52 protein-coding genes and 1 pseudogene (2 of these 53 cut by a window edge) are annotated in these 57,671 nt (G+C 56.9%); 17 read left to right on the top strand and 36 right to left on the bottom strand.

The genetic code is table 11. From position 1 onward, the window contains the following. Together SB13_RS13585 and tpiA are read left to right on the top strand one after the other, a co-directional pair. A protein-coding gene (locus SB13_RS13585) for a DUF1454 family protein (RefSeq protein WP_026740880.1) crosses the window boundary here: on the top strand, positions 1–402 show its 3' portion. 189 nt of this gene lie to the left of the window's left edge; the window shows 402 of its 591 coding nt (coding positions 190–591); the start codon falls outside the window, past its left edge; it ends in the stop codon at positions 400–402. A gap of 126 nt (positions 403–528) precedes the next feature. Continuing rightward, complete coding sequence (gene tpiA, locus SB13_RS13580) at positions 529–1,296, top strand: triose-phosphate isomerase (RefSeq protein ID WP_026740879.1); 768 nt, start codon at positions 529–531, stop codon at positions 1,294–1,296. A 68-nt stretch (positions 1,297–1,364) separates the two neighbouring features. Here the strand turns inward: tpiA and aguA are convergent, their stop codons facing one another. From aguA to SB13_RS13555, 5 genes and pseudogenes are all read right to left on the bottom strand, one after another. Beyond that, entirely contained in the window at positions 1,365–2,468 is a 1,104-nt protein-coding gene (aguA, locus tag SB13_RS13575; RefSeq protein ID WP_026740878.1) for an agmatine deiminase, read from the bottom strand. Positions 2,469–2,471: 3 nt separating this feature from the next. After that, positions 2,472–3,356, bottom strand: coding sequence for an N-carbamoylputrescine amidase (gene aguB / locus SB13_RS13570; RefSeq protein ID WP_026740877.1), 885 nt, complete (start codon positions 3,354–3,356; stop codon positions 2,472–2,474). Positions 3,357–3,540: 184 nt separating this feature from the next. Then, complete coding sequence (gene pfkA / locus SB13_RS13565; protein ID WP_026740876.1) at positions 3,541–4,503, bottom strand: 6-phosphofructokinase; 963 nt, start codon at positions 4,501–4,503, stop codon at positions 3,541–3,543. A 225-nt stretch (positions 4,504–4,728) separates the two neighbouring features. Next, on the bottom strand, positions 4,729–5,631 hold the full coding sequence (gene fieF, locus SB13_RS13560; RefSeq protein WP_026740875.1) for a CDF family cation-efflux transporter FieF: 903 nt from the start codon (positions 5,629–5,631) through the stop codon (positions 4,729–4,731). Positions 5,632–6,006: 375 nt separating this feature from the next. Continuing rightward, positions 6,007–6,295 (bottom strand): annotated as a pseudogene (locus tag SB13_RS13555) (TM2 domain-containing protein). A 290-nt stretch (positions 6,296–6,585) separates the two neighbouring features. Between SB13_RS13555 and SB13_RS17415 the strand changes: the two are divergent. Then, a complete protein-coding gene (locus tag SB13_RS17415; protein WP_072000257.1) occupies positions 6,586–7,380 on the top strand; it encodes a metallophosphoesterase family protein in 795 nt (264 codons plus the stop codon). 729 nt (positions 7,381–8,109) lie between these two features. Here SB13_RS17415 and cpxP read toward each other — a convergent pair. Continuing rightward, positions 8,110–8,607 (bottom strand): cell-envelope stress modulator CpxP, encoded by a 498-nt coding sequence (gene cpxP, locus SB13_RS13545; protein ID WP_026740873.1) that lies wholly within the window; start codon positions 8,605–8,607, stop codon positions 8,110–8,112. Positions 8,608–8,759: 152 nt separating this feature from the next. On the opposite strand from cpxP, the gene cpxR reads away from it, so the two are divergent. The 4 genes from cpxR to SB13_RS13525 all read left to right on the top strand — a co-directional run bounded on the left by cpxR (position 8,760) and on the right by SB13_RS13525 (position 13,949). Next, positions 8,760–9,458 (top strand): envelope stress response regulator transcription factor CpxR, encoded by a 699-nt coding sequence (gene cpxR, locus SB13_RS13540; RefSeq protein ID WP_026740872.1) that lies wholly within the window; start codon positions 8,760–8,762, stop codon positions 9,456–9,458. Continuing rightward, positions 9,455–10,825 (top strand): envelope stress sensor histidine kinase CpxA, encoded by a 1,371-nt coding sequence (gene cpxA, locus SB13_RS13535; protein WP_026740871.1) that lies wholly within the window; start codon positions 9,455–9,457, stop codon positions 10,823–10,825. The genes cpxR and cpxA overlap by 4 nt, the downstream gene beginning before the upstream one ends. Positions 10,826–11,025: 200 nt before the next feature. Next, the gene (locus SB13_RS13530; RefSeq protein WP_026740870.1) at positions 11,026–13,215 is read left to right on the top strand and encodes a PA5441 family protein; all 2,190 of its coding nucleotides are present in this window, start codon (positions 11,026–11,028) and stop codon (positions 13,213–13,215) included. Then, a complete protein-coding gene (locus tag SB13_RS13525; protein ID WP_026740869.1) occupies positions 13,185–13,949 on the top strand; it encodes a DUF3142 domain-containing protein in 765 nt (254 codons plus the stop codon). Before SB13_RS13530 ends, SB13_RS13525 begins: the two co-directional genes overlap by 31 nt. On the opposite strand, the gene SB13_RS13520 is transcribed toward SB13_RS13525, so the two are convergent. Then, positions 13,946–14,410: a tRNA (cytidine(34)-2'-O)-methyltransferase gene (locus tag SB13_RS13520; RefSeq protein WP_026740868.1), complete on the bottom strand. Its 465-nt coding sequence runs from the start codon at positions 14,408–14,410 to the stop codon at positions 13,946–13,948. The two genes, SB13_RS13525 and SB13_RS13520, sit on opposite strands and share 4 nt — an antisense overlap. A gap of 131 nt (positions 14,411–14,541) precedes the next feature. Between SB13_RS13520 and SB13_RS17410 the strand changes: the two genes are divergently transcribed. Next, positions 14,542–14,820, top strand: coding sequence for a hypothetical protein (locus SB13_RS17410; protein WP_072000256.1), 279 nt, complete (start codon positions 14,542–14,544; stop codon positions 14,818–14,820). A gap of 10 nt (positions 14,821–14,830) precedes the next feature. Here SB13_RS17410 and SB13_RS13515 read toward each other — a convergent pair whose 3' ends face one another. The 6 genes from SB13_RS13515 to ugpB all read right to left on the bottom strand — a co-directional run bounded on the left by SB13_RS13515 (position 14,831) and on the right by ugpB (position 20,895). After that, positions 14,831–15,787: an AEC family transporter gene (locus tag SB13_RS13515; RefSeq protein WP_026740867.1), complete on the bottom strand. Its 957-nt coding sequence runs from the start codon at positions 15,785–15,787 to the stop codon at positions 14,831–14,833. A gap of 177 nt (positions 15,788–15,964) precedes the next feature. Beyond that, positions 15,965–16,714: a glycerophosphodiester phosphodiesterase gene (gene ugpQ, locus SB13_RS13510; protein ID WP_026740866.1), complete on the bottom strand. Its 750-nt coding sequence runs from the start codon at positions 16,712–16,714 to the stop codon at positions 15,965–15,967. Further along, entirely contained in the window at positions 16,711–17,787 is a 1,077-nt protein-coding gene (locus SB13_RS13505) for a sn-glycerol-3-phosphate import ATP-binding protein UgpC (protein ID WP_026740865.1), read from the bottom strand. Before SB13_RS13505 ends, ugpQ begins: the two co-directional genes overlap by 4 nt. Positions 17,788–17,793: 6 nt before the next feature. Beyond that, positions 17,794–18,642, bottom strand: a complete 849-nt coding sequence (ugpE, locus tag SB13_RS13500) for a sn-glycerol-3-phosphate ABC transporter permease UgpE (protein ID WP_026740864.1) — start codon at positions 18,640–18,642, stop codon at positions 17,794–17,796. Further along, on the bottom strand, positions 18,639–19,526 hold the full coding sequence (gene ugpA / locus SB13_RS13495; protein ID WP_026740863.1) for a sn-glycerol-3-phosphate ABC transporter permease UgpA: 888 nt from the start codon (positions 19,524–19,526) through the stop codon (positions 18,639–18,641). The genes ugpE and ugpA overlap by 4 nt, the downstream gene beginning before the upstream one ends. A 49-nt stretch (positions 19,527–19,575) precedes the next feature. Continuing rightward, a complete protein-coding gene (ugpB, locus tag SB13_RS13490; protein WP_026740862.1) occupies positions 19,576–20,895 on the bottom strand; it encodes a sn-glycerol-3-phosphate ABC transporter substrate-binding protein UgpB in 1,320 nt (439 codons plus the stop codon). Between the two features lie 532 nt (positions 20,896–21,427). Between ugpB and SB13_RS13485 the strand changes: the two genes are divergently transcribed. Further along, positions 21,428–23,098: a methyl-accepting chemotaxis protein gene (locus SB13_RS13485; protein WP_026740861.1), complete on the top strand. Its 1,671-nt coding sequence runs from the start codon at positions 21,428–21,430 to the stop codon at positions 23,096–23,098. A gap of 171 nt (positions 23,099–23,269) precedes the next feature. On the opposite strand, the gene SB13_RS13480 is transcribed toward SB13_RS13485, so the two are convergent. From SB13_RS13480 to SB13_RS13455, 6 genes are all read right to left on the bottom strand, one after another. Beyond that, positions 23,270–24,448: an aminotransferase-like domain-containing protein gene (locus SB13_RS13480; RefSeq protein WP_036150909.1), complete on the bottom strand. Its 1,179-nt coding sequence runs from the start codon at positions 24,446–24,448 to the stop codon at positions 23,270–23,272. Between the two features lie 60 nt (positions 24,449–24,508). After that, a complete protein-coding gene (gene livF, locus SB13_RS13475) occupies positions 24,509–25,210 on the bottom strand; it encodes a high-affinity branched-chain amino acid ABC transporter ATP-binding protein LivF (RefSeq protein ID WP_026740859.1) in 702 nt (233 codons plus the stop codon). 4 nt (positions 25,211–25,214) lie between these two features. Beyond that, positions 25,215–25,985, bottom strand: coding sequence for a high-affinity branched-chain amino acid ABC transporter ATP-binding protein LivG (gene livG, locus SB13_RS13470; RefSeq protein ID WP_026740858.1), 771 nt, complete (start codon positions 25,983–25,985; stop codon positions 25,215–25,217). Continuing rightward, positions 25,982–27,256, bottom strand: coding sequence for a high-affinity branched-chain amino acid ABC transporter permease LivM (locus tag SB13_RS13465; RefSeq protein ID WP_026740857.1), 1,275 nt, complete (start codon positions 27,254–27,256; stop codon positions 25,982–25,984). Before SB13_RS13465 ends, livG begins: the two co-directional genes overlap by 4 nt. Then, the gene (gene livH, locus SB13_RS13460; protein WP_026740856.1) at positions 27,253–28,179 is read right to left on the bottom strand and encodes a high-affinity branched-chain amino acid ABC transporter permease LivH; all 927 of its coding nucleotides are present in this window, start codon (positions 28,177–28,179) and stop codon (positions 27,253–27,255) included. The genes SB13_RS13465 and livH overlap by 4 nt, the downstream gene beginning before the upstream one ends. Before the next feature lie 79 nt (positions 28,180–28,258). Beyond that, a complete protein-coding gene (locus SB13_RS13455) occupies positions 28,259–29,371 on the bottom strand; it encodes a branched-chain amino acid ABC transporter substrate-binding protein (RefSeq protein ID WP_026740855.1) in 1,113 nt (370 codons plus the stop codon). Positions 29,372–29,772: 401 nt separating this feature from the next. Here SB13_RS13455 and panM point away from each other — a divergent pair, with 401 nt between their 5' ends. Beyond that, positions 29,773–30,174, top strand: a complete 402-nt coding sequence (gene panM, locus SB13_RS13450; RefSeq protein WP_026740854.1) for an aspartate 1-decarboxylase autocleavage activator PanM — start codon at positions 29,773–29,775, stop codon at positions 30,172–30,174. A 100-nt stretch (positions 30,175–30,274) separates the two neighbouring features. On the opposite strand, the gene rpoH is transcribed toward panM, so the two are convergent. From rpoH to ftsY, 4 genes are all read right to left on the bottom strand, one after another. Further along, a complete protein-coding gene (gene rpoH / locus SB13_RS13445; RefSeq protein ID WP_026740853.1) occupies positions 30,275–31,132 on the bottom strand; it encodes an RNA polymerase sigma factor RpoH in 858 nt (285 codons plus the stop codon). A gap of 264 nt (positions 31,133–31,396) precedes the next feature. Further along, positions 31,397–32,377, bottom strand: coding sequence for a permease-like cell division protein FtsX (gene ftsX, locus SB13_RS13440; RefSeq protein ID WP_026740852.1), 981 nt, complete (start codon positions 32,375–32,377; stop codon positions 31,397–31,399). Further along, entirely contained in the window at positions 32,370–33,038 is a 669-nt protein-coding gene (gene ftsE, locus SB13_RS13435; RefSeq protein WP_026740851.1) for a cell division ATP-binding protein FtsE, read from the bottom strand. The genes ftsX and ftsE overlap by 8 nt, the downstream gene beginning before the upstream one ends. A gap of 5 nt (positions 33,039–33,043) precedes the next feature. Beyond that, positions 33,044–34,654: a signal recognition particle-docking protein FtsY gene (gene ftsY, locus SB13_RS13430; protein WP_026740850.1), complete on the bottom strand. Its 1,611-nt coding sequence runs from the start codon at positions 34,652–34,654 to the stop codon at positions 33,044–33,046. A gap of 301 nt (positions 34,655–34,955) precedes the next feature. On the opposite strand from ftsY, the gene rsmD reads away from it, so the two are divergent. Together rsmD and SB13_RS13420 are read left to right on the top strand one after the other, a co-directional pair. Next, positions 34,956–35,531 (top strand): 16S rRNA (guanine(966)-N(2))-methyltransferase, encoded by a 576-nt coding sequence (gene rsmD, locus SB13_RS13425; RefSeq protein WP_026740849.1) that lies wholly within the window; start codon positions 34,956–34,958, stop codon positions 35,529–35,531. Between the two features lie 31 nt (positions 35,532–35,562). Then, positions 35,563–35,847 carry a DUF1145 family protein gene (locus SB13_RS13420; protein WP_026740848.1) on the top strand — a complete coding sequence of 95 codons (285 nt, stop codon included), beginning with the start codon at positions 35,563–35,565 and terminating at the stop codon, positions 35,845–35,847. Between the two features lie 45 nt (positions 35,848–35,892). Here SB13_RS13420 and SB13_RS13415 read toward each other — a convergent pair whose 3' ends face one another. Further along, entirely contained in the window at positions 35,893–36,219 is a 327-nt protein-coding gene (locus tag SB13_RS13415) for a DUF1820 family protein (RefSeq protein ID WP_026740847.1), read from the bottom strand. 231 nt (positions 36,220–36,450) lie between these two features. On the opposite strand from SB13_RS13415, the gene SB13_RS13410 reads away from it, so the two are divergent. After that, positions 36,451–37,080 (top strand): lysoplasmalogenase, encoded by a 630-nt coding sequence (locus SB13_RS13410; protein WP_026740846.1) that lies wholly within the window; start codon positions 36,451–36,453, stop codon positions 37,078–37,080. A gap of 17 nt (positions 37,081–37,097) precedes the next feature. Here SB13_RS13410 and tusA read toward each other — a convergent pair whose 3' ends face one another. Beyond that, complete coding sequence (gene tusA / locus SB13_RS13405) at positions 37,098–37,346, bottom strand: sulfurtransferase TusA (protein WP_026740845.1); 249 nt, start codon at positions 37,344–37,346, stop codon at positions 37,098–37,100. Between the two features lie 193 nt (positions 37,347–37,539). Between tusA and SB13_RS13400 the strand changes: the two genes are divergently transcribed. The 4 genes from SB13_RS13400 (at position 37,540) to SB13_RS13385 (ending at position 40,303) form a co-directional block, all read left to right on the top strand. Next, the gene (locus SB13_RS13400; RefSeq protein WP_026740844.1) at positions 37,540–38,193 is read left to right on the top strand and encodes a 7-cyano-7-deazaguanine/7-aminomethyl-7-deazaguanine transporter; all 654 of its coding nucleotides are present in this window, start codon (positions 37,540–37,542) and stop codon (positions 38,191–38,193) included. Positions 38,194–38,312: 119 nt separating this feature from the next. Further along, complete coding sequence (locus tag SB13_RS13395) at positions 38,313–38,870, top strand: DcrB family lipoprotein (RefSeq protein ID WP_026740843.1); 558 nt, start codon at positions 38,313–38,315, stop codon at positions 38,868–38,870. A 167-nt stretch (positions 38,871–39,037) separates the two neighbouring features. Next, positions 39,038–40,054, top strand: a complete 1,017-nt coding sequence (yhjD, locus tag SB13_RS13390) for an inner membrane protein YhjD (RefSeq protein WP_051619111.1) — start codon at positions 39,038–39,040, stop codon at positions 40,052–40,054. Positions 40,055–40,102: 48 nt separating this feature from the next. Then, the gene (locus SB13_RS13385; RefSeq protein ID WP_026740842.1) at positions 40,103–40,303 is read left to right on the top strand and encodes a 2-hydroxymuconate tautomerase family protein; all 201 of its coding nucleotides are present in this window, start codon (positions 40,103–40,105) and stop codon (positions 40,301–40,303) included. A gap of 156 nt (positions 40,304–40,459) precedes the next feature. On the opposite strand, the gene SB13_RS13380 is transcribed toward SB13_RS13385, so the two are convergent. From SB13_RS13380 to dppF, 11 genes are all read right to left on the bottom strand, one after another. Next, on the bottom strand, positions 40,460–41,929 hold the full coding sequence (locus SB13_RS13380; protein WP_026740841.1) for a M16 family metallopeptidase: 1,470 nt from the start codon (positions 41,927–41,929) through the stop codon (positions 40,460–40,462). A 266-nt stretch (positions 41,930–42,195) separates the two neighbouring features. Further along, positions 42,196–43,488 carry a dicarboxylate/amino acid:cation symporter gene (locus SB13_RS13375; RefSeq protein WP_026740840.1) on the bottom strand — a complete coding sequence of 431 codons (1,293 nt, stop codon included), beginning with the start codon at positions 43,486–43,488 and terminating at the stop codon, positions 42,196–42,198. 303 nt (positions 43,489–43,791) lie between these two features. After that, the gene (locus SB13_RS13370; RefSeq protein ID WP_036151770.1) at positions 43,792–44,931 is read right to left on the bottom strand and encodes a HAMP domain-containing protein; all 1,140 of its coding nucleotides are present in this window, start codon (positions 44,929–44,931) and stop codon (positions 43,792–43,794) included. Between the two features lie 240 nt (positions 44,932–45,171). Continuing rightward, positions 45,172–46,185, bottom strand: a complete 1,014-nt coding sequence (locus SB13_RS13365) for a glycosyl hydrolase family 8 (protein ID WP_026740838.1) — start codon at positions 46,183–46,185, stop codon at positions 45,172–45,174. A 10-nt stretch (positions 46,186–46,195) separates the two neighbouring features. Next, the gene (gene bcsD, locus SB13_RS13360; protein ID WP_026740837.1) at positions 46,196–46,666 is read right to left on the bottom strand and encodes a cellulose biosynthesis protein BcsD; all 471 of its coding nucleotides are present in this window, start codon (positions 46,664–46,666) and stop codon (positions 46,196–46,198) included. 2 nt (positions 46,667–46,668) lie between these two features. Then, positions 46,669–50,508: a cellulose biosynthesis protein BcsC gene (locus tag SB13_RS13355; RefSeq protein WP_026740836.1), complete on the bottom strand. Its 3,840-nt coding sequence runs from the start codon at positions 50,506–50,508 to the stop codon at positions 46,669–46,671. 11 nt (positions 50,509–50,519) lie between these two features. Then, positions 50,520–52,904 (bottom strand): cellulose biosynthesis cyclic di-GMP-binding regulatory protein BcsB, encoded by a 2,385-nt coding sequence (bcsB, locus tag SB13_RS13350; RefSeq protein WP_072000259.1) that lies wholly within the window; start codon positions 52,902–52,904, stop codon positions 50,520–50,522. Beyond that, complete coding sequence (gene bcsA / locus SB13_RS13345; RefSeq protein ID WP_026740834.1) at positions 52,904–55,027, bottom strand: UDP-forming cellulose synthase catalytic subunit; 2,124 nt, start codon at positions 55,025–55,027, stop codon at positions 52,904–52,906. The genes bcsB and bcsA overlap by 1 nt, the downstream gene beginning before the upstream one ends. A gap of 96 nt (positions 55,028–55,123) precedes the next feature. Beyond that, on the bottom strand, positions 55,124–55,924 hold the full coding sequence (bcsQ, locus tag SB13_RS13340) for a cellulose biosynthesis protein BcsQ (RefSeq protein WP_026740833.1): 801 nt from the start codon (positions 55,922–55,924) through the stop codon (positions 55,124–55,126). Next, the gene (gene bcsO / locus SB13_RS13335) at positions 55,915–56,463 is read right to left on the bottom strand and encodes a cellulose biosynthesis protein BcsO (RefSeq protein WP_026740832.1); all 549 of its coding nucleotides are present in this window, start codon (positions 56,461–56,463) and stop codon (positions 55,915–55,917) included. Before bcsO ends, bcsQ begins: the two co-directional genes overlap by 10 nt. Before the next feature lie 495 nt (positions 56,464–56,958). Continuing rightward, on the bottom strand, positions 56,959–57,671 hold the 3' portion of the coding sequence (gene dppF / locus SB13_RS13330) for a dipeptide ABC transporter ATP-binding subunit DppF (RefSeq protein ID WP_026740831.1). Its footprint extends 304 nt past the window's final position; only the last 713 of its 1,017 coding nucleotides appear in the window; its start codon lies off the right edge, out of view; the stop codon is at positions 56,959–56,961.

Below are 57,671 nucleotides of genomic sequence, written 5' to 3'. Positions count from 1 at the left end.
ATTGGGGAATACCGGGTCGTCGATACCAACGAGGACTCCCCCATGCTGACCCGCGCCGCCAGCAAGATCAGCAATATGTTGTACTCTTCTACCGCGCTTGAGAAAGGGACGGGCAAGATCAAAACGCTGCAAATTACTCTGTTGCCGGGCCCGAAAGATCCTGACGAAGCGGGCCGACGCAAACAGGCGCAGGAGTACATGGCCGCGCTGCTGCGGGTATTCGTCCCCTCGCTGACGCGCGAACAAAGCCTGAAAAAAGTCGACACGCTGCTGGCGCAAGGTAAGGATCACCCCTTCTTCCAACAGGAGGAGGGAGCGCTGCGATATGTGGTGGCAGATGGGGGCGAAAAAGGGCTAACCTTCGCGGTTGAACCGATTAAGCTCACGCTGGCAGAATATTGATCAAAGCCGCTATTAGGCACGAAAAACAGAGCCACGAGGTCTTTTCATCTTTATACTGTCGTCAGGTTACACTGCCGAGCGGCAGTGACGTATTGATTAACTTGCTATCCGTCTGGAGGAAAAAAGATGCGACACCCCTTAGTCATGGGCAACTGGAAGTTGAACGGTAGCACCCACATGGTTCACGAACTGATTGCCGGCCTGCGCAACGAACTGACCGCAGTCGCGGGCTGTGACGTAGCTATCGCTCCGCCAGCTGTTTACCTGGGTCAGGCTAAGCACGAACTGTCTGGCAGCCGTATTGCCCTGGGCGCGCAGAACGTTGATGTAAACCTTTCCGGCGCATTCACCGGCGAAACCTCTGCCGACATGCTGAAAGACATCGGCGCTAAATACATCATCATCGGTCACTCAGAACGCCGCACCTATCACAAAGAAAGCGATGAATTCGTTGCTAAAAAATTCGGCGTACTGAAAGAAGCCGGTCTGACTCCGGTTCTGTGCATCGGTGAAACTGAAGCAGAAAACGAAGCCGGCCAGACCGAAAGCGTTTGTGCTCGTCAGCTGGATGCCGTTCTGAACACGCTGGGCGCTAAAGCCTTTGAAAATGCCGTCATCGCCTACGAGCCTATCTGGGCTATCGGTACTGGCAAATCCGCCACTCCGGCGCAGGCACAGGCTATCCACAAATTCATCCGCAGCCACATCGCTAAACAGGATGCCGCGGTAGCAGAACAGGTCATCATTCAGTACGGCGGTTCCGTTAACGCGTCTAACGCGGCTGAACTCTTCACCCAGCCGGACATCGACGGTGCGCTGGTGGGCGGCGCATCACTGAAAGCAGACGCTTTCGCCGTGATCGTTAAAGCCGCAGCAGAAGCCAAAGGCGCGTAACGCCCAACGGTATTTTGTTCTCGGTATGAAAACGGCTCCTTTCAGGAGCCGTTTTTTTATGGGTGACATTATTCCGCGCGCGCGGACGGGATCTGCTGAGTAATGCAGTGGATATTGCCGCCGCCCAGCAAGATTTCACGCGCGGGCACGCCGCTGATCAGGTGATCAGGGAACATTTGCTGCAATAATGCGTGCGCCTGACGGTCCGTACGTTTATCCAGCAACGGATAAATCACCTGACGATTGCTGATGAGAAAGTTGACGTAAGACCCCGCGAGACGCGAGCCGGCGATACGTTCAATCGCTTCCCCGTCGACGTCGATCCCCTCCGCTTCAGCCTGGGTCATGAAAAGCGGACCCGGCGCAGGCAATTTCCAGATTTTCAGATGTCGACCGTGCGCATCACGCGCCTTCGAGAGCACCTGATACGCCGCCATAGAGCGAGCATATTGGGGATCGTTTTCATCTTCGGTCCAATGCAGCGCAACCTCGCCGGGACGCACGAAGCAGCACATGTTGTCGATATGGCCGTCCGTCTCGTCGTTGTAAACGCCGGACTCCAGCCAGATAAAGGCCGATACGCCCAGATAATCCGTCAGCAATTGCTCGATCTGCGCCTTGTCCAGATGCGGATTGCGGTTGGGATTGAGCAGACACTCCGCCGTGGTCAGCAGCGTACCTTCGCCGTCGGTATGAATAGAGCCGCCTTCCAGAATCAGCGGCGCGGCGTAACGGGCATCCCCGAGATAGGCCAGAACCTGCTGCGCAACCTGTTCATCGCGACGCCAGTCCGTATACAAACCGCCCTGTTCTCCGCCCCAGGCGTTAAACTGCCAGTCGACGCCGCGGCGTTCGCCCGCGGGACTCAGCACCATCGTCGGCCCGGTGTCGCGCATCCAGGCATCGTCGCTCTCTATCTCGACCAGCGTGACGCTGGCGGGCATGATACTACGCGCATGCGCCATCTCCGCCGCCGGGACGCCCATGAAGACCGGCGTTGTCTGGGCTATCGTCGCCGCGACGGTGGAGAAAGTCTGCTGCGCCGGGATAATCTCCCCTACCGAGCGCCAGTTGTCGCGGCGATACGGCCACAGCATCCAGACCGCTTCCTGCGGAGCCCACTCAGCGGGCATAGCGAAACCGTCCTGAAACGGGGTGGTCAGCTGTGACATGATTTATCTCCAGGTTTTGCCGTCGGAAGTGCCGATCACGCCATACATTTCCGGGCGACGGTCGCGGAACAAGCCCCAGGTTGCGCGCATCTGCGCGATTTCCTGCAGGTCGAAACTGTGCACCAGCACCGCTTCGTCGGTGCGGTTGGCCTGCTGCACCAGCGCGCCGGTCGGATCGGCGATAAATGAAGAACCGTAGAACGTCATTTCCAGCCCGTCGATATACTTGCTGGCTTCCGTTCCGATACGGTTGGAGGCGACCACCGGTACCAGGTTGGCGGCGGCATGCCCTTGTTGTACACGCGTCCAGTGCGGCTGGCTGTCCCAGGCGGGGAAGGCCGGTTCAGAGCCGATGGCCGTCGGGTAGAAGATGATCTCTGCGCCCATCAACGCCAGGCTGCGGGCGGTTTCCGGGAACCATTGATCCCAGCAGATGCCTACACCAACCTTGGCGTAGCGGGTCTGCCACACTTTGAAGCCGGTGTCGCCGGGAATGAAGAACTGCTTTTCCTGATAGGCCGGGCCGTTGGGGATGTGAGTTTTACGATAAACGTCCAGCACGCTGCCGTCCGCATCGATCATCACCAACGAGTTGTAGTAAGCGTTATTGGCACGCTCGAAGAAACTCAGCGGCAACACGACTTCCAGTTCGGCGGCCAGCGCAGAGAAATGTTTGATTAGCGGGCTGTTGTCGAGGCTCTGCGCCAACGCGTAATGTTCAGGATTCTGGTCGATGCAGAAATAAGGCGCGGCGAACAGTTCCTGGATCAGAATGATTTGCGCGCCCTTTGCGTGCGCCTGCCGCACCAGTTTTTCCGCGTTTTCGATATTTCTGGGCAGGTCCCAGGTGCAGGCCATTTGCGTGGCGGCAACAGTCACTTTTGTCATGCGAAACCTCGATAATTTCTGCGTTTATGCTCTTGCTGAACCGCCGAAAAAGGCAGGCCCAACCAGCGCCAAATAGAAGTTTAGGTCAACCTATCACCCTGTGCCTGTGGATGACAGCCAAAAGAAATCCCGCCCCCTAAGGGACGGGATTTCATGCACCCTGCCACACCGGGCCGACTACCAATCAGAACAGTTTTTTCGCCGTTTCCAGCCAATCGCCCTTGAATGGACGTTTCATGTTCTCGATAGCGTCGATAATATCATGGTGAACCATTTTTTCATTCTGGATCCCAACGCAACGACCGCCGTATCCCTGCAGCAGCAGTTCGATGGAGTATGCGCCCATGCGGGAAGCCAGAATCCGGTCGTAGGCGACCGGAGAACCGCCGCGCTGAATGTGGCCCAGTACCGTCGCGCGCGTTTCACGCCCGGTTTCCTGCTGGATGTAGCTGGCCAGCTCGCTCACATCACACATCAGTTCAGTGATGGCAACGATAGCGTGTTTTTTCCCTTTGGCAATCCCGCCTTTAATTTCAGCCACCAGATCTTCTTTTTTGAAGTCGACTTCCGGCACCACGATAAACTCGCAGCCGCCGGCGATAGCCGCCGCCAGCGTCAGGTCGCCGCAGTGACGCCCCATCACTTCAACGATGGAAATACGCTGGTGGGAAGAGGACGTATCGCGCAAACGGTCAATGGCTTCAACGACCGTGTCCAGCGCGGTGAAGTAACCGATGGTGTAGTCCGTACCTGCCACATCGTTATCGATCGTGCCCGGCAGGCCGATGCAGGGGAAACCCATTTCGGTCAGACGCTTGGCGCCCATGTAGGAGCCATCGCCGCCGATAACAACCAGCGCATCCAGACCACGTTTTTTCATGTTTTCTACGCAGACCTGGCGCACGGATTCTTCGCGGAACTCAGGGAAGCGGGCAGAGCCCAGGAACGTACCGCCGCGGTTGATGACATCTGACACGCTATAGCGGTCAAGCTGCGTCATGCGATCTTCATACAAACCCAGATAGCCATCATAAATTCCATAAACTTCCAGTCCTTCCGTTAATGCAGCGCGCACCACACCGCGGATAGCGGCGTTCATGCCTGGCGCATCGCCACCGCTTGTGAGTACTCCGATTTTCTTAATCATGACAACCTCTGGATTTGTAGATGTTAATTCGCAGATTTTTGATATCGTGCGCGAAGTTTGCGGCAATCAACACCGACAACGCAAACCTCTCACCTTCTTGTACGCATTTTATAACAAATACCCTCGGCTGAATTGATTCAAGTCAGGCTTAAAGACCAATAATTTCCCTGTGCAGTATCACATATTTACAAAATTATAACGCCTACGTGATAATTCTCGTTTGAATCAAATGTTCCACCATCCACGCTGGGCGTCTGGAACAGCCGATATTGGGTCCTGGTGGATAATGATATCGGCATCGGGAAAGCGTTGCAGCAATGCTTTCTCCAAATCGTCCGCAATCTGATGAGATTTCACCAACGGCAGGGTATCTTCCATTTCCAAATGCAGCTGGATAAACCGTGTCGGCCCCGCCCGCCGCGTTCTCAATTGATGAGCGCCGCTGATGCCCGGCCACGCGGCAACGATATCGGTAATTTCCTGCCGTTCTTCATCCGGCAGCGCCCTATCCAACAGGGCTTGAATGGCATCGTACGCCATCCGCAAAGCGCTGTACAAAATATATGCGCCTATACCCAGCGCAAAAACGGCGTCCGCCCAGGTCACGCCTTTCCAACTCAGTCCCAACGCGACTAAGATCGCGCCGTTCATCATGACGTCGGATTGATAGTGCAGCATATCTGCGCGCACCGCCTGACTGTGAGTTCGGGCGACCACCCAGCGCTGGAATGCGACCAGCAGACCGGTCACGACCAACGCCACGATCGTCACCCACATCCCCACGGCCGGATCTTTAAGCTCCTGGGGAGAAATTAAATGCTGGAAGCCGGTCAGCAGCAAAAACAACGCCGAACCCGAGATAAACATGCTCTGAGCTAAGGCGGCGAGAGACTCGGCCTTGCCGTGACCGAAAGTATGTTCGGAATCCGCCGGCTGCAGCGAATAGCGCACCACCAGCAGGTTGATTAGCGAGGCGGCGATATCCACCAGCGAATCGACCAAAGACGCCAGCAAACTGACCGATCCGGTATACCACCACGCAAAAACTTTCAGAGCAAAAAGCGACAGCGCCGTTGCGGTCGCCAGAATAGCGGCTGTCGTCACCAGACGCCCGTAGCGTGAATCCATACCCACCTCCCATGAAAACAAGAGGTTAAAGTATAGCGGATCGCTCAGTCGGGATCCGAACAGGTCGCCTGTGACGGCAAACAGTATTGGAAACAGACACTAACGGCGTAATATTTTTTGCCACCGAACTCGTTCCCATCGGCCAGCCCCCTCGCAGCAGGAACAGTTTCATCCCCCGCAGCGTCAGGATGCCATGTCGTCTACGCCATAGTACCGAATAATATGCGATGAACTATTGCAACGATGCCTGGTTCCAAAGCGCGAAACGTCGCCACTATTGTCTGTAATTAAGGTACGGTTTAAGTCTGGGATAAGGGAGAAAGGGAAGGAAAACACGCTTAGTAGTAATGTGTTTTCGTGTCATCAACTACATTGTCACGCGAAGTTTTTGTCGCTATCACACAGGTAAATGATGAATTCGACAAAGGCCACCAGTGAAGGAATAAGTGCCCAGCAGAAGATCTGATAAAGCAGTCCCTGACCAATTTTTGCCAAGATAAATTTATGCGCCCCAAACCCACCTAAAAAGGCGGCCAGCAACGCCGCCACATGACGGTTTTTATCACCCACGCCAGCGAAACCCTGAGTCGCTCTGCAGTGTGAACAACTCCGTGCCGTGCTATAAATTTCCTTGCCCTCGCCCCCGGCAAAACACCATGCTCATGAATAGCTCTTTCTTGTGTTCCTTGAAACTTTCGCCCACTGCGTACTGACGCCCTTAAATGTCATAGTCTTGCTGTGGAGAAAATCTTGACGTAGCAGGGAATAATTTCCACACAAATAAAAAACCAAGGCAATTAATAGCCCGCACTTTATTGCGCAATATTTTTAACTCAAAAAATCCAAAAAAAAAACAACCATGCCCTTATATCATCTTATTTTTTTAACTAAAGTCATGAGTAAGGACGTTCACTAAAACTCTCTACAACCACCTATTGGGAATTGGATATTATTATGAATAGAAGGGATTTTTTAATCATTTCAGTAGGAACAGCGCTGTCTGGGTGCGATTTTTTCAATAGCAATCATGATGGTAGCCACAAAAACATACGTTTTATCATTGCTTCTGACGGTCACTACGGTGAGGAAATTACAGATTATAAAAAAAATTACAGTGTTTTTGTCAATGCAGTTAATGAGTTCAATAAAAATAACAAAGTCGATTTCTGTGTTATCAACGGTGATATCATTCACAATGATAATAAATATTTTCAACCAGCAAAAAAACAATTAGATTCATTAGTTATGAAATATTTCGTGAGCAAGGGTAATCACGATGCAGCTACTCCGGAAGAGTGGGTAAAAATATGGGGATATCCCATGGATTTTGATTTCACGTTGGGAAATAACGCAGTTTTAATCCTATCGACATCTGATATATCAGGAACTTACATGTGCCCTGATCATTCATGGCTATCTAATAAATTAAAGGAACATAAATCAAAAGAAAACATTTTTATTTTTATGCACATTAATCCCGTGGCCCAGACGCACTTTGCGGTAGAGTGTGAACAAATACTTTCTTTGTTATCAGAGCATAAAAACGTCAAAGCGGTCTTTAATGGTCACGACCATGATCATGACGAAATACTTATCAAAAATAATATTCCTTTCGTTTTCGATGGACATATCGGCGGAAGTTGGGGAACCGATTATCATGGATTTAGAGTTGTTGAAGTGAACCAAGATAACACTATATCCACGTATATGATGAATCCCACTCAAAAAATAAACCCCTCAGTATTGTAGGTAATTGGTCGAAATCACATGAACTAGCATCCCTTGTGATTATTAGCATAAAAATAATAAACCATCCCAGTAGCTGACTGGGATGCCCCCATGAAATTCAAAATAAATTTATAAAAATATATTTTCTGATTAACACTTCATCTATCGTGCAGCCACTAAATGACGGCTATTTTCAATTAAAAAACCGTCTCTAATAGAGCCAAGAAGAAAATAATGAATTTGACGTAGTTAGTTTGGCTCTCCCCATATACACATCATCAGCTACATACTAAGCCCATAGATGTTCACAAAGAAAAAACTCACCAATATAGCCAGTTAGCTATAACCATCTGGTATATTATTTCACTACAAGACATTAATTAGCCTGTATTTATGTATTGTAATTATGCTAATTCATTACCTTCTTCCCTCAAGAGAGATGAGTATCACGCCTAAAATTCCCGCCCAACTCCTCAAATAGTACTCAGTTGGACAGACAATACTTTTGTCGAGGCTAGCCAACAGGCTCAGTATTGATGATTTAAGGGCACCATGATTCTAGTGTCAGATTATATAAATACAGCCAAAAAAAAAGCCCTCCATCAAGGAGGGCAAATAGACAGGGATGGTGTCTATGGCAAGGAAAACAGGGTCTATCTTCTTCACACAACGTTTCACTATCGATCAACTACTACTCACGGTACTGCTCAGGAATTCCGACTTTGCATCGCCTACGCATGACCAAACGGTTCACTTAGGCACGCTGAAATACTTTTCCTGCTGATTCGCGACCGATATCTGCTCGCGAATCACTTCCATATGCTGCTCATGCTTATGACGCAGCACTTCTTTCTGTTCCGGCGTCAGCAGGCTGTACATCTGATTACGCACCCGGGCCATTTCCACCTGACGTGCAATCTGCTCCTGCGTCATTTTGTTGATTTGCGCCCGTACGGCCGCCTCATCGAATTTTTCAGCTATAACCAATTGGTACATCGTTTCAACATCCTGCGCAGAATAAGGAGGCATGTCGTGCCGCACTTCCTGCATCAAATCACGCATCTGTTGGCGTTGCTGTTCCGTCAACTTCACACCATCGAACATCCTTTGCTGACTAGGAATGCGTTTCGTGGCAGAGTCATTCTGCGTCAATTCTTCCATCCCGAGCCCCCCGGCGTCGGCTGCCGTAGCGATGCTGGAACCCAGCAACAGCAGTGAAGCGAGAGACAACAAGGTGGTGCGCCGCATCAATAACTCCTCAGTAAGTTGTACCGCTCAGCAAATTGATGGGTTCAGTCTAAACACCCCGCTGCAAACATGCGTCAGACGGTGTAAAACTACGTAAAGTCATGGAATAGCGGCAATCTATGGCGTATTTTGCCCGAGGAGGTAGGTAACTCATGAATAAAATCCTGTTGGTTGACGATGATAAAGAGCTAACGTCCTTGTTAAAGGAACTGCTCGAAATGGAAGGATTCAACGTGGTGGTGGCCTATGACGGAGAACAAGCCATGGGCGCGTTGGACGATTCAATAGATCTGCTGCTGTTGGATGTCATGATGCCGAAGAAAAACGGCCTTGATACCTTGAAGGAACTGCGTCAACGCCATCAGACGCCCGTCATTATGCTGACCGCGCGCGGCAGCGAACTAGACCGCGTACTGGGTCTGGAACTGGGCGCCGATGATTATCTGCCGAAACCGTTTAACGACCGGGAGCTGGTAGCGCGAATCCGCGCGATCCTACGTCGCTCCAACTGGACGGATCAGCAACAGGTGGGCGAAACGACGGCGCCGACGCTGGAAGTGGACGCCCTGCGCCTGAATCCCGGCCGCCAGGAAGCCAGCTTCGACGATAACGTGCTGGATTTGACCGGTACCGAGTTTACCTTGCTGTATCTACTGGCTCAGCGGCTGGGACAGGTCGTCTCCCGTGAACACCTGAGTCAGGAAGTGCTCGGCAAACGGCTCACGCCTTTTGACCGCGCCATCGACATGCATATCTCCAATCTGCGACGTAAATTACCCGACCGCAAAGACGGATTACCGTGGTTTAAAACCCTGCGCGGACGGGGCTATCTGATGGTATCCACAGCATGATAAACAGCCTTACTGCCCGTATTTTCGCCATATTCTGGCTGACGCTGGTTCTGGTGCTGATGCTGGTACTGATGCTGCCCAAGCTGGACTCCCGCCAACTGACCCCGCTGCTCGAAAGCGAGCAGCGTCAGGGGTTAATGCTGGAACAACATATTGAAGCGGAACTGGCCAACGACCCGGCGAACGACCTGCTCTGGTGGCGTCGGCTGTTTCACGCCATCGAAAAATGGGCGCCGCCCGGCCAACGCCTGTTGCTGGTGACCACCGAAGGGCGCGTCATTGGCTCACAGCGCCAGGAAATGCAGATAGTCCGCAACTTTATCGGCCAGTCCGATAACGCCGACTTCCCTCAGAAGAAGAAATACGGGCGCGTTGAGCTGCTGGGCCCGTTCTCCGTCAGGGATAGTGAAGACAACTACCTGCTGTACCTGATCCGGCCCGCCAGCAGCCCGCAGTCCGACTTCATCAATCTGCTGTTCGACCGCCCGCTGCTGCTGCTCATCGTCACCATGTTGATCAGTAGCCCGCTGCTGTTGTGGCTCGCCTGGAGCTTGGCGAAACCGGCCCGTAAGTTGAAAATCGCGGCTGACGAAGTCGCACGAGGCAACCTGCGTCAGCATCCCGAGCTGGAGTCAGGACCGCACGAGTTTCGCGCGACCGGCGCCAGCTTCAACCAGATGGTGAGCGCGCTGGAACGCATGGTGACCGTGCAACAGCGTTTGCTGTCGGATATCTCTCACGAACTGCGCACACCGCTGACCCGACTGCAGCTATCCAGCGCGCTGCTGCGCCGCAGGCAGGGCGAGAGCAACGAACTGACCCGCATTGAAACCGAAACCCAGCGTCTGGACAGCATGATCGGCGATCTGCTGGTCCTATCGCGCAATCAGCACAAAAACGAACTGCATCGAGAGCCGCTGAAAGCCGACGAACTGTGGAGCGATGTGCTGGACGATGCCAGCTTTGAAGCCGAGCAGATGGGCAAAACGCTGGATGTTCTCTCACCGCCCGGCCCATGGCTGCTGTTCGGCAATCCGTCAGCTCTCGACAGTGCGCTGGAGAACGTGGTCCGCAACGCGCTGCGCTACTCCAGGACGCATATCGAGGTCTCCTTCTCCGTGGACGGTCAGGGCGTCACCATTCTCGTCGGCGACGACGGCCCCGGCGTCAGCCCGGAAGACCGGGAACAGATTTTCCGTCCCTTCTACCGGACCGATGAAGCACGCGATCGCGAATCCGGCGGAACCGGCCTCGGACTGGCGATCGTCGAAACAGCCATCTCGCAACATCACGGCTGGGTCAAGGCGGATGCCAGCCCTCTCGGCGGCCTGCAGCTGACGATCTGGTTACCGCTCTACCACCGCTGACCGAACCGCGCAGAAAGCGGAAGAGCAATCTGCTCTTCCGCCCCGCTCTTCCCCTTCGCATTGAGTTTTTCCCGACGTCGGGTAGAGTGTAAATATCATAGGGTCGCCTAATCAGCGGCCTGCAACGCCGCCTTCGGCGCCAGCCGTCACCCGGGCAGCGTTCCTGAAATAGCCTGATACCTCACCCACAGGAAAAGGACATGAAAGGATTGGCCCTACTGGCTGGTTTGGTTACGACATTACTGATTTCTTCCGCTCACGCCTCCGGCGACGGCGTATGCGGCTTCACCGACGCCGACTGCGGTATGCCCGCACTCCCCTACCTGCTGCCGGATAACGATACCCGCACCAACCTGATGTTGTTGCAGAGCAGCCGCAACAAGATTGCGCTCCCCATTCCGCAGCCAGAACCCGACCAGGGACAGTCGCGGACGGACCCCTTCACGGCTTATCGCGTGATGGGACTGGTCGCCACGGAAACCCCCGACGAGACACCATCGCCCTCTTCTGACATCGCGGATGCTCAGGTCATACAGGTGGAAAATGCCGAATTGCTTCCCAAAGCGGAGCGACTGCATCTGCCTGCACCCATGATCGAAAAGCTCAAAACCCTGTCGCCACAGGATATGGAAGGACGTGGGATCTCCAACGGCCTTAGTACATTGGGCGATTTTTTCGACGTTCTCGGCAGTGACGCCGACCTGACGGAAGCGCAAAGGATCCTGCTGGCGCAGGGTCGCATCGCATTGGTCTCAGCGGATTACTCCGCCNCCCGCGCCGCGTTGGATAAAGAATCGACGCTCGCCAGCGGCCATGCGGCCGATTTCCGCCACTACCTCAATAGCGCGCAAGCCTTTTACAACGGCGAGTTGGAGCAGGCCGACAGCGACTTTCAACAGTTGCTGACCGCCGGACAGCCCTGGGTCGCCGAAACCGCCCGCTATATGCTGGTTCGCGTCGCGATCAACCAGGCAACCCAGCACGCGCTGGATGAATACGGCATGTTCGATATCAGCAAAACGGACAAAGCGGCCGGACAGCGCGCTGTCGAACGCATCGGCGACTATTTAAAGCACTATCCGCAGGGATTCTATGCCGATTCAGCCCGCGGACTCTATCGCCGCGCCTACTGGATGAACGGAGACCACGTCGCGCTGGCTAACCTCTATCATCAGGCGCTCACGTCGGTCAATAACGTCCCGGCCCTGCTCGATATCAGCAACGAAATCGACGACAAGCTGTTGGAGCACAGCGACTTCGTCTCGTCCGACAGCGTGCCGTTGCTGGATCTGGTGCAAGACCTGAAACGACTGCGGAGTTCAGACGGCTGGATGAATTTACCGGCGCTGACACAAGCGGAGATCGAACAACAGCGATCCGGATTCGAACGTGCGGGCATGCACGCCGAGTTTCTTTATCTGCAAAGCGCTTTTCAGTTCTACCAACTACGTGACTACGAGGCGGCGCTCCGCACCCTGCCCAAGGCCGCCGGCGACGATCTGACGGATACGGTCGCCTATAGCAGTCAGGTGCTGCGCGGGCTGGCGCTGGAGCAGTTGCAGCGATGGCAGGATGCCGAAGCGCATTGGCGTCATCTGCTGACGATGCACACCCTTTACACTCAACAGCAGTTCCTCCAACTGGCGCTGGCCCAGACGCTGGTCGACAGCGGTCATCCGGAGCAGGTGTTTGCTGCGAACAGCCCCGTCAAAAATTTGCGCTTCCGTTCCGCCATTCTCAAGGTCAGCGCCGACGCCAACCTGCTGCGCCAGCAGACCGGTCCGCAGCAGACGCCCGCCGAGCGCGCTATCGCATTGGATACGCTGCTGACCAAGCAGTTGACGCACCGAGATTACGCAGGGTATTTGAAAGACAGCGAGAAGCTCTCAACCATTCCACCGCTGAAAAGCACTGAAAACATGAGCTGGGATGAGGAAGATCTGACAGCCTTCTCCTGGGACGGCAGCGATACCGAGGAAGGCTACCAATGCCCGAGCCTGCAGGAAACGGTGGTGCGTCTGAACCACAATCCGCAGGACCCGCGCGCCATCAACTGTCTGGGCGAATTCTTCCTGCGTACTGGCAATAGTGTGGGTTTCGATTGGGGCGAAAATAATATGCTGAATGGTCTGACCGACGCCAAAACGCAATATCAGGGCCAGGAGTATAATCGGCTGGACGGCTATATTGAGGTGATCGCCAACCCGCAGGCGCCGCCGGAAGACAAGAGCTACGCGCTCTATCGTGCGATCTACTGTTACTCACCCAGCGGCTACAACAGCTGCGGCTCTCAAGACATCAGCAAGGCCACTCGCAAAGCCTGGTTCAGACAGCTCAAAACCGAGTTTAAGGGCAGCCAATGGGCCGAGCAGCTCAAATACTACTGGTAGCGCGTGGCTTTTTCGTCGCCAGCCTGCTGTTCGCCAGCGTTAATGCGGGCGCGACGACCGTCAACGCCGCTCACTATAACGCCTTCTGGCTGTGGGCGGCCGTGCAGCCTCAACCGGTGCTCCATCAGGCCGACACGCTGTATCTTCATCAGGGCGAAATCGCTCGGCGGCGGGGCGATGTGGTCTTCCTGCGTCAGGGGCTGCCGGCCACCAAACTGACCGTGAAACATTTATGGCTGTCGTTTCGGATTTCCACCCTGGACTTCGGCGAACCACAGCTGGCGCGGATGCTGAGTATCGCCCAACGCTGGCGCGCGCTCGGCAATCGGGTCGAAGGCATTCAAATTGATTTCGACGCCGCCAGCCATCATCTCTCCGGCTACGTCGCTTTTTTACAGCAACTGCGGCAGCGCCTGCCATCGGACTACCGTCTTAGCGTGACTGGGCTGCTCGACTGGGCCAAAACCGGCGAGGTCGCGCAAATCAATCGGCTGAAAGAGGTGGTGGACGAACTGGTGGTACAGACCTATCAGGGGCGTAGCACGGTAAACCGTTACGCAGAATACCTTCCGGCGCTGTTAACCTTACGGATTCCGTTCCGGCTGGGGCTGGTACAGCACGGCCGCTGGGACGAGCGCTGGCAGCATCGACTGTCCAGCTCGCCGTTTTATCGCGGCGCCGTCGTTTTTCTACTCAACCCCCATCCCGCCAGACATGCTCGGCAGATGCGCTAACTTCTGCCGCCGAATCCGTTCTGACGCCAGGCTTCGTAACTGATAATCGCCACCGAGTTGGAAAGGTTCAGACTCCGGCAGTCCGGTTCCATCGGGATGCGGATGCGATATTCCGGCGCTATGCCGTTGCGCACGGCGTCCGGCAGTCCGGCCGTTTCCGAACCGAACAGCAACACGTCTCCGGGCTGGTAGGCAGGACGATCGTAAGGCTGGCTGCCTTTCGTCGTGCAGGCGAAAATGCGACAGCCGGGCACCGACGCCAAAAAAGCGTCGTAATTCGCGTGACGCTGAACTACGGCCAGATCGTGATAATCCAGTCCGGCCCGACGCAATTTCTTCTCTTCGAAGTCGAAGCCCAGCGGCTCGATAAGATGCAGAGAGCACCCGTTATTCGCCGCAAGCCGGATGATATTGCCGGTATTCGGCGCAATTTGCGGTTCGTAAAGCGCAATATGGAACATTCAGATAACGTCTGTCGTCAAAAAGGTGGCGGCAGTATATCGTATCCCGGTACACCACCCCAGCCTGCGGGCGACGGCGTAACGATTAACGACTAAACTTAGGCGACAAGCGGCTTTCCCGCGGAGGACGTATGTACCACAACGTGATTCGGACAGTCATGCTCGGCGTTTTACTCTTGCCGATGACCATGTCGGCAAATGCAGCCCCCTTGCCTTCAACCCAGCAACAGCAGTTTGAAAACGGCATCAGCAGCCAGAAGCGGCTACAGCAGCAGATGCAGCAAGACCAGAAGTTGCAACAGCAGCGCTTGAATCAAAGCATCCAGCAAAACAGCGCCGCCCGGCAGCAACAGCTCAGGCAACAGCAGCAACAAACGCAACAGCGCGTGATGCCGTCCACTACGCCTTAACTAAGCGGAGTTAGATCCGCACGCCCATCAGCGTCAGAATGAGCGGCGTGGTCACCGCCGCCAGCAATGTGGATAGCAGCAGGCTGGCGGCCACCGGTCCGCCCAGTGCGTTGAACTGGCGCGACATCAGATAGATATTCACCCCCACCGCCATCGAGCCCAGCAGAACGACGGCCCGCGTCTCCATTTCCGGCAAGCCCAACGCCACCGCCAGCACCCAGACAACCCAAGGCTGCACCAACAGTTTGATGAAGCAGATGGCCGCGCTGATTCGCCAGCCGTCGCGGATTTGATACTCCGCCAACCCCATCCCCAGCGCCACCAGCGACAGCGGAACGGCGCTCTGGCCCAGCATATTCACCGAACGCTCAGCAATCTCCGGCAACGGCAGGCCGGTAAAGCCGAACAGCGTGCCGGAGAGAATCCCGATAATCAGCGGATTTTTGAGCACGCCCCGCGCGGTAGCGGTGAATCCCTGAAGGGATAGCGAGCCATTGCGGGCCCACTCGACGGACACGGTGACCAGCGTCCACAGGATCAGACCATTGAAGATCAGCACCAGCGCCACGGAGGGGATCGCCTCAGGTCCCAACATCATCGTGGCGATAGGCAGGCCCAGCATGACGTTGTTGGAGAAAATGCCGCTCAGCGCAAAGACAGAGCCGGATACGCCGTCCAGCTTGAACACCCGTCGGGCCACCACGCGGCCCAGCACAAAAACCACCAGGCAACTGCCGAAAAAAGCGATCAGCAGGCGAGCGTCCACCGCGGGCCGGTCGGCGAAATCACACATCATACGGAACAGCATCGCGGGTAGTGCGATGGCGAAAACGAAGCGGGTTAACGCATCAGGTACGACCGTCGGCCAATGGCCGATGCGGATGAGGCCGTATCCCAACGCAATCAGAACGAACAGCGGTAACGACAAATAGATTTGGTGCCAAAGTGAAACGATAAACGCGGACATCCCCTTCTTCCTTAACGTTCGCGTCATCGCCCCATACGCCGCCCGATAGCGGCAGATTCGCCTTACCTTCCTGGTAAAAGCGAGGCTGCCGGAGAGCCATATCAAGTGCGGATAGGGATGGAAAACGCCGAAATTTAACCGACATGCCATGGCGGATACCGGCTCCGCCGGGCAGGTTTAGTCGGCGATCTCCGCTGCCCCGATCAAATCTATCCGGTCGGTGCAGATAGCGTCAACACCCCNCCGCAATAAGTCTTCCGCCCGTTCCGGCTGGTTGACGGTATAGACCAGAATTCTCAGTCCGGCCTGCTTCAACTGCGCCACGCGCGCTTCATCAAGCAGCGCATGATTAAGGTGAATCGACACGCACGCCAGCCGTTGCGTCAGCGTCAGCCAGTCTTCACGCCACGCGTCCAGCAGCAGCCCGCGAGGCAGTTCAGGCGCAGCCTGTTGAGCCGCTTCGAGCGCTTCGACCGAGAACGAGGACAACAGCGGCGGAACGGCGCGATGTTGCCACAGTTCGCGCGCCGCTGCTGCGACGACCCGGCCGGTTTCCTTTTCCTCACCGGTGGTCGGCTTGATTTCGATATTGACCAGAATATCGTAACGAACGCTGCGCTGCGCCACATCCGCCAGCGAAGGCAGATGTTCGCCGCGGAATGTCCGGCCAAACCAGCTGCCCGCGTCCAGCCGGGACAGCTGCTCCCAGTTCTGCTCGCCCGCAATCCCCCAACCGTTGGTAGTGCGATCCAGCGTGTCGTCATGCAGTAGGAAAACCTGCCCGTCGCGCGACAGTTTGGCGTCAATCTCAATCATCCGATGGCCGTAACGCGCGCCGGCGTCAATCGCCGCCAGCGTATTTTCAGGCGCCAGTGAACCGCCGCCGCGATGGGCGACATAAGCAGGATAAGGCCAAGAGTGTGTCATAGTTCCATCCGTAATCCGCTCTGCGAATCAAATATATGCCACGACAAGGCCGGCACATGCAGCCAGAGGGTAGCGCCCACGGCCGGACAATATTCGTGCGACAAGCGCACGACGACATTCTGCCCTGCCCACTGCCCATACGCCAGATTATCCGCACCCAATAATTCCACCGTGTCGACCGTCATCGCCACGGCGTTGTCCGGGCCTTCCGCCAGAAGAATATGTTCCGGCCTGACGCCTAGCGTCACTTCCCGTCCCCGCCACGCCGGTTTCGACGCCGGAAGCGTTAGAAACAGGTCGGGGGACAAGATAAGCCGGTCGCCATCGTCGCCGATCCGGCCCGAGAACAGATTCATGGCGGGCGATCCGATGAAGCTCGCGACGAACAGCGATGCCGGGCGGCGATAGATTTCAGCGGGCGGGCCAATCTGCTCGGCCACGCCTTTGTTCATGACGATCACCCGTTGCGCAAGCGTCATCGCCTCCACCTGATCGTGCGTGACATACAGGCTGGTCGTTCTCAGCCGTTGGTGCAGCTGACGCAGCTCAAGCCGCATCTGGACACGCAGCCGGGCATCCAGATTCGATAACGGTTCGTCGAACAGAAACACCGCCGGTTCACGCACGATGGCGCGTCCCATCGCCACCCGCTGGCGCTGTCCGCCGGACAGCTCTCGCGGCTTACGCGCCAGCAACGGCAGGAGCTCCAGAATACGCGCGGCTTCCTCGACCCGTTTGCGAATCTGCTCTTTGCCGAACCCCCGAATCTTCAGCCCGTAGGCCATATTCTGGTAGACACTCATGTGCGGATAGAGCGCGTAGTTCTGGAACACCATCGCAATGCCGCGATCTTTGGGCTCGCGCTCCGTCACCCGTTCGTCGCCGATATAGATATCGCCGCTGGTGGTCTGCTCCAGACCGGCGACCATGCGCAGTAAGGTCGACTTACCACAGCCCGACGGCCCGACCAACACCACGAATTCCCCATCAGCGACGTCCAGATTGATGGGCTTGATGATCTGCGTTTTACCGTCGTAGGACTTAGTGACGGCCTGTAATTTTAAAGATGTCATAACGTCTTATTTCTCGCTATCAACCAGTCCACGGACAAACCAGCGCTGCATTAGCAGCACAACCAACATCGGCGGCAGCATGGTAAGCAGCATCGCCGCCATCACATGCTCCCAGCGAGTCGGGCTATCGCTGCTGGCGATCATGCTTTGAATACCCGCCACGGCGGTGCCGAGACGCGCGTCGCTCACAATCAGCAGCGGCCACAGATACTGGTTCCAGCCATAAATGAAAATAATGACGAACAGAGCCGCCAGATTGGTTTTGGATAACGGCAGCACCATGTCGAAGAAAAAGCGCATCGGTCCCGCGCCGTCGATACGCGCCGCTTCCATCAGTTCGTTCGGCAACGTCATGAAACACTGCCGGAACAGAAAAGTCGCGGTGGCCGAGGCCATCAGCGGCAGCGTCAACCCGGTGTAGCTGTTCATCATGCCGAGATGAGAAATGACTTCCACCGTCGGGAAAATACGCACCTCCACCGGCAGCATCAGCGTGGTGAAAATCATCCAGAAAAAAAACTGCCGAAGGGGAAAACGGAAATACACCATGGCGTAGGCGGACAACATCGACACGCTGATTTTCCCCAACGTAATGGCGAACGCCATGATGAAACTATTGATCAACAGCCAGCCGAACGGCGCGCTGTTGTTGTTGCCCACTCCGTGCAGCCAGATGGCGTTGAGGTTCTGCCATAAATGGCTGCCGGGGATGAGTGTCATTGGCGCCTGCGAGGCCTGCGCCTGATCCAGCGTCGCCGTCACCACCGCGACATACAGCGGAAACAGCACCACCAGCAGCGCCACCGCCAGCATGACATGGCTGAAAATATCCAGCCCGCGCCGATTCTCAATCATTGATAGTTCACCTTACGCTCCACGAAGCGGAACTGGATGACCGTCAGCACGATCACCAATACCATCAGCACCACCGACTGCGCGGCCGAACTGGCGAGATCCAGCCCGGCGAAGCCTTCGCGATACACCTTATAAATCAACGTGGTCGTGGCCTGCACCGGTCCGCCTGCGGTTGCGGCGTCAATCACCGGGAAGGTGTCGAAGAACGCATAGACCAGATTGACTACCAGCAGGAAGAAGCTCACCGGTGAGATCAACGGCAGCACCACATTAAAGAAACGCCGAACCGGACCCGCGCCGTCAATCGCAGCCGCCTCAATCAGCGATCGCGGCACCGACTGCAGCGCCGCCAGGAAAAACAGGAAGTTATAGCTGATCTGTTTCCAAACCGACGCCACCACCACCAACAGCATCGCCTGACCACTGTTCTGGGCGTGGTTCCAGTCATAACCGAAGTGATGCAGCCAGTAGGCGATGATGCCGAGACCCGGATTGAACAAGAACATCCACAGCACCGCTGCTACCGCCGGCGCGATGGCATAAGGCAGGATCAGCAGCGTCTGGTAAATCCGGCGCCCGCGCGCCACATGGTTGACCAACGCCGCCAGAAACAGGGAAATCACCAGCCCGAAAAACGTGACCAGCCCGCTGAACCACAGCGTGGTGTAGAACGACTCGAGGTAGTAAGGATCGTGAAACAGCTGGATAAAGTTATTTAGCCCGGCAAAGCGGCTCGACAGACCGAACGGGTCGACGTCCTGCACGGAGTACCACAGCGCTTGCCCGGCGGGCCAGAGGAAGAACAGCGCCGTTATCGCCAACTGTGGAAAAACCAACGCATAAGGCAGCCAGCTGCGGCCAAAAACGGGGCGGGAAGCATTCATCGGATTATCTCAATAGAGGCAGGCCGAGTCCTTTCGGCCTAAAACACACTTACCGGGTGGATTGTTCGAAGCGGCGCAGTTGCATGTTCCCCCGCTGTACTGCCGCATCCAGCGCCTGCTGCGGCGTTTTCTTGCCGGTCCAGACACTTTCCAGCTCTTCGTCCACGATGGTGCGGATTTGCAGCATATTGCCGAGACGCAGACCTTTGGTGAACGGCAACGGCGGTTTGTTCAGCATCTGACGGGTGGCGATATCCGCGCCGGGGTTCTGCTGATAGAAACCCTGCTGACGCGTCAGGTCGTAGGCGGCGGAGGTAATGGGCAGATAGCCGGTTTTCTGATGCCACTCTGCGGCGATCTCCGGCTTCGCCAGGAACTGCATGAACTTCGCTACGCCATGATAAGTAGCTGAATCCTTGCCATTCATGACCCAGAGGCTGGCTCCACCGATGATGGCGTTTTGGGGAGCATCCTTCACATCGGCGTCATACGGCATCATGCCGACGCCGAAGTTAAATTTCGCGTACTGGCGAATCCCCGCCAGCGATCCGGAGGAGGCCGTGATCATGGCGCAGTCGCCGTTATAGAATTTTTCCGTCGATTCGTCCTTGCGCCCGTAGTAGGTGAAATCCCCTTTCTTGTTCATGGCCTCCAGCAGGGCGATATGTTTGACCTGAGCGGGCTTGTTGAACTCAAGCNCCGCGTCGGGGCCGTCAAAGCCGTTGTTTTGACTGGCGAACGGCAGACCATGCCAGGCGCTGAAGTTCTCGAGCTGGATCCATCCCTGCCAGCCGCTGGAGTAGCCGCACTTCATGCCGGCGGCGCGCAGCTTGGCCGTGTACTCCGCCATCTGCTGCCAGGTCTTCGGCGGCTGTTCCGGGTCCAAGCCCGCCTTTTTAAATGCATCCTTGTTGTAATAAAGCACCGGCGTGGAGCTATTGAACGGCTGAGACAACAGATGGCCGCTTTTGGCATCGGTGTAATAGCCGGAGACCGTCGGCACGAACACGCTCTCATCGAACGGCACGCCCGACTGCTGGAACACCTCGTAAACCGGTTTGATGGCTTTGCTGGCCATCATGGTGGCCGTGCCTACCTCATAAACCTGCAGGATCGCAGGCGCGTTGCCGCTACGGTACGCGGCAATGCCCGCAGCCAGCGTCTGTTCGTAGTTGCCCTTGTAGACGGGCACAATCCTGACGTCGTTCTGGCTGTGGTTGAAGCGGTCCGCCAACGAATTGACCGTTTTTCCCAGCTCCCCTTCCATCGCATGCCAGAACGGGATATCAGTCACCGCCTGCGCCTGAGAAGTGAGGGTCATCGCCATGACGGCGCTGGCGGCGACGGTGCGGATTGCGTGTTTCAACATGCCAGTCTCCTGCAAAAATACCGTTTAGCCCCCGGAGGGAGCCATAGATGTGGCAGGTAACATGACATTTTCAGATGACAGAAAAATAACTTTTAGATGACAAAAAAATGACACCCCTGAAAGAGGCACATTCAGCATGCATGTGCCGAAACACACGGCATTAAGAAGGAAATTCGAGTCACTCACCGCCAACACTGGCTTGATAAAACCTCAATGAATATAGGGAATGCGAGGGTTTGTCGGATGATCGCAAGCATATGATAACGCCCTAAATCGCTTTCGAAGGCTTTTGTCATCTCCATAACATTACCTCCCTCTTTGCCGCGGGTCTGTTATCAATATGTTTGGAAATTGGTAGTACAGGCTTGTGGAACGCAGCCGATAAAGACCCCCGAGGGTTCCTAAATGGTATGTCGCCATATGGCAGTAAAGGCGATTGCCAATGACATACCGCGCTCGGCCCCGCTTTACATTTTTCGACACCCGGAATTCACCATGAAAAATTAGGTGTCCGCCAACCCAAAGGGACATTATGAAATTGCTAAAAAACATGAAGCTCAGCACCATGCTGGGCAGTGGTTTTTCGTTGGTCATTGCAATCGGCTTTATGGTCGCTCTGTTCGGCCTGTTTCAGCTTAAGCAAATCAGCGCCAACGTTCAGACGCTGTCAGAGCTCCGCATTACCCGTCTGCTGCAGTTCCAGGAGTTTAAAGACAACGTCAACATCGTTGCCCGCTCCGTCCGTGATATTGCACTGCTGAAAGATCGCGACCAAATGCTGAGCCGACAAAAGCAGATTGAAGACATCATCACGGTCAATACCACCACACTGAATGACATCAGCCGCTCCATTTCCACGCCGGAAATGTCGAATTTGGTCAACCAGCTGTCTCAGGTTCAGCCGGGTTATGTCGCCGCCGTCCGCAAAGCACTCACGTTAGGACTGGCGAACCGGCAGGATGAGGCCCGAGATACCATCCTTACGGATGTGCACGATGAGCAGGACAAAATTTTCAAGGCCGTCGACAATATTCTGAACTTCCAGAAAGAAGCCACCATCAGCGACGCCGAACAGTCTGGTCATCAGGCCAACCGCTCCGGTGCGGTGATGGTGGCTTTAGCCGTCCTCGTCGCCGTACTGGGCGGAATGACAGCCTGGCTGATTACCCGTCGCATCATCAACCAGCTGGGTGGCGAACCGGCCTATGCTGCTGAAATTGCTAAAGATATATCCAAAGGCAACCTGGCCGTACACGTCAAGCTGCGCGATAACGACGCATCCAGCCTGCTGGCCGCGATGGAAGAAATGCGCCACAGCCTGAACAATACGGTTAATCAGGTTCGCCAGAGCAGTGAGTCAATTGCTACTGGTTCCAGCCAGATCGCGATGGGCAACACCGATCTGAGCCAACGGACGGAAGAGCAGGCGGCGAATCTTCAGCAGACGGCGGCGTCGATGGAGCAGATCAGTCAGACCGTCAAACAAAACGTAGATACCGTGCGCATGGCGACAGAGCTGGCGAAGTCCGCCAGCGACTCTGCGACCAAAGGCAACACCGTGGTTAGCGACGTCGTCAACACCATGAACGAGATCACCTCCAGTTCCCACAAAATCAGCGACATCATCAGCGTCATCGATGGCATCGCGTTCCAGACTAATATTCTGGCGCTGAACGCTGCGGTAGAAGCCGCTCGAGCAGGTGAACAGGGGCGTGGATTTGCGGTCGTGGCCGGTGAAGTTCGCTCTCTGGCACAACGCTCTGCCTCCGCAGCCAAAGAGATCAAAGACCTCATCACGGAAAGCGTGGAGAAAGTTGAAACCGGTTCTAAGCTGGTCGGCAACGCGGGCACAACGATGGATGATATCGTCAATCAGGCTCACCGCGTCGCGGACCTGATTAGCGAAATCGGCGTCACCACCCACGAACAGCAGGATGGCATCACCCAGATCAATGATGCGGTGAACCAGCTTGATCAGGTGACTCAGCAGAACGCCGCATTGGTGGAAGAGTCCGCCAGCGCCGCAGACAGCCTCAGCTCTCAGGCGTCTAATCTGGTCGACCTGATGCAGGTATTTAACGTGGAAGGTGCGCAATCACTGCCAGGCGCCAAAGCGCCCGTCAAGAAACCCGCAGTCGCGTCAAAGCCTAAACCGGCGTTGACGAACGCGGGCGGCAGCGAAGACGACTGGGAACGCTTCTGATATTCCCCACGGAACTGCCGCGATGATGCGGCGTTCCGGCGAGTTGCCGCCTAACAGCGGCACGTCGTGCTAGTCCGGCCAATGGCCTGCACGGCATGGCGCATCGCGATGCCTTCCTTCAAGCCCCGCGCCTATGCGGGGCTTTGACTTCTGACGAAAATCAGCCCTGATTTACAACGCCCGACGCAGTCGCGCCACGGCTTCATGCATCTGCTCTTCCGTCGCCGTCGCGAAAGACAAACGCAGCGTTGAACGGTCCGGCCGCTCGGCGAAGAAGAACTCGCCCGGCACAAACACCACGCCCTCTGCCAGCGTCTTCTTCAACCACTCGGTCGTGTCGAACGGCTCACGGAATCGCGCCCACAGGAACATGCCGCCTTCAGGCTGGTTGAAGGTCAACACATCACCGAGCCTCTCTTCCATCAACGCGGAGAGACGCTCGCCTTTTTGTCGGTAAGCGTGACGAATGGTTTCAATCTGCTGAGGCAGGCGGCCCAACCCCAGATAGGTCTCGACTATCGCCTGGGAGAGCGCGCTGGCATGCAGATCCGCCGCCTGTTTGATAATGGCAACATTGTGCAGCAACCACTCGGGCAGTACGGCCCAGCCCAGTCGCAGGCCCGGCGCCAGCACTTTGGAGAACGAGGAGAGATACACCACGTGGTCGTCATGTCCGGCCGCTTTCGCCAATTGGTACAGCGTAGGATGACGCGTCTCGGTAAACCGCAGCTCGCCGTAAGGATCGTCTTCGATAATCAGAAAATCATGCTGCGCGGCCAGCGCCACCAGCTGCTTGCGCCGCGCGTCGCTCAACGATACGCCGCTGGGGTTGCCGAAGTTCGGCACCAGGTACACCCCTTTGATACGCTGTGTCGCCAGCAGCGCTTCCAGCTCGTCGACGACCATGCCCTGATCGTCGGAAGAGACCGACCTGATCTGGGCTTCCGCCAGCTCCAGCGTCTGCAACGCCGCCAGATAGGTCGGTCGCTCAACAACGAAGACATCCTGCGGATTGACCGTGGCGCGCATGACCAAATCCAGCGCCTGCTGCGATCCCGCCGTCACGACGATACTGTCCGCGATGGTCTGCACGCCGCGTAAGGCGCACAGTTCGGCAATGCGCGCGCGCAGCACCGGGCTACCTTCGGTCAGACCATACTGGAATGCTGCTTCCGGCTGCTCGACGATCGCCCGCGCCGTTGCCTGACGCAGACCGTCGAAGTCGAACAACTGTTCCGAGGGGATGCCGCCTGCTAACGAAATCACCCCGTCCATTTTACTTTGCTCCAGCAATTCGCGAATCGCAGAACTTTTCAGGCGCGCCATGCGCTGCGCCAACAACCTGCCCATTGCTATAACCATCTCACTTGTAAAAAGAAACAGGCCGGGAAACGCCCGGCCAAGCGTAGTTTAGCCGCCCAGATAGGCGGAACGCACCGCTTCGTTCGCCAGCAGCGCCGCCCCGGTATCTTCCAGCACCACGCGGCCGTTTTCCAACACATATCCGCGGTCGGCAAGGCGTAACGCCTGATTGGCGTTCTGCTCCACCAAAAAGATGGTCATCCCTTCTTCGCGCAGCTGCTGAATGGTGTCGAAAATCTGCTGAATGACAATGGGCGCAAGCCCGAGCGAGGGTTCGTCCAGCAACAGCAGACGCGGCTGGCTCATTAACGCGCGGCCGATTGCCAGCATCTGTTGCTCACCGCCGGACATGGTGCCGGAACGCTGAGTACGACGCTCACGCAAGCGGGGAAACAAGGTATACACCCGTTCAATGCGCGCCTGATACTGCTCACGTTCGGCAAAAAAACCGCCCATCGCCAGGTTCTCTTCCACCGTCATGCGGGCGAATACCCGGCGGCCTTCCGGCACAATGGCGATGGCTTCACGCATGATCCGCGCCGTCGGCCAGTCGGTAATATCTTTGCCGTCGAACACGATGGAGCCGGTAGACGCCCGTGGGTCGCCGCACAGCGTCCCCAACAACGTGGTTTTTCCGGCGCCGTTGGCGCCGATCAGGGTGACGATTTCGCCCTGATGAATATGCAGGTCGACCTGATGCAGCGCCTGGATTTTACCGTAGTGCGCCGATACCTGATTTAATGACAACATAACCTTATCCTTCACCCAGATAGGCACGGATCACATCCGGGTTATTACGAATCTCAGCCGGCGTGCCCTGTGCCAGCGGCGTCCCCTGATTCACCACGTAGATGCGATTTGAAATCCCCATCACCAGCTTCATATCGTGTTCGATCAGCAGCACGGAGACCTGATGGCTATCGCGCAGATCGACAATCAGGTCGTTCAGCTCGTCGGTTTCTTTCGGATTCAGCCCCGCGGCCGGTTCGTCCAGCATCAGCAGTTCCGGACGCGTGACCATACAGCGGGCGATTTCCAACCGGCGCTGCTGACCATACGCCAAATTGCCGGCCTGCCGATTCGCCAGATCCCGCAGCCCCACCCGCTCCAGCCAGGTGACAGCGCGCGCCTGCGCGTCCGCTTCCGCGCGGCGGAAGGCGGGCATTTTCAGCAGACCGGCGAACACGCCGCTTTTCAAGTGCTGATGCTGGGCGACCAGCAGGTTTTCAATTACCGTCATCTCGCGAAACAACCGCACGTGTTGGAACGTACGCACAACGCCCATCCGGGCGATCTGCTGCCCCGGCAGCGTTTCCAGATGCTGGTCGCGTAACAGAATCGTGCCGCCGGTCGGGCGATAAAATCCGGTCAGACAGTTGAATATGGTCGTCTTGCCAGCGCCGTTCGGGCCGATCAAAGAGACGATTTCACCGGCATGCAGGTCCAGCTCGACATTGTTGACGGCCAACAGACCGCCAAAACGCATCATCAGGCCCCGTACCGATAATAGTGGCTGCGTACTCATGCCTGTCCTTCCTTATCCTCAACCTTCAGCTTCATCTGCGGCCGTTTCATCGGCAACAGTCCCTGCGGACGCCAGATCATCATCAGCACCATCAGGGCGCCCAGCAACAGCATGCTGTACTCGTTGAGGTCGCGCATTAATTCACGGGAAACCACCAGCAGCACCGCTGCCAGAATCACCGCAAACTGCGACCCCATGCCGCCCAGCACCACGATGGCCAACACAAAGGCGGACTCGGCGAAGGTAAAGGACTCAGGGCTGATAAATCCCTGACGGGCGGCAAACAGGGTTCCGGCAAATCCGGCGAAGGCGGCGCTAATGGTAAAGGCCGTCAGTTTGATTTTGGTCGGGCTGAGACCCAGCGAACGGCAGGCGATCTCATCCTCGCGCAGCGCTTCCCAGGCTCGGCCCAGCGGCATACGCAGCAGACGGTTGATGATGAACAATGTCAGCACCACCAACAGCAGCGCGACCAGATACAAGAAAATGATGCGATCGCCCGGATCGTAAGCGAGCCCGAAGAAGTTGTGGAACGTATCCCAGCCGCCTTCGCGCGGCGTGCGGCTGAACTCCAGTCCGAACAGCGTCGGCTTAGGAATTTGGCTGATGCCGTTCGGGCCGCCGGTCCACGCGGTGTTATTCAGCAACAGAATACGAACGATCTCGCCGAACCCCAGCGTCACGATCGCCAGATAGTCGCCGCGCAGCCTGAGCACCGGGAAACCCAGCAGAAAGCCGGACAGCGCCGCCGTCAGTCCTGCCAAGGGCAAAGACTGCCAAAAGCCCAGACCGTAATAGTTGCTCAGTAACGCATAGGTATAGGCGCCGATAGCATAAAAACCGCTGTAACCCAGTACCAGCAGGCCGGACAAGCCCACCACCACGTTCAGGCCCAGACCCAGCATGATATAGATCAGCGTCAGCGTGGCGATGTCGACCGTGCCGCGGGACACGATAAATGGCCAGGCCACCGCGGCGACAATCAGCAGCAGCGCCAGTCCTTTCTGCCGCGGCGTACTGCCGTCAAAACTCGGCAACACCAGACCGTTACCGGTAAACTTCTGCGCGCCCCGCGCCAGCAGAGGACGCAGCAGTTGAAACAAAAAGACCACGACGCAACCTGCGGCAATCCAGTACCAGCGCACCTTATCCGCGCCGTGAACCACCAGCTTCGTGCCGTCCAGGCTCAGCTGCATCCCCATCATGAATGAGGCCAGCACCAACAGGACGAACGCCGAGAAGAAAGCATTGAAGACGTTATGCTGTTTCATACCTTCTCCACCTCCGGGCGGCCCAGGATACCGGTGGGCATAACCAGCAACACGACAATCAACAGGGCGAACGACACCACGTCTTTGTATTCGGTACTCAGATAGGCAGACGTCAGCGCTTCCGCAATGCCCAGAATCAGGCCGCCGATCATCGCGCCGGGAATGCTGCCGATACCGCCCAACACGGCGGCGGTAAACGCCTTCATGCCCGCCATAAAGCCGATATAAGGGTTGATGACGCCGTAGAACTGACCTAACAGAACGCCGGCGACAGCGGCCATCGCCGCGCCGATCACAAACGTCAGCGAAATCACTCGGTCCGTGCTGATACCCAGCAGGCTGGCCATTTTCAGGTCTTCAGCGCAGGCGCGACAGGCGCGGCCCATACGCGAATAGCGGATAAACAGCGTCAGCGCCAGCATGGTCAGGAAGGTGACCACCCAGATGGTCAGCTGCATCGTGCTGAGAGTCGCGGCGAAGCCATTACTTTCACCCAGCGTCCACTGACCGTGGATCAGGCTGGGCAACGCGACGTCGCGCGAACCTTGAGTCAGGCTGACGTAGTTCTGCAGGAAAATCGACATCCCAATGGCGGAAATCAGCGCAATCAGGCGTTTGGAGCTGCGCACCGGCTTGTAAGCCACACGCTCGATGCTCCAGCCATAGGCGCTGGAAATCACGACTGCCGCGACAAAAGCGACGCTGATCAGCAGCCAGCCGGTGTCGATGCCCATCATCATCAGGGCGGCAATCACGATAAAGGAGACATAGCTACCGATCATATACACTTCGCCGTGAGCGAAGTTAATCATGCCGATAATGCCGTAAACCATGGTGTAACCAATGGCGATCAGCGCATAGGTGCTGCCCAACGTCAGACCGTTGAACATTTGCTGAAGGAAATAGAGGAATTGCTCGGACATACCTTAAGCCTTTGACGTTGCCCCGCCGTCGGATGACGGAAGGACAACGGTATTCAGGGAGTAATACGGATCCAGTCAATCACTTCACGGAGGAGGAAGTACCGTCTGCGTGCCACTCAAATACACCAAACTCAAACCCTTTCAGGTCACCTTTTTCGTCCCAGCTCAGCGGACCCATCACCGTTTCAACCGGCTTGGCCTTGAGATCGGAGGCCAGTTTGGCGGGCTCCATGCTGCCCGAACGCTGCATGGCGGTGGTCAGAGACTGCAACGCGGCATAGGTCGTCCACACGAACGGACCTGACGGGTCGAGGCTCTTCGCTTTCAGCGACGCCACGACGGCCTGGTTCGCCGGAACCTGATCGTAGCGTTTCGGCAGGGTCACCAGCATGCCTTCAGAGGCCTCGCCCGCAATGTTGGACAGCGACGAGTTACCCACGCCTTCCGGTCCCATGAACTTGGCTTTCAGGCCAGCCTGACGCGCCTGGCGCAGGATCTGTCCCATCTCCGGGTAGTAGCCGCCGAAGTAAACTAAGTCGACGTTCTCTTTTTTCAGACGCGCCACCAGCGTAGAGAAATCTTTATCTCCGGCGGTCACGCCTTCAAACAGGACGACGTTGCCGTTGCCCTTTTTCAGGTTGTCCTGGACGGCGCGCGCCAGACCTTCACCATACTGCTGTTTATCATGCACGACGGCGATACGCTGCGGCTTCACGGTTTCAAGAATGTATTTGACGGCGGTCGGCCCCTGATCGGAGTCCAGCCCGGTGGTGCGTAGAATCAGCTCATAGCCGCGGGTCGTCAGGTTGGCGTTAGTGGCGGCCGGCGTAATCATGATCACGCCTTCATCTTCGTAGATATCCGACGCGGGTTGGGTGGAGGAAGAGCATAAATGACCGATGACATAGCGGATGCCGTCATTAATCACTTTGTTGGCAACGGCGACCGCCTGTTTCGGGTCGCAGGCGTCATCATATTCCACGCCGACCAGCTTATTACCGTTGATGCCGCCCTTAGCGTTGATATCCGCAATAGCCTGACGGGCGCCATTAAATTCCATATCGCCGTACTGCGCGACCGGGCCGGACATGGCCCCAACGACGGCCACTTTGATATCGGCGGCGTTAACAGCGTGACCCAGCGTCATCGCCATACATCCCATCAGCAACATTGTGCCTGTGCTTAATTTCATCCCGTTTACCCCATTCTAATTTTCATTTATTGCGATCATTTTCGGCGCCAACCGTGACTACTCACGCTTTTTTTATAAGTAATAACAAGTTAGGCTTAATATTTGGCAATAGTTAGCAATAAGATTTTATTTTTCATGCCATTAAACAGGAGTTTTATGCTACATAGCAACTCACACACGCAGTAAATCACGGTGTAAACAGCATAAAATTTTAGTCTTATTCCCCAGGGTTTGCTTCATATCTAGTCAGTTATGCTAACCGACATATTGAAAGGTAATTAATAACTCGAAAAATGACCAAACTGAAAAACATTGCCCTGTAAACTGTACATAAAAAATTACACAACCTTTCTGGCGACGACTCACTACAATCCTCTTCGCCATCAATTGGAGCACCTCGCATGAAACTGACCGTGGAATGCCTCACTTCTTTTACCGACCAGGACAAGTTGGACTTAACCCCGCTGTGGCCGCATCAAAACTTTACTCAGTTGGCGCAGAGCCTGACGCCCGATCACCAGCTATTCGCAGCGCGCTTCAACGATCGCCTACTGGGCGCGGTGATCGTTGAAATAAAAAAGGACAGCGCCAAACTCTGCGACCTGCAGATAAGGGACGTCACGCGTCGGCGGGGAGTGGGGAAATATCTCGTCGAAGAAGTGCTGCGGGCGCTACCGCATGTCCGGGAGTGGTGGCTGGATGCGGCCGACCATGCCATGGTCAGCGAAAGTGTGATGGACGCGTTTATGCGTTCCTGCGGATTTGACCCGGTATCCGGCGGTTGGAAATACAGCCGGTCATAAAGCAGGCCGCGCCGTTTCTCTCCGTAAATTTCGCCTGAAAACAACAACGGCCGGGACAAGCCCGGCCGTTGATTTCGGCATTATTCCGTTATTGACCGCGTTAGGCTTCTATCGCCGTCCGCAGCTTTTTCATGGCGTTTTTTTCCAGCTGACGTACGCGCTCGGCGGATACGCCGTAGCGATCGGCCAGCTCCTGCAGGGTGGACTTGTTATCGTCGTCCAGCCAACGGGCGCGGATGATGTGCTGGCTACGCTCGTCCAGGCCTTCCATCGCGTGGGCCAGTTTGTCGGCCGCGTGGCTTTCCCAGTTGTCTTCCTCAATGCCATCGGCGAAGTCAGACGTTTTGTCCTGCAAGTACAGCATAGGGGCCATGCCGTGTCCCGGCTGCGCATCATCTTCGGGCGTGGGGTCGAAGGTCATGTCCTGCGCCGCCATGCGGGATTCCATCTCCAGCACGTCTTTACTGGTGACGCCCAGTTCACGTGCGACCAGCTCGACTTCGTCCTGATTAAACCAGCCCAGACGCTGCTTGGTTTTACGCAGGTTAAAGAACAGTTTGCGCTGAGCTTTGGTCGTGGCCACTTTGACGATTCGCCAGTTGCGGAGTACGTATTCGTGAATTTCCGCCTTGATCCAGTGGACGGCAAAAGAGACCAGTCGAACGCCGACATCAGGGTTGAACCGACGCACGGCCTTCATGAGGCCGATGTTGCCTTCCTGTATCAAATCCGCCTGCGGCAGACCATAGCCGGAGTAGTTGCGGGCTACGTGAACAACAAAGCGCAAGTGTGACAGGATCAGCTGCTTGGCAGCGTCCAGATCGCCCTCGAAATGCAGCCGTTCAGCCAGCGCCCGCTCTTCCTCCGCCGTCAGCATCGGATAGGCATTGGCGGCACGAATATACCCTTCCAGACTGCCCTGGGGAACTAAGGTGAAAGTTTGCATATCTTTGGTCATTCAACCCTCTCATGGTTTGTTTATGTCGTTGGACATGACGAACAATGTCTAACCCACATCAACGTTCAAATCTAGAATTCGCTCATTATTAGAGCGTGATTTACCTCACAAGTTCACACAATTTTATCCATCTTTTTTTACATATCAAGATGGCAGCGCAACGAGATAAATCAGGAAGAAAATGCGTTTCGGGAGGGGATTTTTTCATACTCTTCCCTTGACTATTTCATCCTTTTTACAAGGAAAGAGTATATCAGAAAACCCTTACTCCGGTGTAAAGCGGCGTAAATGTTGAACCGTCGCCAGCCACGCAGCCAGCCAGCCGATCATCGCGGCAACCAGCAGCAATAGCAGTCCTTCATCCCAACCCATCCCTTTCACCGCGAACGTCGTCCCGAAGACGGCGGCAACCTGCGCCGTCGCTGCCGAGAGCTTCCACACCAGCGCCTGAGACAGGATGAGCGACAGCAGCGCGCCGCACAGGCCCAGCATCGCCCCGCCGTTCAGGAACGGGCGCAGTATGAAACCGTCGGTCGCGCCAATCAGTTTCATGACGTTGATGGTATCTCTGCGGCTGAAAATGCTCAGACGAATGCTGTTACCGATCACCAGGAAAACCGCCACAATCATCAGTACGCCGATCGTGAAGGCGATTTGCCCGACTAATCCGGTCATCGCCACCAGACGCGAATACCAGCTATCGTCCATGCGCACTTCATCGACGCCCTCAATGGACGTGATACGATCCCGCAGCGAGGTCATGGTTTCCGCGCTCTGGAACGTCATTTTGGGCGTCACAATCGCCACCGCCGGCAGCGGATTTTCTTCCAGCATATCCAACGCGCCGCCGAAGCCGGACCAGTTGCGAAACTCGCCCATCGCCTCATTGCGCGACAGATAGTTAACCTTGTCGACCCCGTCCGTCGACTGAATTTTGGCGATGACGCCTTCCGCCGCCTTGTCGTCCAGCGCCTTATCCAGATAGATCGTCAACTGCGGGGTGGGATACCACTGCGTCGCCGCCTGGCTGACGTTTTTCCACACCAGATAACAGATGCTCGGCAGCGTCAGGGAGATGGCGATGACCATGATGGTCAGCAGCGTCGCCAGCGGCTGACGCAGCATATCCCGCAGCGTGTTCCCCCAGGCGTAGCGCCATTGCTCCTGCCAGCCGCCCTTGAGCGCACGGGCCTTGCTGACGGGGCGTTTCTGTTTCTCTTTTCTACGGACCTGATGATTAGCCATTGACGTTATCTCCCAGCATATGACCTTGAGACAGCGTCAAAACCCGGTAACGGCGGCTCGCGATCAGCCCCGTATCATGGGTTGCCATCAGCACCNTGACGCCCACACGGTTAAACTCTTCGAACAAGCGCAGGATATCTTCGGATAATTCGTCGTCGAGGTTGCCGGTCGGTTCATCGGCCAACAGCACCACGGGTTTGTTCACCACCGCGCGGGCAATGCCCACCCGCTGCTGTTCCCCGCCGGAGAGCTGGATAGGATAGCTGCGCGCTTTGTCCAGCAGCCCCACCTTATCCAGCGCCGCCGACACGCGACGGCGGATGTCTTCCATCGACGCACCGGCGATGATGAGCGGCATCGCCACGTTTTCATACACGGAGCGGTCCATCAGCAGATGGTGATCCTGGAAAATCATGCCGACCTGACGACGCAGGAACGGGATCTCGCTTTTCTTCAAACGGCTGATGTCATGACCGCCGAACAGAATCTGTCCCGCGCTCGGCCGTTCTATCCCGCAAATCAACTTCAACAGGGTGCTCTTCCCGGCGCCGGAGTGGCCGGTCAGAAAAACCATCTCCGCGGGTCGGACGTGAAAATCAACGCCTTGCAATGCCTGGCGACCGCCACGATACGCCTTACTGACCTGCTCGAAACGAATCATCCGTATTAGTCCTCACGGGCAAAAAGTGCCTCTATAAAATCGTCAGCCTTGAATGGCCTTAAATCTTCGATGCGCTCACCTACCCCGATGTAGCGGATAGGAATACCGAACTGATCGGCGATGGCGAAAATCACGCCGCCTTTTGCCGTCCCGTCCAGCTTGGTGAGGGCGATACCGCTCAGCCCGACCGCCTCGTTAAACAGTTTAGCCTGACTCACCGCATTCTGGCCGGTGCTGGCGTCCAGCGTCAGCATCACCTCATGCGGCGCCTGATCGTCCAGTTTCTTCATCACCCGGACAATTTTTTTCAGTTCTTCCATCAGATGGGATTTGTTCTGCAGACGGCCCGCCGTATCGGCAATCAGCACATCCACGCCGCGCGCTTTCGCCGCTTGAATGGCGTCGAAGATAACGGAAGCGGAGTCCGCCCCGGTATGCTGCGCCACGACCGGCACGTTGTTACGTTCACCCCAGACCTGCAGCTGTTCCACCGCCGCCGCGCGGAAGGTATCCCCCGCGGCCAGCATCACCGACTTGCCCTGAGCCTGATATTGGCGGGCCATTTTGCCGATGGTGGTGGTTTTACCCACGCCGTTCACGCCAACCATCAGAATGACGAACGGCATTTTNCCTTCGATGTTCAGCGGCTCATCCACTTTTTCTAGAATGGCGGCCATCTCTTCTTTCAACAGCGCCATCAGCGCTTCGGCGTCTTTCAGCTGTTTACGGCTGGCATGTTCCGTCAGGCTGGCGATAATCTTGCGGGTCGTGTCCATGCCCACATCCGCAATCAACAGTTGCTCTTCCAGTTCTTCAAACAGATCGTCGTCAATTTTCTTGCCGCGGAACAATGAGACAAATCCAGAACCCAAATTCTGCCGGGTTTTCACCAGACTGCGCTTGAGGCGGCTAAAGAAGCCTTCTTTGGTGGGACGTTCCTGCTCCTGGATTGGCGCAGGTGTTACCGCCGTTTCGGTTTCGTCGATGACCTCTGCGGGCTCGTCCACCGATGGCTGAGCCTGCGTGGCCGCGACCAATTCGGGCTCCACGGCGGCTTCAGGTTCTTCTTCCGATTGGGCTTGGGACGCAATCTCTTCCGGGGAGGCCCCCGGCGCCAGACTTTCCAGCTCATCAATCTCCTGCAGCGCCGCCTGGCGCTCCGACGCGTCGTCTTCCGGCGTGTCTGCCACGTCCTGACGCGCTTCTTCCAGAGCCTCTTCCTGCAACAGGACATCTTCCGGCGATGCGGTTTGCGCCGCGTTATCCAGTTCTTCAAATGCTTGCGGCGCCGCTTCCTGAGCGGTGGCAGTGACCGGCTCGTTAACAGGTTGGTCGACGACGGCCGGCTCTTCCGGCATCTCGCCTAGCGGAGCTTCCGTCGCGGCCTCGGCGACTTCTTCGCGCTCAACGGGCGCCGGCGCGTCATCATCCGGGTTTAACGGCTGGCGTTCAGCCTCTTGCGGCGCCGGGGCTTCAGTAGATACGATCTGCGCATCCGGATCTGAGTGCGCCGTCTCGCCTGATTCCGGTGGGGTCTGCGGTTGCTCAGTCTTTGCTTCTTCCTGACGTCCTAATCCCAGCCAGGAAAAAAATCCGCGCTTCTTCTGTTTAGCCATCTTGTAATTGCGCTCCTCGCCATCCAGTGCAGATGATGAATAATCTATGAAGTCGATAAAGAGCAGAGTTTAACACTTTCCCGACCGCAGCAACACGCGGCGTACGGCCCTGAACGCAGACAATCTGCGTAACCAAGTGTTTCAATATTCGAAGAGAAAAACGGCGGGAGGCGGAAGTTGCGACGCCGTTCAACACGCGACTATCTTTGCATTTCCTCGATTGGCCCTGCCCCGTTAGAATAGCGCTACTTTCAACCCTATACGGTTGCAACCGGTAACGAACCTCAGTGAATGGCAGGCTATGGCAAAACAACACGCGACATCCGCACCCGGACAAATTCGAATCATCGGCGGCCAATGGCGCGGCAGAAAACTTCCCGTTCCCCACAGCCCCGGCCTGCGCCCCNCCNCCGATCGCGTGAGGGAAACGCTCTTTAACTGGCTGGCGCCGGTGATCCAGCAGGCACGCTGTCTGGACTGCTTCGCGGGCAGCGGCGCGCTGGCGTTGGAAGCGCTGTCGCGATACGCGGCTCATGCCACGCTGCTGGAGGCGGAGCGCGGCATTGCGCGTCAGCTCAGCCAAAATCTCTCGCTGCTGCGGGCGGAAAACGCCAGCGTGATCCATACTGATGCGCTGCAGTGGCTGGCTCAGCCAGGAGAGGCCTTTGACGTGGTCTTTCTCGATCCACCGTTTCGACAGGGATTGTTGGACAACACGGTCAACCTGCTGGAAACGCAAGGTTGGCTGGCGGACGACGCCTGGATCTATATTGAAACAGAGGCGGAAAACCGCACCCTGAACCTTCCGGCCAACTGGCAGCTGCACCGCGAAAAAGTCGCAGGCCAGGTCGCCTACCGGCTTTACGCGCGCGGCTGACAGACCGGCAACCTCAGAGGACATTATGATTATTTGGATTAATCTCGGACGATTAGTGATGCTGGGCGTGTGGGCCTTTCTGATCATGAACCTGATTCAGCCCTTTCCGCGGCCGTTAAATATCTTCATGACGGTGGCGATGGTGTTCATGATACTGATGCACGGCATGCAGTATCTGCTGCTGAAAGCCAGTCAGCCGAAGGACGCCCCGCCCATCAGCGGGATGACGCAACTGAGGATCTTCCTGTTCGGGGTATTCGAGCTGATGGCGTGGCAGCGTAATCAGCCGCAGGACAGCAAGCGGAACAAGCGTTAGGCGCAGGGCATCCGCTCACACGATGCGGATGCCTTAAAACAGAAATCAGGGCTTCTTGCCGGGCAGATAAGGGAAAGGGGTCACATTGTCGCCGAGTTCGGCAATCCGTGAACTGCCACGCTCCCGCTCCTTCACCGAATCGATGCGAATCACCGCCTGCAGCGGGATATAGCTGCGATCAACGCCGGCAAATTCGGTCTTCAGCTTTTCCGTACTCGGATCGACCAACAGCTCCGATGGGCTTTCAAACACGAAATCGGCGATTTCGATAAAGCCGAACAGCGCGCTCTGCGCCAACTCTCGCACATAAAGCTGATAGTTCTTGCCGTTGTTCATAAATTGAATGCGATAGAGTGCGGATTCATTACTCATTCAACAACATTCTCCCCTTCGAGCGATTAACATGACGTACTGCCGCCTATCCGGCGCTACCTTAGCATGATGCCCCCATACCCGCATCCGCCATCCTGCCGTTGTCCGGCAGAGGGTCGATCACCTACACTGAAAGAGCAATCATTGTGCAGATTCATACCAGAAGCTGAGTTTCGCCCCATCGCGCGCGGGCTTCTGGCCGTCTGAATTTCCCACATATAAGGACGTTCTATGCTTTGGTCATTTATTGCCGTTCTTTTTTCCGGCTGGCTTTATGTCGACGCCAGCTATCGTGGTCCCACCTGGCAACGCTGGCTGTTCAAGCCTCTCACCTTGCTCTTGCTGATCGCGCTGGCCTGGCAGGCGCCAATGCTGAACGTCCCGGCCTACCTGATCGTACTGGGCCTGCTGGCGACCATCGCTGGCGATACCCTATTACTGCTGCCCGCGCAGCGAATGTTGTACGCCATCGGCGCTTACTTCGCCGCGCATTTGCTCTACACCATCAGCTTCCTGTCCACCCAGATGACGCTGAATTTGTTCTGGCCGCTGCCGCTGCTGCTTGCCATCGTGTCGGCGCTGCTGGTCGCGATGCTGTGGACCCGACTGGATACGCTGCGTCTGCCGGTCTGCGCATTCATCGCCATGACCGCCGTCATGGTGTGGGTGGCGGGCGGTCCCTACTTTGCGGCGAACACCGACTACAATCTGTCGTTGCTGGTCGGCGCGGCCCTGCTCTTCATCGGGCATGCGTCCTGGCTGATTTATCACTTCCGCTTTAAATTCCCGGCGCATCAGGTAATTTTGGCCATCTGTTATTTCGGCGGCCATTTCCTGATCGTACGTTCCATCTATGCCTAAGCGCGAAAAAAAGCGGGTTATTTACCCGCTTTGCGCAGGAGATAGCGGTAGGGCAATGTTTCCGTCGCCTGACCCAGCAGCTCGTGCTCCATAAACAGGCAGAAGCCGGGGATATCGCGCGTCGTCGCGGGGTCATCTGCAATAATCAGCAGCGTTTCTCCCGCGGCCATGTCACGTACGGTCTTGCGCACCAGCATCACGGGTTCCGGGCAGCGCAATCCCAGCGCGTCAAGAGTGCGGTCGGCGTGGGCAAAAATATCGGTCATAGCGAGTCTCAAAAGGGGTTGTCGTTGGATAGCGGCCTTAGTTTACGCTGCGAATATCAGGGTGCAAGCCGCGTAAAACCCCCCATGTTCAAAGAAAACAGAAATGGGTATGATGCCGTTTTATTGACGTTCCGAGCGGAAGCAGGACGTTATCACTGGGTTCCCTCACCCCATAAACCAAAAAGGTCGCAACATGTTTGAATTTACGCCGCAGCAGCGGCTGACAGCATTGTGCTGGCTGACGCTATTCCACATTCTGATCATCACCTCCAGTAACTACTTAGTGCAGCTCCCTGTTTCCGTGTTCGGTTTTCACACGACCTGGGGCGCTTTCACATTCCCGTTTATTTTTCTGGCGACGGACCTGACGGTGCGGATTTTCGGTGCGCCACTGGCTCGACGCATTATTCTGCTGGTGATGATCCCGGCACTGGCGATCTCCTATCTGGTCTCCGCGCTGTTTTACGACGGCACCTGGCAGGGCTTCGCCTCACTGAGTCAGGTCAATATCGTGGTCGCCCGCATCGCCTGCGCCAGCTTTATGGCTTACGTGCTGGGACAGATTTTGGACGTACACGTCTTTAACCGCCTGCGCCAGCGCAGCGCCTGGTGGGTCGCGCCTTCGGCCTCTACCGTGCTCGGCAACCTCTGCGACACGCTGGCGTTTTTCTTTATCGCGTTCTATCGCAGCCCGGACCCGTTTATGTCCGCTCACTGGGTCGAAATCGCGCTGGTGGATTACACCTTCAAGATCCTGATTTGCGGCATTCTGTTCCTGCCGATGTACGGCATCATGCTAAACATGCTGCTTAAGCGTTTGAGCGGCAGGACGCCGCAGACGGCATAACACCAGATTGCCCCGAAAGGGGCCGTCAGACAGGCTTTGTGACAACAAAACGCTTGTTTTTACTGCCTGAATCGGGTGGCATAGCAGCATTATGTTTTCTGGTTAAGGAAAGAGCTGCTATGTCGAAAGTAGTAAAATTTATCGGAATCGGATTGCTGGCCGCCACGCTGACCGCCTGCGATGGCAAAAAGGACGAGACGCCTTCCACCACGGATGCGGCGGCACAGGCTCAAAGTAGCCAGACGATCTCTTTGCTCTCCGGCAAACTGACGTTCACCCTGCCCGCAGACCTAAGCGATCAGAGTGGAAAGCTGGGCAACCAGGCCAATAACATGCACGTGTACGCCAACAAAAGCGGACAAAAAGCGGTCATCGTTATTTTGGGCGACAGCACCACTGAAGAGCTGCCGGTGCTGAGCCAGCGTCTGGAAGACCAGCAGCGTACCCGCGACGCCAACCTGCAGGTCGTCACCAATAAAACCATTGATGTCGACGGCCATAGGCTGCAGCAATTGGACAGCATCATCTCCAGCAGCGGTCAGAAAGCTTACTCCTCCGTCGTCCTCGGCATTGTCGGCGACCACCTGATGACGCTGCAAATCNCCCTCCCCGCGGACAATCAGCAGCAGGCGCAGACCGAAGCGGAAAATATTATCCGCACGCTGAAACTGAGCTGATCCTCACCGTTCAGGGCATTCACACAGCCCTGAACGGCCTTCCCGACCTGCACCATCACACCGCATTTCGCCGTTTATTCCTGCCGGAAGCCCGCGCAAAACTGTTATTAGGATGATGTCGGTTATAATCAATCGGATGGATAACTGCGCGTAAGAGGTTTTATTACATGCCCGTAACACCTAAACGGCCCCCTGACTACACATCGGCCCATACCCCTTCCCAGGAGGACGCAACCTCCCCGACGGAAAAAACCCCTATCGCCCGACTGACCCGCTGGAGCAAATGGATTCAGTCTTTGCCTTACGTCGCGCACTTTATTCGCGCCGTCGAACGGTTCAATGACCGCATGGGCAGCCAGTTCGGGGCGGCTATCACCTACTTCTCCTTTTTGTCGCTGATCCCCATTCTGATGGTCTCTTTCGCCACCGTCGGGTTCGTGCTGGCTTCGAACCCCGATCTGCTCACGGAGCTGATCAGCCGCATCGTCAACAGCATCAGCGATCCTAATCTCGCTAATACACTGAAAAACACGGTGAATACGGCGATACAGCAGCGTACCACCGTAGGGCTGACCGGTTTGCTGATCGCGCTGTACTCCGGGGTGAATTGGATCGGCAACCTGAGAAACGCCATCCGCGCGCAGTTCCGCACAAAGTGGGAACGCAATCCGCACGATGAAGAGAAAATCTATTTTCAGTATCTGTGGGATTTCCTGTCGCTGCTGGGACTGTTGATCGCCTTGGCGTTCACGTTGTTCCTGACCTCCGTCGCCGGGACCGCGCAAAACAGAATTGTCATCGCATTAGGACTGGAAGGGATCGAGTGGCTGCGGCCCGCCATGACGCTGATCGCGCTGTCGATTTCAATCTTCGCCAACTATCTGTTATTCCTGTGGATACTGGGCGTTCTACCCCGCCGGAAACCCAATCGTAAGGCGCTGTTGCGCGGAACCTTACTGGCCGCCGTCGGTTTCGAGATTTTGAAGTTCATCATGACCGTCGTGCTGCCCAAACTCGCCTCTTCGCCCTCGGGCGCGGCCTTCGGTTCGGTGATCGGCCTGATGACCTTTTTTTACTTCTTCGCGCAGCTGACGCTCTTTTGCGCCGCGTGGATCGCTACCGCCAAACCTCGACATCATCACATACCCGAGGACACGGCCGAACCGCCGGCTGCGGCTTCATGACGGTCGGCGGCCTCGCCGCCTACCATGTAACCCTGACAGGAGAAATGTATGCCGGTTGTTACCGTTCGCATCCTTAAAGAGGACACCACCGCAGCGCAAAAAGCGCAGGTGATTAGTGGCATCACGCAGGTGCTGGAGACAGCGCTGGGAAAGGACCCGGCCAAAATCATCGTGATGATTGATGAGGTCGAGCCCGATAACATGGGCGTGGGCGGGCAGAGCATCACAGAACGGCGCAAGTCGTCCTGATCCCGCGGCAGCCGGCGGTGATTCGCCGGACGCCAATCCCCTCCTAATGACAGACCGCGCCGCGGTCTGCGTTTCTCTCTCGACCGAGTGACGATGAAACACGCCGGGGCGGCGGCACGCTAAAAGCAGCGCGTGTCCGCCTTCGGCTCATTCAGCCTACGGCGTCGCGGGCGCCGTTTCATCCGCCGCGGGCGCGGCGCTCTCCGCCGGTTTCATCAACCCGTTATACCTGTCTTGTAGCTCTTTCAGGTTGGCCTCGGGTTCACCCGGCGGCTGTTGCAGCACCAGCGTCGCATCTTGCGCCAGTTGCAGGCGCAGCGCCTGATTGAGGGATTCCAGCGTTACGAAGGAGAGATAGTTTTTACGCAGTTGCTGATACTGCTCGGGCGCGATATCCACCACGCCGCTTCGCTGCGAGCGCAGCCGCTGCTCCATCAAAATCTGCGTACCGGTGCGCGCATAGGTGGCGAAAAGCTTGTCCAGCTCTTCGTTTTTACGCGCCAACAGCGCATCAAATTCCGCCTGCGTCAGACCCTCATCCTGCAAGGCGCTGAGCGCCTTGCCCACCAGCGTCACGCCTTCGACCAGCTGTTCGCCGTTCAGGTTGTCCATATGCAAAGAGCACTGCGCGCGTCCGTACAGAACATTACAGTCGAAACGCAGATTGGCCTCTTTCAGCGCGCTTTTCTCCAGCGCCTGCTGTACGCGCTGAAACATCGCCTCCCGCGCCAGGTCGCGCTGCCAATAGCGTGCGAGCGCGTTTGAATCGCGAATCGGCTGCCAGACCGTATCCCATACCAGCGCGATGGAGTCCGGTCTGCCCGTAACGCCGATGAGTCGGGTCGGTTCTGCGGGCAACGCAGACAATACCGGCAGGGGCGCCGGCGTCGCGCGTTTACCTTCCAGCGGGGCAAAGACCTTCCGGATCTGGTCGACGATAGCGCGGGAGTCGACGTTCCCGACGACATACAGCGTCATCGCATCCGGCGTGTACCACGCTTTGTAGAATGCCTGCAGCAGTTCGGCCGTCAGCGGCGTTTTAACCGGCTGCCCCGGATTGTGCGACAGCAGAATCGAGTTTTGAAGACGATATCGCCAGGCGGGATCCTGCGGATTCGGCGGCAACGTGGCGACGCCGTCTTCCTTTTGCAGGACCGTACCGATGCTTTGGTCGTCGAAAGACAGTCCACCCGCAGTTTCCGCCAGCCAGCTCAGCGCGTCTTTCAACAGCTCCGGTCGATTATTCGGCAGGCTCAAATTATAAGAGGTGAAGTCATAGGAGACGACAACCGGCGATGGTTTCTCGTCGTTGGGAGAAGAAGCCCACAATGCCGCGAGCTGGCCCGGCGCAAACGATGCATTAGGCATCATCGCCAGACGGGGAATGACGTGAGAAAATCCAGTTTGCTGTGTGTTTTCGCTCAACGAGCCCGTATTCACCACCAGACGAAGTTCGAGGTGGTCGTTAGGGCGCTGAGGAGTGCTCAGAAGCTGCCAGTTAAAGCCGTTATCCAGCTTACCCTGCTGCCAGGCGGGGTCGGGCTGTAGCTCTTCCGCCAGGGCAAAACGGCCGACGGCCGCCAGTAAAACGCCACCGAATAAAAGACTGATTTTGGTTCCCTGCATGTGAACCCCTGCTTTTTAATCACTATCTGAAGACGTGCATTTTATGGATTAAGGTGACGGTTGTGCGGTCACCACACTGTGTACTCACCTCACAAAAAACAGAGCCGCAGTGTAACATCCGGTTAGACCACGTGCTTTCGTCGATGTCACTCAATAGGGCGAAATATACCGAAAAAAGTGGAAAATGCTGAATTTGGACTCATCCGATCAACAACGGCCCACAGCGTTTATATTCGCTGCGGGCCGTTGGCGGAAAGGCGGGAACGTCAGGAAACAGGCGGGGAAGAGGGCTTAGATTTAGCGGGCTTGCGGTTATCCAGCACCTCATTCAGCTGCTTTTCATCCAACTGGCCGACCCACTTGGCGACGAAGATTGTCGCGACGCCGTTACCGACAAGATTAGTCAGCGCGCGGGCTTCCGACATAAAGCGGTCGATCCCAAGAATCAGCGCCAGCCCCGCAAGCGGCAGATGGCCTACGGCGGAGATGGTGGCGGCCAGCACAATGAATCCGCTGCCGGTGACGCCCGCCGCCCCTTTCGAGGACAGCAGCAACACCACCAGCAACGTGATCTGATGCCAGATATCCATGTGGCTGTTGGTCGCCTGCGCAATAAACACCGCCGCCATCGTCAGGTAGATAGAAGTGCCGTCGAGATTGAAGGAGTATCCGGTCGGGATCACCAGCCCCACAACCGACTTCTTACAGCCCGCCTTCTCCATTTTTTCCAGCATTCGCGGTAGAACCGATTCGGAGGAAGACGTCCCCAGTACAATCAGCAGCTCTTCCTTAATGTACCGAATGAACTTGAAGATGCTGAAGCCGGTGGCGCGGGCAATGGATCCCAGCACCAGAATCACAAACAGCAGGCAGGTCACGTAGAAACACACCAGCAGCTGTCCCAACTGCACCAGCGAGCCGACGCCGTATTTGCCGATAGTGAACGCCATCGCCCCAAACGCACCCAACGGCGCCAGACGCATGATCATGTTGATGATGCCGAAGATGACTTTGGAAAAGCTTTCGATCACATCAAAAACGATTTTCCCTTTCGCGCCCAGGCGGTGCAGCGCAAAGCCGAACATCACGGCGAACAGCAGCACCTGCAGGATGTTGCCGCTGGCGAACGCGCCGATCACGCTGGCGGGAATGATGTCCAGCAGGAACGGGATGACGCCCTGTTCCGCAGCCTGGCTGGCGTAGTTGGAAACCAGAGACGCATCAAGCGTGGTGGGATCGACGTTCATCCCCGCGCCCGGCTGCATCAGATTGACGACGACCAGCCCGATCAACAGCGCGATCGTACTCACCACTTCGAAATACAGCAGGGCGACGGCGCCGGTCCGGCCCACCGCTTTCATGCTTTCCATACCGGCGATGCCCGTCACGACCGTACAGAAGATCACCGGAGCGATGATCATCTTAATTAATTTAACGAAACCATCACCAAACGGTTTCATTTGCTCGCCGATAGATGGATAAAAATGCCCCAGTAGAACCCCGATGGTAATTGCCACAATCACTTGAAAATACAAACTTTTAAAGATTGATGTTTTCATCATTATGTCCTTGGGTAGGAGTGCACACGTGGACGAAAACGGCATTACACCGCCACCTGTGATTGCGCAAAAAGTAACATCGCATTAACAGTTCAGATATCTTTTATAACTTAAGTTTGTGACTAAAAGGTGAGAGTTAGGAGCTGAATCGCATCAATAGGTTTTGAATAAAAAATAGTGCAGAAACAGCCCGATAACAATATCTGCGGGAGAGAGGAGGCGGGTCTGACTAACATGCTGTTATTTATTAAGTCATTAAAATAAGCGCTATCGCCGCCCGCGCGTTGAGAAGTAACAGCGGCGTTAAGACACAGAGGACGCGTGAGGGAGCACGACGGAGAGAACGCCGTCGCGACCCGCGCCTCGCGCTTGCTCCATCGTAAGGCGGGCCTGCGCCAGCCACTGCCCGGCGGCATTAGCCTCCGTCTGCGCCGCCTCGTCGAGCACCGTCAGCAGACCGATACTGACATGCACGCCTTTATGCAATCCGCCTTCACGCAGGCGGACAAGGGTTTGATGTCCCCATACCTGAGCAAGATCGGCTTCCGCCGGAACGGCCCCCAACATCGCATATTCGTCGTTATCGAGCCGCGCCAGCAAACCGGACTCGCCGATGGCGGAGCGAAGCGCCGCGAGCGTGGACAGCAGATCGTCTTGTCCCAGGGCCGTATCCGCTTCCAGCCCCACCACGCACAGACAGAACGGTTCACGTTGGCGGGATAAGGCGTTGATAAGCGTGGCTTTGTCTGCCAGCACTCCCTCCCCCGCGCGCCGGTGCGACTTCCACCGCCGCAGATTTCGGTTATAGCTACGCACCAGCATGCCCAGCTCATCGTCGATGTGCCGCTCCGGCATCGTCAACGGACTGTCAGGCAGAGACTCGGAGGGGACGTCCTGTAATTCCTTGATGATTAATCGCAGCGGGTTGACGACGCGGTGTTTTACGCACCAGGTGATGCCCACCGAGAGGATCAGCGCCAGCAGCAGATAGGTGACCAGCAGGGTCGAAAAGGNGCTGACGATGAACTGGAACATCCGGTACGAGTCAGCCTGCAACACCAGATGCGCCAGCGGCGTCGACCCCGGCACCTGCGGCAAGGAATATAACGGAATCGAGACTTCTATCGGCAGGTTAAACGTCCGTGCGATCCACCGCGGCAACGGCCGCTCGGACGGGAAGTTAGCGTGCAGCGTGTGCAGCTCGCCGGGGAGCACCAGATAGGCCCGGCTCAGGAAACCGACCGGCAGGAGGTTGTTTAGCAGGCCGTCGGCCTCGACCACATCGCCCTGCAAGACGGCATTGGTCAGGGGCGTTCGCACAGAATAGGCAATATGTTCCAGCTGGCGCACGTAATCATCCCGTCGCTGATGCACGAAATGGAACAGCTGGATCACGATAAACAGGCAGACGGCGGTGACCGACACTGCCGAAATCACCGTCATCTGTTTGATAGTTAGTGAACGACGAACGTGCAAACCTATTCTCCCAAAACCCCGACGTACGGGGAAAAACAGCCGTACAGTATATCTCGAGCGCCAAGTTTATAGGATGCAAAGGGAAGTCTGTTAAAAGGTTTAAGGATTTTTCTGAGGAAAGTGTTTCCGTGAGTGGCTGAGCATCCAAAAAAGTCGCTCTTATCAGTCTGAAGCCGGCGCAGCCGGTCGAAGGCTGCGCCGGTGAGGTTAACGGGCGTCGGCAGTGACCCGCGCCAGATTAGCCAGCAGATGCAGGCTGGCAGAGTAGTAGTCCTCTTCCGGGCTGATGGCATCATTGACCTGATGGCTGTCGCCCATCGCCAAATCCCGCACCGCCAGCAGGCCGCCGTTCATCATGTAAGGCGCAGTGTGGTTATTCAACACGTCGACCCACGCTGGCGTACGCAGACGCGGAAAACCATGCCAGTAGAGACGGAACGCACTCAGCTCCGGACTTTCACGGTCATACCAGTAAACGTACAGCGGAATGCGGATAGCGTCATAGCTGAAGCGCGACGGCCAGTTCATGGCCGGGGCGGTCGTGCCATCGGCATTCAGCGCCACCCAGTCGGACGGCAGGTTAGTATCGCCAAACCGCGCTTTGCTCAGCAACACCATCCCGTCTTCGATCAACTGATGCCATACCGGCAAGCGGCTGCGTTTGGAGAAATCCGCCCATGCGGGGAAGATAAAATAAGAAGGATTGAGGACGAGGTAAGTGCCCTTGTTGAAACCGTTTGCGCCCGGCAACATCACCGTGTGACCGGCATACTGTGTCACATTGTGCGCGACGATCTCTTTCTGCAGGCTGTCCGACGCCTGAAGATATGACTCGTTGCGCCATTTCTCACCGGCCTTCAATAAGGCCCAGGCAATCATGACGTCGCCGTCGGAAGCATTATTTTTGTCGGCCACCGGATCGGCCGCCGTCGGGGTATAGCGCCAGTAGAACAGGCCGTTCTGTTTATTTTTAAGATGGGACTGCGTCCATGACCACAGGCGGTCGAAGGTGCTCCGGTCATCATAATGCACCGCCAGCAACATGGCGAAACCTTGCCCTTCCGTATGGCTGACGTTGTTGTTGCCGGTATCCTGAATTCGCCCGTCCACCGTTAAAAAACGGCTTTTGTAGCTATCCCATCCCTGATCTGCCGCTATCGCACTCGTGCTGCATAACGCCATGAGCAAGACCATAGTCCAGTGCCGCAATGGCTTTATCATGCTTTCCTCTCTAATTATGTTGATAACGGAATCTCAGAGCCGTCTCACCCTCGGTGGCTTCACCGACCAGCGGCACATGGGCGCCGCCGCCCTGCTCTTTGAGCCAGTGAGCATACAGCCCCTGCAACACCGCCTTGATCGCCAGCAGCCAGCGCGCCTTGCTCAGCGCACCCTCACCGGCCGGCAGCGCCAGATGGAGGATTTCCAGCGACGCTTCGCCCGGCAGCAACTCGACATAGCCCCAGTCAAACACGGCCAGCACCGCATTGATCTCCCGCTCTAGGTCTGCCACAGTCAAAGCCGCCGGTAAGGGATACCGTTTCGCGAGCGCCTCGCCCATTTGCTGGAGAAAGGCCTGACCTTCGCTTTCGCCGACGTTGTTCATCATATTTTCAATGATGATCCCCAGAAGATCAAACCAGCCCGGCGGGCACTGCTGCTGGCGATAATACTGCAAGGTCGTTTGCTGCCATTCACTCATGCTTATTCGCCTCCAAGCCTATAGCGGAAATAGAGTTGCGCGTTGCTTTCGTTATAGTCACCGAAGGTGTCGTAACCGAGTTGACCGCCGATGGTGACGTTGCGATTGATCTTATAGTCCGCCCCGGCGTGCAGGTTGTAGCCGATACCGTTTTTACTGGTGCCGGGGTAGTAGGCTTCCTGAGTCAGGCCTTTCGCCGCCGCCGTTTCCAACAATTGCTGCCACTCCGGGTTGTTCGGATAGTAGGCGCTGCGATCCTGCGAGTAGGACTGATAGCCCAGCGCGCCGCCGATCCTCACGCTCAAATCGTCGTATTTCTGGGTGTAGTCGATGGGGAAAGCGACCGAGACGAAGTTCTGCGGGCTGAAGTAGCCGCCCTGCCCGTAGCTGTAGTAGCTCAGGTTGCGGGAGAAATCCATCCACGACAGGCTGATGCCGGTCTTCAGCTCACGCTCGCTATCGTGATAGGGACGCACGTAGGCTCCTGCATTCGCCACCAGACTTTTGTTGCTCTTCACGTTTTCGCCCAGATAGCTGTAAGCCCCGGCGCCGCCATAGAAACCGGCGTCGCCGTCGTCATAGCTCAGCAGCGCCGTTCCGCCGTTCTTGGTCACGCGGCCCCACTTCTGACCGCTGAACGCGTCGCGCGCGCCAACGTAGGACAGCAGGCTGTCGGTGACCGCCCGGCGTTCGCCGGTCAGCACCAGCGTCAGGAAGTCGGTCAGTTTCGGCGACCACTGAACGCCCCCCACCAGCGTGCTGAGATCTTGCCCCAGCGGGGTGGAACCGATGTCCATTTTGTACTGCTTACCGGTCAGCGCGAGATTCAGCTCCACGCCGGTGGCATTCTGTGCTCCGGGGGAGTCCGCCGTGATCTTGTCGAGGTTGAAGCTGTCCGAGGTAGATTCGGCCTGTGCCTTGTTAGATTGCTGGATCGCCCCCAGCCCGAAGCGGCGGCTGGAGGTGTCTTCGGCGCTTCCTGCGCTCAGCGTCACAGGCGTAACGGTAAAGTTGAAGCGATCCTCGCCCAACGGCGCGCTGGACCACGTCAACGGCGCTTTCGCCTCGGTCAACTTGCTGAGGCCGGACTCGCCGTCCCGACCGCGTATTTGCACCCCGGCCTGAACCCAGGTGCCGGTGTCGCTCTCCAGCGTATCCATCATCTGGTTTATCTGGCGGAAGGTGCCGTTCTGCGCAGAGGCCGTCGTAGCCCCCTGCGTCCCGTCGAGGCGTTGTCCGCTCACCGAGCGATAGTCGGTCGTCTCGTCGCGCTGCTGCCACGGCATCACGCTGCCGTAGGTCGACGGCGACCGCCGCGTGCTTTCCGTCGTCCGGTTGATAAACGGGTTATCCGAAAGCGCCAGTCCGCCAATCACCGGCAAGCTGCCGGGCTCCGCCCCCCTCAGCCCAATCATTTTTCCGCGCGCCGTACGCAGATAAGCCAGCGCCTGCGCTTTGTCGCCTTTCGCATCCGCCACGCGCGCCAGCAACAGCAGTCGCTCCGGCGTCTGTTTGTCGCGCAGGCCATCGGCCAGCGCGCTGGCTTTCGAAACGTCGTTCTGCGCCAATGCCACGTCGATAGCGCCGACGCGCGCATCCTGCGAGGGGGTATCGCGCGTCATCAGATAGTCATAGACCGTTGCCGCTTCCTGATTCATCTTGCCGGACTGGTAGAGCCGCGCCATCGCCAGCATCAAATCGGTATTCTGCGGATCGTGCTGCAACGCGCCGATCAGCTTGTCGTACGCGGCCGCATACTGCCGGGCTTCACGCAGGCGATCCGCCTCCTGAATCACGCCGCCGTTGCGCACCGCGGCCAACTGCTCCGGCGTGCTGCGGGACAGCATGTCCGGATTGCTCAGCCACGCTTGCGCCTCCTGACTTAAACCAGCCTGATTCAATACGGCCACCTGGGCCGCATAATCACCCGCGTTGCCCTGAACCCCGCGTTGCATATTGCTGCGCACCNCGCCGACCGCGCCGGCGACATCGCCTGCCGACGCCAGCGCCTGCGCCAGCTCACCGGCATCCTGCGGATCGGCTGGCGGGTTAACCGCCAGCGCCTTCAGGGTGTTGGCCGCCGCGACGTTGGAACCGGTTTTAAGATAATCCCGCGCCGTCTGCATCTGTAGGTTGAAGTTGGCCCGACGGGCCAGCGCGCGCATGTTGGGCGTCTGCTGGCGTTCCGGTACGCGAGCCAACAGCGTTCCGGTCTGCTGCCAGGCGCCGTTTTGGCTGGCGAATAGCGCGCCGGCGAACAGCTGCTCGGCGCTGGCGCCGGGACGGTACAGCGGCTGCATCACATCGGCAGCCGTCATCATGTCCCCTTGCTGCTTGTAGATGCGCGCCAGATCGTATCTCACCCAGCCGTCGGCGGGCCAACTCTGTACCGCTTGCTGCAACAGCGCGATAGCCTGCGCTGGGTGGCCCGCCGCCCGCTCGCGCTCCGCGGCGCGCCTCATCGACGCGCTGCCTTCCTCCACCGCCACGCGCGGCGCCAGACGTTGGCGCACGCTGTCCGGCAGCTCAGCCAGCAGGGCCTCGGCTTCCGTACTGCGATTCTGCCGTTGAAGCACATAGTAAAGTCCTTCCTTCGCCGCACTGTTGTTCGCATCCAGCGTCAGCACATCGCGATAGCTTTGCTCCGCCTGCGTCAGCTGATTGCTGCGCCGTTGCACATCGGCCCGAAACAGACGAACGGCAATGCCGCGTTCCCCGTCGGCCTGCATCAGCGGTTCGCTCAGCGCCAGCGCCTGCGGCGTATTTCCCGTTTTCATCGCCTGCTGCGCCACGCTCAGCTGCGCGTAGAAACGCGCGTCCTCCGCCTGCTGCTGACGTTCGACGCTGTTCTCGCCGCCCTGCTTCGCCGACTGCTCCAGATAGTTGGCGGCGCTGGCGTAGTCGCCTCGACGCTGAGCGATATAACCGAGACCGGCCAGCGCATCCGCATCCTGCGGCGCGGCCTGCAGCACTTGTTCAAATGCCCGCTGCGCGCCGTCCGTATCGCCGCTGTTCAGTTCGGCGAACCCTTTCCCTATAGCCGCGCCGCCGACATTGGTGCGGTAGTGCGTCATGACCGCTTTATCTTGGGGATGCCGCTGCTGGTAGTTGTCGTACAGCGGCGCGTCATCCGGCTGAGGACTCATCCATAGCAGGGCCTGACGCATAGCGCCGTCTACATCGGGGTTGCCCGAGGACATCGCATCCAGCAGCCGCAACCCTTCCCGTCGGGTGGGTTCCTGATAGGTCAGCGCCTTACCCAACGCCAGCCGGGCCTGAGTATCCTGCGGATTCGCCGCCGTGAACTGACGCAGGCCGTCCACCGCCTGCGGCCACAGCGTGCGGTCGCCCGCCATGGTCAGATAGTATTCGACTGCGACGTTAGCCGGCGGCTGGCCGCCGTCGAACAGGTTGCGCCAGGTTTGCAGCGAAGCGGCGATGTTACCGCTGCGGGCCTGCTGACGGGCCAGCGCCAGCTGAGCAGGGGGAATATCCTGCCAGCGCCGGGAGTTATCCAGCTCTTGCAACCGGGGGTCCTGCGGCGAAATGCCAGCCAGACGCGCGCGCCACTTCGTCGCCTCGGCGTTGTCGCCGCGTTGTTGAGAGTAAAGCGCCATCAGGTAAATCGCGCGGGTGTTGTCGGCGTCAACCGCCAGCACCTTCTGCAGCGCGCCTTTGGCCAAATCGTCGTGGGCGCGTTGATGCCAATATTCCGCCTGGTCGAACAGCGCCTGGAACGCCGGGTTGTTATTGTCCGCCGCCAGCGTAGGCGCGGACAGGGCCGCCGCCCCCACCAGGCACAATGACCGAAGCATTCTGGCTGTCAGTGTGTTCTTTTTCATAGATCGCTCAATTATTTCCGGCCTGAGTCACGCTCGTCCTGCGGATGCAAACGGCGATGAGCGCGGCGTTTCAGCACGCGATACAAACCCGCTCCGCCTAACGAAGCCATGATTAAGGCGACAAACGCCAGAATGACGGCATGCTGGTTGGCATACCAGATAATCATCATGTACCAGGGCATTTGTCCGCTGGGGAACTGCGGGCCGACCCGGAAGCTGCGAATGCCGTTCTCATCGGTAATGATGGCGGTATCCCCCCTGACGGCCGCGGTGATACGCGTCGACGTCAGGTCGCCGTGCAGCCGCTGTAGCTGCTGATCGTTCGTCGCCAACACGACCACCGCCACGCGTTGAGGGTTCCACGGGGAGCGATAGCTGACAAAACCGCGCCAGAACTCATTCGAGGAGAAGTAGCGGTCGGCGTCTATCGGATGACGGGACCAGTCGCCGGTCAGCCAGTTGACCCATTGCTCAAACAGGCTGGGGGTTTTAACACCCAGCGCATGGCCGTCCGTCTGGTATGGAGACTCCGCCAGCAACGCCTTGTTGAACCCGGCGTGCGATAGCGTCGTGACCGCCAGCACATCGCTGTTTTGCAGCCGATGCCGCTCAACACCGTCTTTCGGCATGCCGAATACGACCTGGTTATGGTTGATGCTGACGCCGGTCGCATCGCCGGAACGACCCGCCATACCGAGTAGCGTGCTGATCTCCTGATCCGACGGGCGCTCCGGCAGCAACATCACCGTCTGAGAGTAGTCCGCCAGTCGGGAGAAAGGGAACGACGCGCCGATGAAATACGACAGGTTGGGCAGCATCGTGAAATGACGCGTGCGGGNCAGGTCTATCCACGAGTCGTTCTCGATGCGGCTTTTGATGTTGTTGTTCAACAGTACGCTGCACGGGGCATCCGCTTTCGGCCGGATGTTGAAGTAGAGCTGTAGTTGGTTAAAGCCGTAGATCAGATACGGGTCGAGCTTCAGCGTGTAGGACTCCTGACGATTGTCGCCCCCCAGCCGACGCCAAAGCTGCTCCAGCAGACCCTCTTTCACCATCGGCAAGTTACTGATAAAAGTGCCATTAAGCGTGACGTTCAGGTCAGAGCGATACTCGTCAATCCAGCTTTCCGCCGGGAAACGGTAACTGATGTGCACCGGAATCGTTTCGCCATCCCACAGGAAAAGGTCGGGCGCCGCCCGAAACTTGAGGTTCTGCGCGGAATGCCAGAGGCCGAGGGACGTCATGCTCTGCCCTTGTTCCAGCAGTTCGCTAAACCGGACACGCCGGTCGGTGCTGATCCAGCGCGGCGCGTCGTAGCTTTTATGGCGTGGAAGCGTCAGCGGCGTGACGGTGATGGATGTCTGTTTCGCAGTCAACGGCTGGCTGACGAGATGATAGGCGGCTTGTCTTAGCTGCTCCTCATCCTTCCCCACCACCAGCAGCAGTTTGTAGATCGGGTTGTCGGGATTATCCATCAGCTGCAACGTCGGGGCATCGACCTGGGGCAGCGTCACACGGCCGATCTTCTGGCCCGGATAGCCAAACAAAATACCGTTCTGTTCCGGCACGCTGTCTCGCTTCACGGGGAAAGTAATATCTCGCCCGTTAGTCTGAATCCCCATCCAGGACGCCACCAGCGCCGCCGCGCTCACCTGATCGGCCGTCGGTTCGGCGGGGAAAACCATCGGCACCGAGGCCGTCGCCATCTGCATGGAGTCGATAAACGGACGCGGGAAGTTGCCGATGTCCGCCCCGACGTTCAGCTGTTGGCCTTCCAGCTGCAGCGTGGTGCTAGGCAGAATGATGACGCTGTACTGTTGGGCATTGTCGCGCTCGCACATCAGGCGGTCGGAATTGATAATGCGGAAGCTGAGGTTGTTGTCGGACACCACCAGCGCGGCGGGGATCTCGATCTGATAGGTCCCGGTCTCCTGTCCGTTTGTGGTCAGGGGGACATTGCCTAGCGGCTGCCCATTCAGCATCAGCTGCAGCGCAGTGTTGCGCTGGGCCAACGCCGGAGAAACGGCGAACTTGAGCGCCAAATGGGCGGCAGTCACCACCTGATCGGCGGAGAGCGTGAATCTCAAACCGGCTTGCAGCTGACCGCCGCTTAAAGCGACGCCCTGCGTTTGGCCCATCTGCGCCACGGAAATCGTGCTGCTGAACGGTTGATTATAAACGTCCGACGGCGCATTTAACTCGGGGACGGCCTGAGGCGGCATCGCGGAGGGCGGCGCGGTGTCATAGGCGCTGGAAATTCGAGGTAACTCGCCAGGCAGCGGGGCGTCAATCAACGACAAGGGGCGGCTGGATTCCTCAGCGGCAGCGGCGCCGCCGCTGAGGCACAGCAGCAAAACCGTCGTTAACACTGAAGGCGTCCTTAACAATCTGTACATCATGCCGTTTTATCCTTTTGCTGCGTCCCTTCGGTCGTTGAGGGTAAGTCTGACGGCGTCGGCCCCGCTTTCTTTTTTCCCTTCCAGGTCAGCCAGAAGAATTCACACACCGTTCGGAATACCGTCACGAAGGAGCGCAGCGGGTTATCCCGCGGCCAGGGCGGGTCAATCCAGGCATCCGCGCGCGAGAGCACGACGCGCACCAGACCACGGCGTTGCGATAGCGGGATTTCATCAAACCGCAGGCGGATGGTGCTGTCATCGAAACTCACGGACTTCACCGGCAGCGCGATTTCACCCGCGCGAGACAATAGCTCAAGGCACTCAATGGGGTCCGTTTTGTGACGCTGATCCGGTGCCTTGATTTGCGCGCCTCCCATCGACAGATCCACGGTCACCGTACGCGAAGCGATACCGCTGGCGTAGTGAATAATCACCGGCAGTTCGACGTCGATACGGATAGTCTGCCGCGTCTGCTTCGTTTCCCGCGCCACCGCGATAGCCGCCATTAAAATCAGCAGGCTGATGCAGGCCCAGGCAACGTTCAGGGCAATGACGTACGGGTCGACGTGGTAATAGTCGTGCCCGACGGCCCGAACGGCCCCGAAGACGATCCCTACGAACAGTAGGACGGCGGTCACGATATGCGGTCGTACAATGCGGAAGTCGAAAAACCCCACGTCCAGCAGACCGCCCTTGTCCGTCACGTTGAATTTGCCGTGACGCGGGGAGATCAGGGTTAACAGCGTCGGAATGATGAGATGAAAGGCCATGACCGTTTCATAAATCTCACCCCAAAAGCTGTAGCGGAAACGTCCGTTCATCCTCGCATTGAGGTAAACCGACATCACCAGATGCGGCAACACGTAGGCAAAAATCAGGTTCGCCGACGAATGAATAATATTGAGGTTGAACAGCAGATAGGCCAAAGGCGCGGTCAGGAAGATGACGCGCGGCAGGCCGAACTGGAAGTGCAGCATGGCGCTGAGGTAACACAGACGCTGCTGCCAGGTCAGCCCTCTTCCCAGCAGCGGATTGTCCACGCGGAAAATCTGCGTCATCCCTCTCGCCCAGCGGGTACGCTGGATGACATGCAGCACCAGTCGCTCGGTCGCCAACCCCGCCGCCAGCGGGATCGCCAGAAACGCGGACTTCCAGCCGCGACGCTGCATTTTCAGCGCCGTATGCGCATCTTCCGTCACCGTTTCAACGGCGAAGCCGCCTACTTCTTCCAGCGCCGTACGACGAATCACCGCGCAGCTGCCGCAGAAGAAGGTGGCATTCCAATAGTCATTCCCCTGTTGGATCGGCCCGTAGAATAACTCGCCCTCGCTCGGCATCTGTCTGGCCGCCTTGAGGTTGCGTTCAAACGGATCGGGGGAGTAAAAGTAATGCGGCGTCTGCATCAGCGCCAGCCGGTCATCTTTCAGGAACGCGCCCACCGTCGCCTGCAAAAAAATACGCTTCGCCACGTGGTCGCAGTCGAAGACGCAAATCAGTTCGCCGTTGGTGAGCTGCATGGCGTGGTTCAGATTGCCTGCCTTGGCGTGCGAGTTATCGTCACGGGTGATATAACCCACGCCGGCTTGAGCCGCGAACACCGCGAACTCGCTGCGCTTGCCGTCATCCAGAAGGTAGACTTTGAATTTGTCCTGTGGGTAGTCCATGCACTGCGCCGCCAGCACCGTATCCCTCACCACGTCCAGACTTTCGTTGTAGGTCGGGACGTACACATCCACGGTGGGCCACAGGTTGGTATCCTCCGGCAGCGCCTCAATACCACGTTGTAGCGGCCATATGGTCTGCATGAAACTCAGCATCAAAATAATCCAGACGTAGACCTCGGCAATAAATAAGCCAATGCCCAAAATAGTTTCAATCTCGGAATTAAAATGAAGCGTTTCAGTCGCGCGCCAGTATATATAACGCGTTGACATTAATAACGTGAGAATAACCATGACCACAGTGACCTTTCGGCTTTCACCGCGGCCCAATAAAAACAGCATGCCAATACTGATTAAGCCAAAGATGTATTGTTTCTGGCTGTCCATCGGGGTGATGATAATCACTAACGCTACCGGAAATAGCACCAGTAACAACAGATAAAAAAGTGCCTTTTTCATAAATCTACCCTGATGTTCAGTCATGAGCGGTTTAATGCAGAAAAGAGGAAATATCCTAAAGTTATTGACGCAGAATGAATATCTGCGCCCTGCCTGTTAATAAGACGCAGGCACAAAGGTCTTATGGACTTCGCCATTACCTACTTTGATATCCAACAACGCCGCGATCCGTTTGCTGATTAATTCAATATCAAACGCCGCCGCTGAAGCCGGACTAAAATCGAAAATGGAGCGCTGAGAAGCGTTAGCTTCGACGACGCTTTCGTCGCGATGGACACAGCCAATCAATCTGTCGCCTTTGTTTTCGTGCATGTACGCCGCCACATCCCGGCTGATTGCGCGTCGCGTATCCGTCTGATTCAACAGCCAGTAGTATCCCTGTTTGTGGTTCAACGGCCCGCCAATGAATCGGTTTTCTTCGACCGGCGACAGGAGAGACAACGAGGCGGTATCCGCTTGCATGACGACCAGATGCAGGTCGGCCAGCTCGGTCATCGCCTTTAAGGCGGGACTGGGACCGGGAGGAAAGTCGGCCAGGATCACAAGGCCGGGGTAGTTCAGCATGGCGCTGAGTCCGCGCGCCAAAAACGCGGGGTCCGCCAGGTGGCGGTCGAAGTCCTCGCGCTGCGTTTCCGTCACGCCGCCGTAGGGCAGCACGAAAATATTACCGCCAGCCGTCAGGATGGACTGGCTCCAGTCTGGGGAGTCGACCGCGGCGGCTACGTAGCCCCGCTCATCGGATAATGGAATACCGAAATGCAGGCGCAGCGCGTTCTGGACGTCAAAATCGATCGCCAGCACTTTACTGCCGCCGCGCGCCAGGGCATAGGCCAGATTGGCCACCATCGTGGTTTTTCCGACCCCGCCTTTCGGAGAACAGAGACAAACTAACGGCATGAGGCAATTCTCTCCAGTAGCGGTTTCAACAGCGCGTCTTTATTCGGCGCCTGTGCGGTTTGCCGACCACGCGTGCTGAACATCTGCTTATAACGCTCGGACCCGAGCGGCGCCGTGCTGACCGCGGCGGTCGATTCCGGGCGGGGCGCAGGGGAAGATGAACCACGCTCCGGCGACGGCGGTGACTTCGTAGGATCGGCCGCCTGCAAAGGCATGGACGCGGCGGTCACCGCATTCAGGAGCGATCGCTGTCCTGAGGCGGCATCGTTGCGCGGGCGGGTATGGGAATCGTCCAACCTGACAGGCTTGACGACGGAAGCCGGGGCCGCGAATTCATTTTTCGCGACAGGCCTCAGAGAGGGCGGCATGCCATCGTCTAATGAAGATTCGGCACCGCTTTTATCTTCATTAATCACTTGCTTCACAATGGCCCAGCGAGAACCTTCATCATGCAAAGATCGACCCAACATTTCCTTGAAATTAATGTCTTCCGACTGGGTCTTTTCTTTGAAATGCTTCAGATCGTCATAGCTTTTCATAAGCCTCCCAAATCTCTACATGAATGGCGGCTAATATACCATTAATGAGCGAACACTTAATAAAAATATCCTTACCTATTATTACAAAATAGATTGACGTCAGCCGTGAAAATAAAATAATTAAAATGGTGAGTATTTCTAATCTGTCCTTTACGCCGCCAAAACCCGCGCAGTAGAAAATATCCCCTACTCTTTTCAAGTGTTTATAATTGAAAGTTTTATAATAAAAAAAGTAATATTTAATTACCAGAAAACGGGCGTTGTTACCGCAGTAAATAGGACTTTCCAATACGAAAAGTATTCATAACCGATTATTTTTCCAACCGGAAAACCAGCGCGTTATGTGGTGGGTTCTTCTTCCCTTTGACGCTAAAGCGAATGAGTCTGTTGGAAGGGATCAGCGGGCGCGCCTGAGCGAGTCGGCAGCATTGAAGCGCAGAAACAAGAAACCCGCCAGACGCCTGAATTATCGTCTGACGGGCTTATAACCGGTTCTTATTGCGATACGGGCTGGGGCCGCATTTCTTCTTCATCTACGGCAAAACAGGCCACCTTCCGTTCGCCGTAGGCGATAAGCTGAGGCTGCCGTGCCACACAGGCATCAAACCGTCGTCGGCATCGGGTGTTGAACGCGCATCCCGGCGGCGGATTGAGCGGGCTGGGCAGTTCTCCGCTCAGCTTGATGCGTTCGCGGCGCAAATCGGGACTTAGGCGGGGCGTCGCGGAGAGCAGCGCCTGAGTGTATGGATGGCGTGGATGGTCGAAAATCGCCGCTTTGCTGCCCTGTTCGACGCAGCGGCCCAGATACATCNCCATCACTTCATCGGCGATATGCTCGACCACCGATAAATCGTGGGAAATGAATACGTAAGACAGGCCCAGCTCCTGCTGCAGGTCCATCATCAAGTTCAGGACCTGCGCCCTGACGGACACATCCAGAGCGGACACAGGTTCATCCGCGATGAGTACGTCCGGGTCCAGCATCAAACCGCGAGCAATGGCGATACGCTGACGCTGCCCGCCGGAAAACATGTGCGGGTAACGATCGTAGAACTCCGGTCTCAGCCCAACCTTCGCCATCATCGCCAGCGCCTTTTCCCGCCGTTCGGCTCGACTCAGCGCCGTGTTGATCACCAGTGGCTCTTCCAGAATCTGACCGATTTTCTTGCGGGGATTCAGCGATGCGTACGGATTTTGAAACACGATCT

The sequence above is a fragment of the Lonsdalea quercina subsp. quercina genome, from assembly GCF_000688695.1.
Taxonomy (GTDB): Bacteria; Pseudomonadota; Gammaproteobacteria; order Enterobacterales; family Enterobacteriaceae; genus Lonsdalea; species Lonsdalea quercina_D.
Note: the sequence above shows the minus strand (reverse complement) of the source record. Positions and strands in the feature narration are given on the sequence as shown.

Bases quoted from the DNA above. Each gene is read 5' to 3' on its own strand.
- yhjD (WP_051619111.1), top strand. From the start codon at position 39,038: ATGCCCGTAACACCTAAACGGCCCCCTGACTACACATCGGCCCATACC.
- SB13_RS13480 (WP_036150909.1), bottom strand. From the start codon at position 24,448: ATGGGCAGGTTGTTGGCGCAGCGCATGGCGCGCCTGAAAAGTTCTGCG.
- tusA (WP_026740845.1), bottom strand. From the start codon at position 37,346: ATGACCGATATTTTTGCCCACGCCGACCGCACTCTTGACGCGCTGGGA.
- rpoH (WP_026740853.1), bottom strand. From the start codon at position 31,132: ATGACCAAAGATATGCAAACTTTCACCTTAGTTCCCCAGGGCAGTCTG.
- ugpE (WP_026740864.1), bottom strand. From the start codon at position 18,642: ATGATTGAGAATCGGCGCGGGCTGGATATTTTCAGCCATGTCATGCTG.
- SB13_RS13520 (WP_026740868.1), bottom strand. From the start codon at position 14,410: ATGTTCCATATTGCGCTTTACGAACCGCAAATTGCGCCGAATACCGGC.
- livG (WP_026740858.1), bottom strand. From the start codon at position 25,985: ATGAGTACGCAGCCACTATTATCGGTACGGGGCCTGATGATGCGTTTT.
- livH (WP_026740856.1), bottom strand. From the start codon at position 28,179: ATGTCCGAGCAATTCCTCTATTTCCTTCAGCAAATGTTCAACGGTCTG.
- aguB (WP_026740877.1), bottom strand. From the start codon at position 3,356: ATGACAAAAGTGACTGTTGCCGCCACGCAAATGGCCTGCACCTGGGAC.
- SB13_RS13415 (WP_026740847.1), bottom strand. From the start codon at position 36,219: ATGAGTAATGAATCCGCACTCTATCGCATTCAATTTATGAACAACGGC.
- fieF (WP_026740875.1), bottom strand. From the start codon at position 5,631: ATGGATTCACGCTACGGGCGTCTGGTGACGACAGCCGCTATTCTGGCG.
- SB13_RS13380 (WP_026740841.1), bottom strand. From the start codon at position 41,929: ATGCAGGGAACCAAAATCAGTCTTTTATTCGGTGGCGTTTTACTGGCG.
- SB13_RS13365 (WP_026740838.1), bottom strand. From the start codon at position 46,185: ATGATAAAGCCATTGCGGCACTGGACTATGGTCTTGCTCATGGCGTTA.
- SB13_RS17410 (WP_072000256.1), top strand. From the start codon at position 14,542: ATGTACCACAACGTGATTCGGACAGTCATGCTCGGCGTTTTACTCTTG.
- SB13_RS17415 (WP_072000257.1), top strand. From the start codon at position 6,586: ATGAATAGAAGGGATTTTTTAATCATTTCAGTAGGAACAGCGCTGTCT.
- SB13_RS13375 (WP_026740840.1), bottom strand. From the start codon at position 43,488: ATGAAAACATCAATCTTTAAAAGTTTGTATTTTCAAGTGATTGTGGCA.
- SB13_RS13385 (WP_026740842.1), top strand. From the start codon at position 40,103: ATGCCGGTTGTTACCGTTCGCATCCTTAAAGAGGACACCACCGCAGCG.
- bcsA (WP_026740834.1), bottom strand. From the start codon at position 55,027: ATGAAAAAGGCACTTTTTTATCTGTTGTTACTGGTGCTATTTCCGGTA.
- cpxP (WP_026740873.1), bottom strand. From the start codon at position 8,607: ATGCGGCGCACCACCTTGTTGTCTCTCGCTTCACTGCTGTTGCTGGGT.
- SB13_RS13465 (WP_026740857.1), bottom strand. From the start codon at position 27,256: ATGAAACAGCATAACGTCTTCAATGCTTTCTTCTCGGCGTTCGTCCTG.
- SB13_RS13515 (WP_026740867.1), bottom strand. From the start codon at position 15,787: ATGTCCGCGTTTATCGTTTCACTTTGGCACCAAATCTATTTGTCGTTA.
- tpiA (WP_026740879.1), top strand. From the start codon at position 529: ATGCGACACCCCTTAGTCATGGGCAACTGGAAGTTGAACGGTAGCACC.
- bcsO (WP_026740832.1), bottom strand. From the start codon at position 56,463: ATGAAAAGCTATGACGATCTGAAGCATTTCAAAGAAAAGACCCAGTCG.
- cpxA (WP_026740871.1), top strand. From the start codon at position 9,455: ATGATAAACAGCCTTACTGCCCGTATTTTCGCCATATTCTGGCTGACG.
- cpxR (WP_026740872.1), top strand. From the start codon at position 8,760: ATGAATAAAATCCTGTTGGTTGACGATGATAAAGAGCTAACGTCCTTG.
- SB13_RS13485 (WP_026740861.1), top strand. From the start codon at position 21,428: ATGAAATTGCTAAAAAACATGAAGCTCAGCACCATGCTGGGCAGTGGT.
- ugpA (WP_026740863.1), bottom strand. From the start codon at position 19,526: ATGAATGCTTCCCGCCCCGTTTTTGGCCGCAGCTGGCTGCCTTATGCG.
- ftsX (WP_026740852.1), bottom strand. From the start codon at position 32,377: ATGGCTAATCATCAGGTCCGTAGAAAAGAGAAACAGAAACGCCCCGTC.
- SB13_RS13410 (WP_026740846.1), top strand. From the start codon at position 36,451: ATGCTTTGGTCATTTATTGCCGTTCTTTTTTCCGGCTGGCTTTATGTC.
- aguA (WP_026740878.1), bottom strand. From the start codon at position 2,468: ATGTCACAGCTGACCACCCCGTTTCAGGACGGTTTCGCTATGCCCGCT.
- pfkA (WP_026740876.1), bottom strand. From the start codon at position 4,503: ATGATTAAGAAAATCGGAGTACTCACAAGCGGTGGCGATGCGCCAGGC.
- bcsD (WP_026740837.1), bottom strand. From the start codon at position 46,666: ATGAGTGAATGGCAGCAAACGACCTTGCAGTATTATCGCCAGCAGCAG.
- SB13_RS13525 (WP_026740869.1), top strand. From the start codon at position 13,185: ATGGGCCGAGCAGCTCAAATACTACTGGTAGCGCGTGGCTTTTTCGTC.
- livF (WP_026740859.1), bottom strand. From the start codon at position 25,210: ATGTTGTCATTAAATCAGGTATCGGCGCACTACGGTAAAATCCAGGCG.
- panM (WP_026740854.1), top strand. From the start codon at position 29,773: ATGAAACTGACCGTGGAATGCCTCACTTCTTTTACCGACCAGGACAAG.
- SB13_RS13455 (WP_026740855.1), bottom strand. From the start codon at position 29,371: ATGAAATTAAGCACAGGCACAATGTTGCTGATGGGATGTATGGCGATG.
- SB13_RS13505 (WP_026740865.1), bottom strand. From the start codon at position 17,787: ATGACATCTTTAAAATTACAGGCCGTCACTAAGTCCTACGACGGTAAA.
- bcsQ (WP_026740833.1), bottom strand. From the start codon at position 55,924: ATGCCGTTAGTTTGTCTCTGTTCTCCGAAAGGCGGGGTCGGAAAAACC.
- SB13_RS13400 (WP_026740844.1), top strand. From the start codon at position 37,540: ATGTTTGAATTTACGCCGCAGCAGCGGCTGACAGCATTGTGCTGGCTG.